This window comes from Xanthomonas hortorum pv. cynarae (genome assembly GCF_002939985.1).
Taxonomy (GTDB): domain Bacteria; phylum Pseudomonadota; class Gammaproteobacteria; order Xanthomonadales; family Xanthomonadaceae; genus Xanthomonas; species Xanthomonas hortorum_D.
In genome coordinates this window covers 1-56,849 of record NZ_MDFM01000014.1, presented here as the reverse complement: position 1 = coordinate 56,849, position 56,849 = coordinate 1, and the positions used below count along the sequence as shown (strand labels likewise).

At 64.7% G+C, this 56,849-nt stretch carries 49 protein-coding genes (1 of these 49 running past the window's edge); 8 read left to right on the top strand and 41 right to left on the bottom strand.

Going from position 1 to position 56,849, the window contains the following annotated elements; genetic code table 11:
• From XcyCFBP4188_RS11455 to gloA2, 16 genes are all read right to left on the bottom strand, one after another.
• On the bottom strand, nt 1-164 hold the beginning of the coding sequence (locus XcyCFBP4188_RS11455) for a DUF2878 domain-containing protein (RefSeq protein WP_006451779.1). The gene continues 382 nt to the left of window position 1, outside the view; the window shows 164 of its 546 coding nt (coding positions 1-164); its start codon is at nt 162-164; the stop codon falls past the left edge of the window.
• Nucleotides 161-1,456: an SAM-dependent methyltransferase gene (locus XcyCFBP4188_RS11450; RefSeq protein WP_006451778.1), complete on the bottom strand. Its 1,296-nt coding sequence runs from the start codon at nt 1,454-1,456 to the stop codon at nt 161-163. Before XcyCFBP4188_RS11450 ends, XcyCFBP4188_RS11455 begins: the two co-directional genes overlap by 4 nt.
• Nucleotides 1,453-2,331 (bottom strand): DUF1365 domain-containing protein, encoded by an 879-nt coding sequence (locus tag XcyCFBP4188_RS11445; protein WP_006451777.1) that lies wholly within the window; start codon nt 2,329-2,331, stop codon nt 1,453-1,455. The genes XcyCFBP4188_RS11450 and XcyCFBP4188_RS11445 overlap by 4 nt, the downstream gene beginning before the upstream one ends.
• Nucleotides 2,331-3,581: an NAD(P)/FAD-dependent oxidoreductase gene (locus XcyCFBP4188_RS11440; protein ID WP_006451776.1), complete on the bottom strand. Its 1,251-nt coding sequence runs from the start codon at nt 3,579-3,581 to the stop codon at nt 2,331-2,333. Before XcyCFBP4188_RS11440 ends, XcyCFBP4188_RS11445 begins: the two co-directional genes overlap by 1 nt.
• Nucleotides 3,578-4,576: an acyl-CoA desaturase gene (locus tag XcyCFBP4188_RS11435; RefSeq protein ID WP_043909898.1), complete on the bottom strand. Its 999-nt coding sequence runs from the start codon at nt 4,574-4,576 to the stop codon at nt 3,578-3,580. Before XcyCFBP4188_RS11435 ends, XcyCFBP4188_RS11440 begins: the two co-directional genes overlap by 4 nt.
• A 223-nt stretch (nt 4,577-4,799) precedes the next feature.
• Nucleotides 4,800-5,639 (bottom strand): anti-sigma factor, encoded by an 840-nt coding sequence (locus XcyCFBP4188_RS11430; protein WP_006451774.1) that lies wholly within the window; start codon nt 5,637-5,639, stop codon nt 4,800-4,802.
• Nucleotides 5,636-6,199 (bottom strand): sigma-70 family RNA polymerase sigma factor, encoded by a 564-nt coding sequence (locus tag XcyCFBP4188_RS11425; RefSeq protein WP_023903315.1) that lies wholly within the window; start codon nt 6,197-6,199, stop codon nt 5,636-5,638. Before XcyCFBP4188_RS11425 ends, XcyCFBP4188_RS11430 begins: the two co-directional genes overlap by 4 nt.
• Nucleotides 6,200-6,257: 58 nt before the next feature.
• Nucleotides 6,258-6,626, bottom strand: coding sequence for a hypothetical protein (locus tag XcyCFBP4188_RS11420; RefSeq protein WP_046931880.1), 369 nt, complete (start codon nt 6,624-6,626; stop codon nt 6,258-6,260).
• 85 nt (nt 6,627-6,711) lie between these two features.
• Complete coding sequence (locus XcyCFBP4188_RS11415; protein WP_104592134.1) at nt 6,712-7,515, bottom strand: hypothetical protein; 804 nt, start codon at nt 7,513-7,515, stop codon at nt 6,712-6,714.
• Between the two features lie 117 nt (nt 7,516-7,632).
• A complete protein-coding gene (gene rnfB, locus XcyCFBP4188_RS11410) occupies nt 7,633-8,064 on the bottom strand; it encodes an Rnf electron transport complex subunit RnfB (RefSeq protein ID WP_006450211.1) in 432 nt (143 codons plus the stop codon).
• A gap of 1 nt (nt 8,065) precedes the next feature.
• Nucleotides 8,066-8,656 carry an HAD family hydrolase gene (locus tag XcyCFBP4188_RS11405; RefSeq protein ID WP_104592133.1) on the bottom strand — a complete coding sequence of 197 codons (591 nt, stop codon included), beginning with the start codon at nt 8,654-8,656 and terminating at the stop codon, nt 8,066-8,068.
• A 183-nt stretch (nt 8,657-8,839) separates the two neighbouring features.
• A complete protein-coding gene (gene metG, locus XcyCFBP4188_RS11400; RefSeq protein WP_104592132.1) occupies nt 8,840-10,930 on the bottom strand; it encodes a methionine--tRNA ligase in 2,091 nt (696 codons plus the stop codon).
• A gap of 249 nt (nt 10,931-11,179) precedes the next feature.
• On the bottom strand, nt 11,180-11,629 hold the full coding sequence (locus XcyCFBP4188_RS11395) for a DUF2147 domain-containing protein (protein ID WP_006450214.1): 450 nt from the start codon (nt 11,627-11,629) through the stop codon (nt 11,180-11,182).
• A 105-nt stretch (nt 11,630-11,734) separates the two neighbouring features.
• A complete protein-coding gene (locus tag XcyCFBP4188_RS11390; protein WP_006450215.1) occupies nt 11,735-15,325 on the bottom strand; it encodes a M1 family aminopeptidase in 3,591 nt (1,196 codons plus the stop codon).
• A 12-nt stretch (nt 15,326-15,337) separates the two neighbouring features.
• Nucleotides 15,338-16,231, bottom strand: coding sequence for an ABC transporter ATP-binding protein (locus tag XcyCFBP4188_RS11385; protein WP_006450216.1), 894 nt, complete (start codon nt 16,229-16,231; stop codon nt 15,338-15,340).
• A gap of 207 nt (nt 16,232-16,438) precedes the next feature.
• Nucleotides 16,439-16,828: an SMU1112c/YaeR family gloxylase I-like metalloprotein gene (gloA2, locus tag XcyCFBP4188_RS11380; protein ID WP_006450217.1), complete on the bottom strand. Its 390-nt coding sequence runs from the start codon at nt 16,826-16,828 to the stop codon at nt 16,439-16,441.
• Nucleotides 16,829-17,240: 412 nt separating this feature from the next.
• On the opposite strand from gloA2, the gene mmuP reads away from it, so the two are divergent.
• Both mmuP and mmuM read left to right on the top strand, forming a co-directional pair.
• Entirely contained in the window at nt 17,241-18,638 is a 1,398-nt protein-coding gene (gene mmuP / locus XcyCFBP4188_RS11375; protein ID WP_043908470.1) for an S-methylmethionine permease, read from the top strand.
• Complete coding sequence (gene mmuM / locus XcyCFBP4188_RS11370; RefSeq protein WP_006450219.1) at nt 18,635-19,597, top strand: homocysteine S-methyltransferase; 963 nt, start codon at nt 18,635-18,637, stop codon at nt 19,595-19,597. Before mmuP ends, mmuM begins: the two co-directional genes overlap by 4 nt.
• A gap of 6 nt (nt 19,598-19,603) precedes the next feature.
• Here the strand turns inward: mmuM and XcyCFBP4188_RS11365 are convergent, their stop codons facing one another.
• Nucleotides 19,604-21,544 (bottom strand): DUF885 domain-containing protein, encoded by a 1,941-nt coding sequence (locus XcyCFBP4188_RS11365; RefSeq protein ID WP_104592131.1) that lies wholly within the window; start codon nt 21,542-21,544, stop codon nt 19,604-19,606.
• A gap of 151 nt (nt 21,545-21,695) precedes the next feature.
• Here XcyCFBP4188_RS11365 and XcyCFBP4188_RS11360 point away from each other — a divergent pair, with 151 nt between their 5' ends.
• Nucleotides 21,696-22,592, top strand: coding sequence for an AraC family transcriptional regulator (locus tag XcyCFBP4188_RS11360; RefSeq protein WP_074058767.1), 897 nt, complete (start codon nt 21,696-21,698; stop codon nt 22,590-22,592).
• Here the strand turns inward: XcyCFBP4188_RS11360 and XcyCFBP4188_RS11355 are convergent.
• The 3 genes from XcyCFBP4188_RS11355 to XcyCFBP4188_RS11345 all read right to left on the bottom strand — a co-directional run bounded on the left by XcyCFBP4188_RS11355 (nt 22,558) and on the right by XcyCFBP4188_RS11345 (nt 24,832).
• Nucleotides 22,558-23,148: a LysE family translocator gene (locus tag XcyCFBP4188_RS11355; RefSeq protein ID WP_167393536.1), complete on the bottom strand. Its 591-nt coding sequence runs from the start codon at nt 23,146-23,148 to the stop codon at nt 22,558-22,560. The two genes, XcyCFBP4188_RS11360 and XcyCFBP4188_RS11355, sit on opposite strands and share 35 nt — an antisense overlap.
• Before the next feature lie 228 nt (nt 23,149-23,376).
• Complete coding sequence (locus XcyCFBP4188_RS11350; RefSeq protein ID WP_006450223.1) at nt 23,377-24,153, bottom strand: queuosine precursor transporter; 777 nt, start codon at nt 24,151-24,153, stop codon at nt 23,377-23,379.
• Nucleotides 24,154-24,157: 4 nt separating this feature from the next.
• Nucleotides 24,158-24,832: a DUF502 domain-containing protein gene (locus XcyCFBP4188_RS11345; protein ID WP_104592129.1), complete on the bottom strand. Its 675-nt coding sequence runs from the start codon at nt 24,830-24,832 to the stop codon at nt 24,158-24,160.
• A gap of 155 nt (nt 24,833-24,987) precedes the next feature.
• On the opposite strand from XcyCFBP4188_RS11345, the gene XcyCFBP4188_RS11340 reads away from it, so the two are divergent.
• Complete coding sequence (locus tag XcyCFBP4188_RS11340) at nt 24,988-26,355, top strand: hypothetical protein (protein WP_104592128.1); 1,368 nt, start codon at nt 24,988-24,990, stop codon at nt 26,353-26,355.
• Nucleotides 26,356-27,223: 868 nt separating this feature from the next.
• Here XcyCFBP4188_RS11340 and XcyCFBP4188_RS11330 read toward each other — a convergent pair.
• Complete coding sequence (locus XcyCFBP4188_RS11330) at nt 27,224-28,807, bottom strand: alginate export family protein (RefSeq protein ID WP_167393535.1); 1,584 nt, start codon at nt 28,805-28,807, stop codon at nt 27,224-27,226.
• Nucleotides 28,808-29,198: 391 nt separating this feature from the next.
• Between XcyCFBP4188_RS11330 and XcyCFBP4188_RS11325 the strand changes: the two genes are divergently transcribed.
• Together XcyCFBP4188_RS11325 and XcyCFBP4188_RS11320 are read left to right on the top strand one after the other, a co-directional pair.
• Nucleotides 29,199-29,561 carry a PadR family transcriptional regulator gene (locus XcyCFBP4188_RS11325; RefSeq protein ID WP_043909262.1) on the top strand — a complete coding sequence of 121 codons (363 nt, stop codon included), beginning with the start codon at nt 29,199-29,201 and terminating at the stop codon, nt 29,559-29,561.
• Nucleotides 29,558-30,469 carry a sensor domain-containing protein gene (locus tag XcyCFBP4188_RS11320; protein WP_006451071.1) on the top strand — a complete coding sequence of 304 codons (912 nt, stop codon included), beginning with the start codon at nt 29,558-29,560 and terminating at the stop codon, nt 30,467-30,469. Before XcyCFBP4188_RS11325 ends, XcyCFBP4188_RS11320 begins: the two co-directional genes overlap by 4 nt.
• 624 nt (nt 30,470-31,093) lie before the next feature.
• Here the strand turns inward: XcyCFBP4188_RS11320 and XcyCFBP4188_RS11315 are convergent.
• On the bottom strand, nt 31,094-32,437 hold the full coding sequence (locus XcyCFBP4188_RS11315) for a polyhydroxyalkanoate depolymerase (protein WP_162498260.1): 1,344 nt from the start codon (nt 32,435-32,437) through the stop codon (nt 31,094-31,096).
• Between the two features lie 242 nt (nt 32,438-32,679).
• A complete protein-coding gene (locus XcyCFBP4188_RS11310; protein ID WP_006452816.1) occupies nt 32,680-33,282 on the bottom strand; it encodes a methyltransferase in 603 nt (200 codons plus the stop codon).
• Nucleotides 33,283-33,355: 73 nt separating this feature from the next.
• Here XcyCFBP4188_RS11310 and XcyCFBP4188_RS11305 point away from each other — a divergent pair, with 73 nt between their 5' ends.
• A complete protein-coding gene (locus XcyCFBP4188_RS11305; RefSeq protein WP_006452817.1) occupies nt 33,356-33,802 on the top strand; it encodes a CopD family protein in 447 nt (148 codons plus the stop codon).
• A 69-nt stretch (nt 33,803-33,871) separates the two neighbouring features.
• Here XcyCFBP4188_RS11305 and XcyCFBP4188_RS11300 read toward each other — a convergent pair whose 3' ends face one another.
• The 8 genes from XcyCFBP4188_RS11300 to lpxD all read right to left on the bottom strand — a co-directional run bounded on the left by XcyCFBP4188_RS11300 (nt 33,872) and on the right by lpxD (nt 44,042).
• Complete coding sequence (locus XcyCFBP4188_RS11300) at nt 33,872-34,627, bottom strand: tetratricopeptide repeat protein (RefSeq protein ID WP_104592126.1); 756 nt, start codon at nt 34,625-34,627, stop codon at nt 33,872-33,874.
• Between the two features lie 73 nt (nt 34,628-34,700).
• Entirely contained in the window at nt 34,701-35,660 is a 960-nt protein-coding gene (locus XcyCFBP4188_RS11295; RefSeq protein WP_006452819.1) for an acetyl-CoA carboxylase carboxyltransferase subunit alpha, read from the bottom strand.
• Nucleotides 35,661-35,838: 178 nt separating this feature from the next.
• Nucleotides 35,839-39,429, bottom strand: coding sequence for a DNA polymerase III subunit alpha (gene dnaE / locus XcyCFBP4188_RS11290; protein WP_006452820.1), 3,591 nt, complete (start codon nt 39,427-39,429; stop codon nt 35,839-35,841).
• 286 nt (nt 39,430-39,715) lie between these two features.
• Entirely contained in the window at nt 39,716-40,444 is a 729-nt protein-coding gene (rnhB, locus tag XcyCFBP4188_RS11285; RefSeq protein WP_006452821.1) for a ribonuclease HII, read from the bottom strand.
• Nucleotides 40,441-41,760, bottom strand: a complete 1,320-nt coding sequence (lpxB, locus tag XcyCFBP4188_RS11280) for a lipid-A-disaccharide synthase (protein WP_006452822.1) — start codon at nt 41,758-41,760, stop codon at nt 40,441-40,443. Before lpxB ends, rnhB begins: the two co-directional genes overlap by 4 nt.
• Entirely contained in the window at nt 41,757-42,548 is a 792-nt protein-coding gene (gene lpxA / locus XcyCFBP4188_RS11275) for an acyl-ACP--UDP-N-acetylglucosamine O-acyltransferase (protein ID WP_006452823.1), read from the bottom strand. Before lpxA ends, lpxB begins: the two co-directional genes overlap by 4 nt.
• A 25-nt stretch (nt 42,549-42,573) precedes the next feature.
• Entirely contained in the window at nt 42,574-43,032 is a 459-nt protein-coding gene (fabZ, locus tag XcyCFBP4188_RS11270) for a 3-hydroxyacyl-ACP dehydratase FabZ (RefSeq protein ID WP_006452824.1), read from the bottom strand.
• Nucleotides 43,029-44,042, bottom strand: a complete 1,014-nt coding sequence (gene lpxD / locus XcyCFBP4188_RS11265) for a UDP-3-O-(3-hydroxymyristoyl)glucosamine N-acyltransferase (protein WP_006452825.1) — start codon at nt 44,040-44,042, stop codon at nt 43,029-43,031. Before lpxD ends, fabZ begins: the two co-directional genes overlap by 4 nt.
• A gap of 127 nt (nt 44,043-44,169) precedes the next feature.
• Here lpxD and XcyCFBP4188_RS11260 point away from each other — a divergent pair, with 127 nt between their 5' ends.
• Entirely contained in the window at nt 44,170-44,361 is a 192-nt protein-coding gene (locus XcyCFBP4188_RS11260; RefSeq protein WP_006452826.1) for a hypothetical protein, read from the top strand.
• A gap of 79 nt (nt 44,362-44,440) precedes the next feature.
• Here the strand turns inward: XcyCFBP4188_RS11260 and bamA are convergent, their stop codons facing one another.
• From bamA to rpsB, 10 genes are all read right to left on the bottom strand, one after another.
• Entirely contained in the window at nt 44,441-46,807 is a 2,367-nt protein-coding gene (gene bamA, locus XcyCFBP4188_RS11255) for an outer membrane protein assembly factor BamA (RefSeq protein ID WP_006452827.1), read from the bottom strand.
• 83 nt (nt 46,808-46,890) lie between these two features.
• Nucleotides 46,891-48,237, bottom strand: a complete 1,347-nt coding sequence (rseP, locus tag XcyCFBP4188_RS11250) for an RIP metalloprotease RseP (protein ID WP_104592125.1) — start codon at nt 48,235-48,237, stop codon at nt 46,891-46,893.
• Between the two features lie 26 nt (nt 48,238-48,263).
• Nucleotides 48,264-49,454, bottom strand: a complete 1,191-nt coding sequence (locus XcyCFBP4188_RS11245) for a 1-deoxy-D-xylulose-5-phosphate reductoisomerase (RefSeq protein ID WP_104592124.1) — start codon at nt 49,452-49,454, stop codon at nt 48,264-48,266.
• Between the two features lie 2 nt (nt 49,455-49,456).
• Entirely contained in the window at nt 49,457-50,284 is an 828-nt protein-coding gene (locus tag XcyCFBP4188_RS11240; protein WP_006452830.1) for a phosphatidate cytidylyltransferase, read from the bottom strand.
• Complete coding sequence (uppS, locus tag XcyCFBP4188_RS11235; protein ID WP_167393534.1) at nt 50,281-51,042, bottom strand: polyprenyl diphosphate synthase; 762 nt, start codon at nt 51,040-51,042, stop codon at nt 50,281-50,283. Before uppS ends, XcyCFBP4188_RS11240 begins: the two co-directional genes overlap by 4 nt.
• A 17-nt stretch (nt 51,043-51,059) precedes the next feature.
• Entirely contained in the window at nt 51,060-51,617 is a 558-nt protein-coding gene (gene frr, locus XcyCFBP4188_RS11230) for a ribosome recycling factor (RefSeq protein WP_006452832.1), read from the bottom strand.
• Nucleotides 51,618-51,814: 197 nt separating this feature from the next.
• Complete coding sequence (pyrH, locus tag XcyCFBP4188_RS11225; protein ID WP_006452833.1) at nt 51,815-52,537, bottom strand: UMP kinase; 723 nt, start codon at nt 52,535-52,537, stop codon at nt 51,815-51,817.
• A gap of 107 nt (nt 52,538-52,644) precedes the next feature.
• Nucleotides 52,645-54,168: a sensor domain-containing diguanylate cyclase gene (locus XcyCFBP4188_RS11220; protein WP_006452834.1), complete on the bottom strand. Its 1,524-nt coding sequence runs from the start codon at nt 54,166-54,168 to the stop codon at nt 52,645-52,647.
• A gap of 279 nt (nt 54,169-54,447) precedes the next feature.
• The gene (gene tsf, locus XcyCFBP4188_RS11215; RefSeq protein ID WP_436580857.1) at nt 54,448-55,353 is read right to left on the bottom strand and encodes a translation elongation factor Ts; all 906 of its coding nucleotides are present in this window, start codon (nt 55,351-55,353) and stop codon (nt 54,448-54,450) included.
• Nucleotides 55,354-55,496: 143 nt separating this feature from the next.
• Nucleotides 55,497-56,336 carry a 30S ribosomal protein S2 gene (gene rpsB / locus XcyCFBP4188_RS11210; protein WP_006452836.1) on the bottom strand — a complete coding sequence of 280 codons (840 nt, stop codon included), beginning with the start codon at nt 56,334-56,336 and terminating at the stop codon, nt 55,497-55,499.
• Nucleotides 56,337-56,849 lie beyond the last annotated feature (513 nt).

Below are 56,849 nucleotides of genomic sequence, written 5' to 3'. Positions count from 1 at the left end.
ATCAATAATTGCAGATCGCCCGGCGCGCGCCGCGACGGCCATAGCTGATACAGCGCAAACAGCGCCAACACCAGCAGTGTCGGCCAGATGCGCGCCTGCGCGGCGGCGCTGACCGCCACCACCCATAGCACCTGCAAACCGAGATAGTTGCCGAGCTGCTTCATGCGTCGGCAGGCAGGCCAGGCACGAACTGCGGCGGACGCGCGCCCGGCTTGCTCAGCCACAGATGCACATCGCCGATCGAGCGCTCCAGAAAACCGGCTTCGCAATAGGCCAGATAGAACTCCCACATGCGGATGAAGCGCTCGTCGTAGCCCAGCGCGCGCACCTGCGGCAGCTGCGCCATGAAGCGCTGCCGCCACGCACGCAGCGTCAACGCATAGCTCGGCCCGATGTCTTCGAGATTGAACAGGCGCAGATCGCTGGCGCGCGCGATGGCACCGGTCATCGCCGCCACCGAGGGAATGAAGCTGCCGGGGAAGATATGCCGCTTGATGAAGTCCACCGAGTGCAATGCCTGCGCATAGCGATGGTCTTCGATGGTGATGGCCTGGATCAGCGCCTCGCCATCGTCGGCGAGCAGGCTGCCGACCTTGGCGAAATAGGTGTCCAGATACTGATGGCCGATCGCCTCGATCATCTCGATCGACACCACCCGGTCGTAGCGGCCGTCCAGATCGCGATAGTCGCGCAGCAACACCGTCACACGATCGTTCAAACCGGCTGCAGCGATGCGTTGGGTTGCCAGATCGAACTGCTCGCGCGAGATGGTGGTGGTGGTGACGCGGCAGCCATGCTCGCGTGCAGCATGCAGCGCGAATCCACCCCAGCCGGTGCCGATTTCCACCACATGGTGCTGCGGGCCGAGCCGCAGTTTCTGGCAGATGCGTTCGAGCTTGCGGGTGGCGGCGCGTTCCAGTGCCGCTTCGCCTTGCGCCTCTTCGCCATCGACGAAGATCGCCGACGAATACATCAGGTTTTCATCGAGAAACAAGCTGAATAACGGGTTGCCCAGGTCGTAATGCGCGGCGATATTGCGCCGGCTGCCGCTGCGGGTATTGCGCGCAAAGGTGTGCAGGCTGCGCATCGCCCAGCCACCTAAACGTGCGGTGCCGGTCTCCATCGCATCCAGGCGGTCGCGATTGCGCAACAGCAGGCGCATCAGGCCGACCAGATCGTCGCACTGCCATTGCCCATCCATGTACGACTCGCCGGCACCGACGCTGCCATTGAGCGCGGCCTGCCGATAGAAGCCCGGATCGGTGACGCGCAATTGCAGTTGCAAGGCATCCGCGCCGCTGGCATTGCCGAGGGTGGTGATGCCATCGGCCTCGTGCAGCTGCAATTGCCCATCGCGCAGGTCGCCGAGCGTAGCCAGCAGGCGCTTGCGCAACAGGCGATCCGTCCAGGAAGCCGCGCGCGGGGCAGTGGTGTCGGGCAGGGACGTGGCGTTCATCGGCGTTCTCGCACAGGCGGATGGGGGGTGTCGTGCACAGGGTTGCCGCGCAGCCACAGGCGCAAGGCCTGCCAGTGGATGGCGACCACCACCTGCACGGTCATCAACGGGTAGGCCAGCAGCGTGCGCGCCAGGGTGCGCGCAGTCAGCGGCTGGCGCTGCAGCACCAGGGTGGCGTCGAAACGGCGGGCGCCGCTGTTGGTGCTTGCGGTGTCCACATCAGGCGCATCCAGCACATCCATATGCACGCGCAATTGCGCGTCCGGCACGCTGAAACGCCAGTCGTACTGGTGCTGCATGCCCATGAATGGCGAGACGTGGAAGCGCTTGTCGAAGCGCCAGGCATGCACGTCGCGATGCGTGCGCGCCTGCGCGACCGGCAGCACGTAGGTGTGGCGCTGCTGCCAGGGCGTGTTGGTGATTTCCGCAACGATCCAGCGCAGGCCGTCGTGACGATCGAAACAGTAGTAGAAGCTGACCGGATTGAACACATGGCCGAAGTAGCGCAGATGCGTGAGCAGGCGGATTGCGCCGTCCGGGCGCTCGCCGGTGTGGGTCTGCACGCAATCGCGCACCGCTTCATCCAGTGGAATAGTTGGGTCGCCGAGGTAATCGCTGCGACGGAACTGCGCCAGGTTGGCGCGCCCCACCGACCACAGCCAACGCTGCGCAAACACCCGATCCAGTTCGGACAGATCCAGATACATCAAAAACAGCTTGTAGCGAAAATCCAGCGGTTTTGGCGCAAACCGGCGATGCCGCACCCAACCGGTATAGATCGCGCTGCGCAACGGTGCGGCCACGCTGCCGGCGCCGCTGCCCTCGGTCGGGGGCAACGGCACCGCATCGGTGCTGGCTTCGCGCAGCAGCTGCATCACCACGGCACTCCTAGCCCATGCGCTACATCCACACCGCTGCGCAGGCCGTCCTCGTGGAAGCCGAAGCCCCACGCCGCACCGGCAAACCAGGTGTGCTGGACGCCTTGGATATCGGCCTTGCGCGTCTGCGCCGCGAGTGCGGCCGCGTTCTGCACCGGGTGGCGATAGCGCATGCGCCGCAGCACCTTGTCCGGGTCGATGTCGTGGTCGCGATTGAGGCTGACGATGAATGGCTGCGGTGCATCGATCGACTGCAGCGCGTTCATCCAGTAACTCACCGTGCACGGCGCCTGCGGGTCGGCCGGCACATGCGCGTTCCATGCCGCCCAGGCGCGGCGATCGCGCGGCAACACGCGCGCATCGGTATGCAGCACGGTGTCGTTGTTCTGGTAGCTGATGCCGCCCAGGATCTGTTGCTCGGCCGGTGTGGAGTCGCTGAGCAATGCCAAGGCATCGTCGGCGTGACAAGCCAGCACCACGTCGTTGAAATGTTCTTCGCCGCGCAGCGAGCTGAGCACCACGCCATTGCCGACGCGCCGGATCGCATGCACCGGGGTGGACAGCCGCTCCAGCACCTGCCAGCGCCGCCGCAGCGCGCGCACATAGCTGTTGGATCCGCCACGCACCACCTGCCACTGCGGCCGCCCGCTGAGTTGCAGCATGTGGTGGTTGGCCATGAAGCCGATCAGCTGGCCCATCGGAAATTCCAGGATGCGCTGCGAGGGCGATGACCACAGCGCCGAGGCCATCGGCACCAGATGCTGGTCGCGAAACGCCGCCGAGTAGCCATGCCGCTGCAGATACTCGCCCAGCGTGCTGAACTGCTCGTCGCTGTGCAGCACCGCCGGTGCCTGGCGATAGAAGCGGCGCAGGTCGGACAACATGCCCCAGAAGCGCGGGCTGAGCAGATTGCGGCGCTGGCAGAACAGCCCGCCCAGGCTGCCGGCGTTGTATTCGAGCCCGCTGCGCGCATCGTGCACGGAGAAGCCCATCGTGGTCGGCTGCGCGGCCACGTCGAGCTCGGCGAACATGCGCGTGAGCAACGGATAGTGCTGCGGGTTGAACACGATGAAGCCGCTGTCCACCGCGTAGCGCTGGCCTTGCAGCTGGATGTCGTGCGTGTGCGTATGCCCGCCGAGATAATCGGCGGCCTCGAACAGAGTGACTTCATAGCGCCGCGACAACAGCCACGCCGCGCCCAGGCCGGCGATGCCACTGCCGACCACGGCAATCCTGCCCTCGCTCATCGGCGCACCCGCTCGGCGCGCTGCGTGAGCATCTTCGGCATCGGCTTGAGGTCCCACACCAGGCCCACCCACGACATCGCCGTGAGGCCGTACCAGGTCATGTCGTACTCCCACCAGCGCAGGCCTTGGCGCGCCGAGCCGGGGAAGAAGTGGTGATTGTTGTGCCAGCCTTCGCCAAAGGTGAGCAGCGCCAGCAGCCAGTTATTGCGGCTGTCGTCGCGGGTATCGAAGCGCCGGCTGCCGAAGCGATGCGCCAGCGAGTTGATGGTGAAGGTGGCATGGAACAAGGCTACGGTGGAGATCACAAAGCCCCATACCAGCAACTGCGCGCCATTGGTCTCCAGCGCGGGCGCGGCGGTGGCCAGCCAGTCGCCGAGCAGGTACAGGCCCAGCGCCAGCACCACCGGCATCACGATGTCGAAGCGGTCCAGGAAGCGCAGCTCGGCAAAGCGGCGCAGATCCGGGATGACCTCCCAATCGGTGCGGAAATTGCGCGGGGTCAGGAACCAGCCGGTATGACTCCACCAGAAGCCGTGTTGCGCCGGCGAATGCGGGTCGCGGCCGGTGTCGGTATGCCGATGATGATTGCGATGATGCGCGGCCCACCACAGCGGCCCGCGTTGCACACAGGTAGCGCCGATCGCGGCGAACACGAACTGCAACACGCGCGAGGTCTTGAAAGCGCGGTGCGAAAAATAGCGATGATAGAAACCGGTCAGCGCGAACATGCGCAGCGCATACAGCGCCACCGCCATGCCCACCGCAAACCAGGACGCGCCCACCCAGATCACCGACAGGCAGGCCAGGTGCAGGGCGATGAAGGGGATGGCGCGCAACCAGTCGATGCGGTCTGCGCGCGCTTCGTCCAGCGGTTCGTCGGTCTGCGAATCCACCCAGCGGCGCAGGCTGCCGATACGCATTGCCAACCAGCCACGGGGATGTGGGCTGGTGGGCTGAGGCGTTGCAGCGTTGGGGTCGACTCCGGTACTCGGCACGCGTGGTTCTCCGTCGTTGGTCGTGACCCTTTACGAACGCTGCCGGCAAACAGATGCACCAGCGCGCATGATCGTCGCATGCGTGTGTAAGGTTCGTCTGATCACACTGATAATTCGCGCAATCGCGCACACAATTAACCACACGCCGTATCGCTGGCGCGCATGAGGTCGTTCGTGAAACGAGCTTGCCTGCGAGAGCCTCGCAGGCAAGCTCACCGCCGGGTCAGGGCGCCATTGCCAGCGTGCTGATGCCGCCCTTGGCCACCACGGTACCGGTGGGGATGCCACCCGGCGCACCGCCCAGTGGTTCCAGGGTGACGGCCAACAGAGCCTCGTTGCTGAGCATGGGCATCAGCTGATCGGGGATCTGCGCGCGGCGTGCGCGTTGATCGTCGAATGTGCCCATCGAATACGGCTTGCCGTCTGCGGTGATCAACCACAGTTCGGGCACCTTGTCGGCGGTGGCGGTGCGATCCAGCGGCGTCACCGTGATGGTGTGCTTGTCAGCATCCATCAAGGCCACGTAGCCCGGCCGGCCGTCTTCGGTCGCCAGCGTGGCGGTCATCGCGATGCCGGTGGCAGGCGGGGTGGCCGGGGTTGCTGGAGTCGTGACCGGCGGTGCCTGTACCACCGGGCCAGTGGCTGGCGGCTGCACTGGTGCGGGCGGCGTGTTCACGTTCAACAAGGCCAGCACGCACACCGCAGCAGTGGCCAGGCCACCGGCACTGGCCCAACGCCAGAAGCGCACGCTGTTCCACAGTGGCGTGGCCGGTGTGGTGGTGGTGGTGGTCGGTGCTGCGGGCACTGCGCGCAATGGCGTATCGAAGCCCAGCGTCTGGCGAATGCGCGGCCAGAGCTGATCGGACGGGGTCACCGCCGCGATTTCGTCCAGCAGCGGCATCAGATGTTGCTGCCATTGCAGGACGGCCTGATCGAACTGGCTGTCGGTGGCGATGCGTTGTTCGGCTGCCAGGCGCTCGTCGGCGCTCAGCAGGCCCAGCACGTACTCGCCGGCAAGCACGTCGCGCGGTGGTTCCTGGTCGATGGGGAATGGCGTGCTCATCGTTCCAGACATGCCTTGAGTTTGGCCAGGCCACGGCGGATCCAGCTCTTGACCGTGCCGATCGGCGTGTCGGTGCGCGCCGCCAGTTCTTCGTAGGTGATGCCATCGAAGAACGCGGTGCGGATCAATTCGCTGCGCGGCGGTTCAAGTTCGGCCAGACAGTGGTCGATGCGGTGGCGCGTGCTGGCGCGCTCGGTGCGCTCCAGCGGTGAGGCATCGCTGGCACGCAGGTCGCCGGCATCGTCCAGGGTCACGTTGCGGCGCTGCGGTGCGTTGGCGCGCAGATGGTCGATCGCCTTGTTGCGCGCGATCATCGCCAGCCAGGTGAGCCCGCGTGCACGCGCCGGATCGAACTGCCCGGCCTTGTGCCAGATCAGCGTGAACACGTCCTGCAGCACTTCTTCGGCTTCGGCGCGTTGCGGAATCATGCGCAAGCACACCCCGAACAGCTTGGCCGAGGTCTGCCGATACAGCGCTTCGAAAGCATGCCGATCGCCGCCCGCAGTTGCGGTGAGCAGGCGTCCGGTTTCATCGTCGTCGTGGCCAGGAATGGCACTCATGCGGTCGGGCGTTGAGTAAGGTGGCGCCGATCCTACCGGACTGGCTACAGCGTGTCTTTCACTTGTGCCGGAACCACAGCAGCACAGCGGCGAGCAGCAACAGGATTTCAACGCCTGCCAGCGCAACCGTCGGTGCAGAGACCGGCCACAGCCGCGAGAGCGCGACAGTGCGGAACAGCACGATCGGGACGTAGAAGGCGAGTGCCACCAACAGCCCGGTGCGCGGTTGATCGATCCAGGCGAAGTAACCGAACAAAAACGCCATGCCCAACTGCAGGCCGCCGTAGATGACCAGGTATTCCGACTGCCCGGCCGGCGAAAGCTGGGTGTAACCGACCGCATGTGCGGTCTTGGCCGGTGAGAGCGTGCACCAGATCGCCAGGACGACATAGAGCACTGCGTTGATCCAGAGATAGGCCTTGGCCATGAGGATGTTCCTGCGTGTGGAATGGGTGCCCGGGCCGTTTTACGCAACGGCGCGTGGTCGAACGTGAAGATGGCGCGTGTCTGGTTCACGGGGCGCTGCAGCGCTTGGCCAGCGGCTGCTCGCGTGCCTGGCGCAACTCGTCCGCACTGGCGGCACGCGCAGCGGTGTCCGGGAAAACGATGCGCACGTGCGGATAGCGGCCGCGTTCGTCGCGCAGATTGCCGACGCCGCGGAATTCGAGCAGGCGCTTGTCGGCGATCGAGTAACGCACCTCCAGCGACGGCACTGCGGCGCCGTACCAGGCATCCAGGCTGAGCCGATAGCGACGCTGGCCGGCGCTGTCGCCGATCCGTTCGACCTTGAAGGCCAGCTGGCGCTGCAAACTCGGCAGCACGAAGTCGACGCGCTGCGTTGCGCTGGCGAGTGCGTCCCATTGGGTGCGCAGATAGGCATCGAAACCGGCATCGATCACGCGCGCGCCTTCGCTGGCGGGCAGCGCAGTGCGGCGTTCGGCCTTGCCGGGTTCCTGCTGAAACATCTCGCGCACGCCATCGCGTTGGCGCACGCCTTCGCGGTAGCCGTCGCGTCCATCGAGCAGGCTGAAGTTGGGCGAGGGGCCGCCGCCATCGACCAGTTTGCGCGCGAACGGGCGCCCGTCCGTGCAGCGATACAGCACCACCCGGCCGCCGTCGTCGAGCAGCCAGTGCGACTCGCGGTAACGCAGCGCGCCGCTGTCGCCATCGAAGGCATCGCCGTCCACACGGGTGACGGCTGCTGCGCTGAGCGGCGAACAGCCCAGCACCAGCAACAACAACGGCGGGATCGGCCGGCAGCGTGCGGCTAGTGTGGCAAGGGCGGCAAGGGCGGCAAGGGCGGCGAATGGGCGCATCGGCGGATTCCTCGATGGGAGTACACACCAATACGAGCGCGTCCGCAGCACGGATGCGCCGAATGCGTCAGGACGTTCCTGACGGAAGGTAGGAGTTGGAGGCCTTTTGCGAGCCGTCTAGCCGATTGTGTGCAGCTCGATGCAATCCACCGGGCAGGCTGGCAGGCAGAGCTCGCAGCCGGTGCACAGCGGCGCGATCACCGTGTGCATGTGTTTGGCGCCGCCGACGATGGCATCCACCGGGCAGGCCTGAATGCATTTGGTGCAGCCGATGCAGTCGGCCTCCACGATCCACGCCACTTGCGGCAGCGTGTGGGTGCCACGGGTGCGGTCGTACGGGCGTGCAGGAACCTGTAGTGCGTGCGCCAGCGCGCGGGCACCGGCGTCGCCACCGGGCGGGCAATGATCGACGTCGGCGTGCCCATCGGCCATCGCTTGCGCGTAAGGGCGACAGCCGTCGTAACCGCACTGGCCGCATTGGGTCTGCGGCAGCAGGCGGTCGAGGCGTTCGACCAGATCGTGCGTGGGTGCGGGCGTTGCAATGGACATGTCAGTGCAACAGATTGCCGCGATACCAGCGCTGCTGCGCCAGTGCCAGCAGCGGCGTGTCTTCGCGGCTATCGCCATAGGCATGCACGCACTCGTACTGCGACAGGTCGTAGCGCAGGCGGATCTGCGTGGCCTTGAGCGGGCCGCAATCGCCATTGGCATAGCGCCCGCTCAACACGCCGGCATCGTGTTCCAGCCGATTGCAGATCAACGACAGGTCATGCTGCGCACACCACGGCTGCAGATACAGATCCAGCGACGCCGACACCAACACCACTTCATGCCCTTGTGCCTGGTGCCAGTCGATACGCTGCATCACGTTCGTGCGCAACATGCCAGGCAGATTGTTGCGTGCATACGCTGCCCCGTGCATGGTCATTTCTTCCAGCGAACGAGCGCTGAAGACCAGTCGCGTGACGCGTGCGCGCAAGGCCTGCGCGGAGATCAACCCAACCCGATAGCCCAACACCCACGGACCCAGCTGCCACTTCGCCGCCGCCAGCTGCGCCGGCGTTGCCACCTTGCGCAGGAAGCGCGCATAGGTGTCGCAGGTAGTGATGGTGTGATCGAAGTCGAACAGGGCGAGTTGCATGGGGCTGGGATTGGGGATTGGGGATTGGGGATTAGAGATTGGTTAAAGACGCGGTGTTTTTCTTTCTCCCACCGGGAGAAGGTGCCCCGCAGGGGCGGATGAGGGTACGGGCCAGGCACTCGTGTCAGGTCTTCCTCAACAATCAGCTCCGGCTTTTACGAATCCCCAATCCCCAATCCCGCCTCACCGAACCGGCATCCCCGGCTGCGCGCCCGCATCGGCATCCAGCAACGCCAACGCGCCGCCATCGAAGCCGGCCGACAAAATCATGCCTTCGCTGATGCCAAAGCGCATCTTGCGCGGGGCCAGGTTGGCGATGAACACCACACTGCGGCCGACCAGCGTTTCCGGTTCGCCGTAGCTGGCGCGGATGCCCGAGAAGATCTGGCGCTTGCCCAGCTCGCCGGCGTCCAGTTCAAAGCGCAGCAGCTTGTCGGAGCCTTCCACGAATTCGCACACCAGCACCTTGCCGATGCGCAGGTCGAGCTTGGCGAAATCGTCGATGCCGATGAGGCTGGGATTGGGGATTGGGGATTCGGGATTCGCAGGCGCTGCCGGCTTTGCCTCGGCCTTGGACGGCGCGGGTTTGGCGGTGGTTGCGGCGGGTGCTGCTGCGGGTGCGGCGAGTGTGTCTTTTGAAGCGTCGGTCATGGCGTCGATCAGTTTGGGGTCGATACGGGTGAACAGGGCGGTGTAGGGCTGGATCGTGTGTGCGGTCAGCGGGCGCGCGACGTCTTCCCAGCTGGTCATCGGTGCCGACAGGAAAGCCTCGGCCTCGGCGCAGGTGCGCGGCAGGATCGGCTTGAGTGCGGCGACCAGAATACGGAACAGGTTCAAACCCTGCGTGCATACCGATTGCAGCTGCGCATCGGCACCTTCCTGCTTGGCGATCACCCATGGCTTGGTGTCGTCGATGTACTTGTTGGCCTCGTCGGCCAGCGCCATGGTCTGGCGGATCGCGCTGGCCGCGTCGTTGCGCTCATAGGCCTCGCGGATCGGCGCCAACGCGGCGACGAAGCGCTCGTATTGCGCAAGGTCGGGCAGGGTGTCGGCCAGCTTGCCGTCGAAGCGCTTGCCGATGAAGCCGGCGCAGCGGCTGGCAAGGTTGACGAACTTGCCGACCAGATCGGAGTTCACGCGCGTGACGAAATCGCCCAGATTCAGATCCAGATCATCCACGCCGCCAGAGGACTTGGCCGCGAAGTAATAGCGCAGCGCTTCCGGTTCCAGGCCCACGTCCAGGAAGGTCCGCGCCATCACGAAGGTGCCGCGCGACTTGGACATCTTGGCGCCGTCCACCATCAGATAGCCGTTGACGTGCAGCCGGGTCGGCGCGCGATGGCCGGTGCCGTGCAGCACCGCCGGCCAGAACAGGCCGTGGAAATTGACGATGTCCTTGCCGATGAAGTGATGCAGCTCGGTCTGCGTGCCGGCGACCAGATGCGCTTGGAAATCCTCGCCCATCTGTGCGCACAGCGTCTTGAAGCTGCACAGGTAGCCGATCGGCGCGTCCAGCCACACGTAGAAATACTTGCCCGGCTGGCCGGGAATCTGGAAGCCGAAATACGGCGCATCGCGCGAGATGTCCCACGCGCGCAAGCCGCCTTCGGTGTCCAGCCATTCCTTGAGCTTGGCCTTGACGCCCGGCAGTGCGACATCGCCAGCCAGCCACTCGCGTAAGAAACCGTCGAAATGGCCCACTTCGAAGAAGAAATGCTCCGAATCGCGCAGTTCCGGTGTAGCGCCGGAGATCACCGACCTGGGCTCCTTCAGCTCGGTCGGGGCATAAGTGGCGCCGCAGACCTCGCAGTTGTCGCCGTATTGATCGGCGCTGCCGCAGTTGGGGCAGATGCCCTTGATATAGCGATCCGGCAGGAACATGCCCTTGGCCGGGTCGTAAAACTGTGCCACCGAGCGACGGCTGATGTGACCGGCCGCTTCCAACTTGCTGTAGAAGGCCTCGGTCAGCTCGCGATTGACCGGCGAATTGGTCGAATCGTAATGATCGAAGGTCACCCCGAACGCGGCGAAATCGCGCTCATGGCTGGCCTGGATGTTGGCGATGAAGGCTTCCGGGGTCACCCCGGCCTTTTCGGCGGCGAGCATGATCGGCGTGCCATGGGTGTCGTCGGCGCAGACGAACCAGGTCTTGTCGCCGCGCAAGCGGCGCGCGCGCACCCAGATGTCGGCCTGGATATAGCCGACCAGATGGCCAAGATGCAGCGGCCCGTTGGCGTAGGGCAGGGCGGTGGTGACGAGTGCGGTGCGGGTCATGGCAGGCGTAATGCGGGGGACGGGCGATTATCGCATTAGTCGTGAGCCGGGATTGGGGCTGGGAGATTGGGGATTCGTCAAAGCAGGATCAGGTCGCCTGCCTGTCCAGACGCGCGGCGTCAGCCATCGCTGCGGCACCAGCAGCCGATGATCCCGCCCAATAGAACAAGCCCCCTAAAAAATCGCCGACGCACAAAAAAGGCGCCCCGAAGGACGCCCGCTCTTGCGAATCCCCAATCCCCAATCCAGCTATTCACGAATCCAGGTCTGAGTGCGGCCCAGCGCCTCGATACCCACATAGCCGCGCATCTGCAGCTTCTTGCCGCCGTCGGTCAGGGTGACCTTGGCCTTGTAGGTCTTGCCCTTGGCCGGGTCGAGCACCGAGCCGCCGCTCCACACCGCGGTGCCGTCGGGCTTGAGGCCCCACAGGATGGTCATGCCCTTGATCGGCTTGCCTTTCTGGGCGCCATCGCATTTGTCGCAGAGCGGGTTCGGGCCCTTGTCCGATTGCAGGATGTCCACCACCTTGCCGCTCAGCGTGCCGTTGCCGGTTTGTTCGATCTGCACCACCGACTTGGGCTTGCCGGTCTCGTCGTCGATGGTCTTCCAGCGGCCTACCGGCGAGTCGGCGGCCTGGGCCAGCAGCGAGGCCGCAGCCAGCGGCAGTGCCAGCATCAGGGTCTTGAAGGTCTTGCGCATGTGTCCCCTCCCAGGGATTGCTGTGGCCGCCGTCGGCGGCCTGATCGCAATGTATACCGTGGAGTATGGTCGCGGAAAGACGCGCTGCGGCATGCGTTCATTCGGCTATTGCAGCGTCACCTGCTTGCGGTTGTCCGCCGGCACGCGGTCGATCAGTTTGTTGTCGGGGTCGAAGCCGGCTTCCGCAGGCAGGCCGTCGACCGTGACCGTGAAACTCGGCGCGACGCTGGTGATGTGCTGACGCTGTAGATACAGCACCGGTGCTTGCGCGTCCTTGCCAGCGGCCTTCCCATAGATCGCCACCTCGATCCAGTCGTCCAACGGCACCGCGTGCTCCTTGCCCTTGCCGTCGGCCTGCAACTTGGCCGCATGCGTCTGCACGGTGACCTCATAGCGTCCATCCGGGCGCTTGCGTGCCTGTGCGCTCACCACGCGGTTGTCGTAGAAGGTGATCTTCTCGAACAGGTCGGTGATCAGCCCTTGCTGGTCCGGGCGTGCCTCGGCCCGAATGGTCTGCAGCAGCTCGGCCGAGGTGGTGTAAGGCGGTTGTTCGAACGCCTTGGCGGCCAGGAAGCGCTGCAACGCGCGGTTGAGCGCCTGCTCACCGATCTCTTCGCGCAGCCGGTAAAACGCCAGCGAGCCCTTGCGGTAGTGGATGTATTGCTGGTCTTCCACGCGATACAGCGGCAATTCCTCGATGGTTTCGCCGCCACGGCCTTCCAGATAGCGGTCCAGTTCGTACTTGAGAAAGCGCCGCATGTGGGCGCGTCCGTACTCGCGTTCCATCACCATCAACGCCGAATACTGCGCCAGCGATTCCGACAGCATGGTGGCGCCTTGCACGTTCGCGCCGATCACCTGATGCGCCCACCATTGATGCGCCACTTCGTGGGCGGTGACATAGAACACGTAGTCGATATCGTTCTTGTCGCGCAGATCGGCAATGAAGCCGATCGACTCGGAGTAGGGAATGGTGTTGGCGAACGACTGTGCAAATCGCGCGTAGCCGGGGAACTCGATGATGCGCACCTGATGGTGCTGATACGGGCTGAAATTGGCTTCGTAATAGGCCAGCGATTTCTGCACGCTCTCGATCATGCGTTGCACGTTGTATGGGTGCTTGGGGTCGTAATAGATTTCGATCGGGATGTTCTTGTAACGCGCCTTGCGCACTTCCCAGCGTGCCGACAGGTAGGCGTAGAAGTTGAGCATCGGGCGGTCCATCACGTAGCGGAAGCAGCGCCTGCCATCGCGTTGGAATTCTTTCTGCAGATAGCCCGGTGCCAGGGCGATCTGATCCGGTGCGGTGCAGACGGTGCTGGCAAAACCGAGCCAGTCGGCCTCGTTGCTGACGTAGCTGTTGGCACGCGCGGCCTGATCTTCCAGCTTGGGCATGCGCGTGGGTTCGCCCAGGCCGCGCTTGCGGCGGTCGTTGCGGTCGGTGATCTCGGTCTGCGTGTTGTAGCCGAACCAGGGCAGCAGGGTATTGTTGAAAAAGCTGCCGTTGGCGACCAGTTCGGTTTGCGCCTGTTCGGCGGTGAGGCCGTGCGGATGCTGGTCCACGCGGAAGCGGAACACGCGCTCTTCGCCAGGTTGCAGCGGCTTTTGCAGGCGATAGATGCGGTAGCCGGCCGGGACGTCGTGCGTGGTCAGGGTCTGCCCGCCTAGATCCACCTTTACCAGGCTGCGGTCGCCAGTGCGGCCTTGCATGCCGATGTGCACCTCGCTGATCGGCGCGGTGTGGGTGTTGCGCACTGTCCAGGTGGCATCGATGACGACCGACTGGGTTTCTGGATGCAGATCGACATGGTTGTCGATCGCGACGATGCGCGGCTGCGGCAGATCCTTGTACTTGCGGTAATCGCGCTCGTAGCGCGCCTGCAGGTCCAGCCGCTGTTCCGGCGACAGGAAGCTGTTGTAGACGTTGGTGTTCCAGTACAGCCAGCCGCCGATCGCCGCGAAGCCGAGCAGGCTGGCCGCCAATGCCGCGCCGGTCGGGCTGCGCAAACGCCGCAACGCCAGCCGCACACGCTGTCGCAACCCGTGGCCCACGCCGCGCGGCCAGAATGCCGAGGACAGCAACAGCAAGGCCAGCAGGAACACGCCCCAGTAGCCCTGAAACCACAACTGGCCGGGCAAAAAGTGCCCGTAGCCGTTCATGTCCGAATACGGTGCGTTGGGCCAGCCGCCGAAGGTGTAGAGGTTCTGGGTGTAGTCGAGCATCGACAGCACCGATTGCCCGATCAACACCAGCATCAGCAGCGCATAGCCGACGAACTTGTTGTTGCTCAGTACCTGCAGCGCCAAGGCCATGCCGCCCATCAGCACGTACAGCACCGAGCCCAGTGCCAGGGTCTTGAGATACAGCAGCGGTTCGATGCTTGTGTAGCCACGGCCAAGCTGCAGCGCGATCGAGGTCAGCGCACCGGCGAGCTGGAAGCTGGCGATCACCGCCAGCAAAGCGACGAATTTGCCGAGTAGCGGCACCCAATCCGGGACCGGCATCGCGTCGGTGATGCCGTCGATGCGGTTGCTGCGCTCTTTCCACACCAGCTCGCCGGCATAGAACAGCACCACGATGATCAGCAGAAAGCTGTAGCTGTTCTGCAGCGCCTCCAGCATCAACGAGGTCACCGGCAGCACGGCGGTGCCGTAATTGCGCGAATTGAACAAGGCGGTCGGGATGAAGTTGGCCAGGCCCAGCAGCAACAGCACCACGAACGGCGCACTGCGCAGCACGCCCAACGTGTCGAAGCGGATCTGCCGCAGCAGCTGCTTCCAGGCGGTGGCCACGCCGAAGCTCGGTGTGACCGTCAGGCGCGTGGTGGTGACGCGTGTGCTGGTGGGCGCCGTATCGGCAGGTGCAATCGCGCCAGCGCCACGGCGCCGACGCGTGCCGCTGCGCTCGGTGCGGAACAGCGCGAAGGTGGCGGCGAACAACATGCCGCTCATGCCTAACCACACCGCGCGATTGGCGAGCAGATAACCTGTCAGTGGCGGCAACTGGTGATTGCGCTGGTCCACCGACCAGTAGCGCAGCGTCTGCGACAACGCGCGGATGCCGAGCGGGTCGGACAGCGTGGCGATCCACACGTTGTCCAGATCGGCCATCAGCGCACGGCTCACGCCATACAGCACGAAGAACACGATCACGCCGATATAGACCCACAGGATGCTGCGCGTGGTCACCGCCAGCACCGACAGCAGCGCGGTGGTTAACAGCAGATTGGGCAGCACCAGCACCAGCAACGACCACAGATAGGGCAGCACTGCGACCGGGCCGAGCCGTGCCTGATCGATCCACGGCATGAATTGCGCCGCGAACATGCCCAGCGCGATCACCACGTACATCACCATGCCGGCGATCAGCGCCGCGCCGATGCGGCCAAGCAGATAGTCGCGCCGCCGCACCGGTGTGGAAAACACCAGCTCGGCAGTGCCCAGGTCGAAGTCGCGCAGCAAGGCATTGCTGACGAACAGGGTGATCACCAGCAGACCGAGCAGGCTGAAAAGCCCCAGCAGCGTAGCGATCACGGTCGGCGCATTGCGCAGCACGTTGCCGATGCCGCCACCGATCTGCACCGCATCGCTGGACAGTGCGGCAAATGCCAGCAAGGCATACAGCGCAGCCAGCAGCCACAGGAAGGGCGAGCGCAGTTGTTCGCGCAGCTCGAAGCGCAGGAACGCCAGGATCATCGCAGCGCTCCGTCAGGCAGCCAGCGCTTGCTTGCGCAGGCGCTGGAAATAGACATCCTCAAGATCGGGAGCGACCTGTTCGAAACCCGGCTCCGGGCAGTCGGCACTGAACACGTGGATCACCGGATGCCCGGCAATCAGGCGCGTGGACAGCACGGTGAAACGTGCCTCGTAATCGGGCAGCGCCTGCTTGGCGACCTGTTTGCGCCAGACCTGCTGCTGCAGCATGTCGATCGCATCGGCGGGCCGCCCGGTCAGCAACACCTGGCCCTTGTTCATGATGGCCATCGTCGGGCACAGGTCGGTGACGTCTTCGACGATGTGGGTGGACAGGATCACCACCACGTTCTCGCCGATTTCGGCCAGCAGATTGAGAAAGCGATTGCGCTCTTCCGGATCCAGCCCGGCCGTCGGCTCATCGACGATGACCAATTGCGGGTTGCCCAGCAGCGCCTGCGCAATGCCGAAGCGTTGCCGCATGCCGCCGGAATAGGTGCCGAGCTTGCGCTTGCGTGCGTCCCACAGATTCACTTGCTGCAACAGCCGCTCGACCACCTCCTTGCGCTGGCCGCGATGGCTCAGCCCCTTGAGCACGGCGAAGTGATCGAGCATGTCCAGCGCGCTGACCTTCGGGTACACACCGAAATCCTGCGGCAGATAGCCCAGCCGGCGGCGTAAGGCGTCCTTGTCGGTGAGCACATCGATGCTGCTGCCGTCGGCGCCGGTCAAGCTGACGCTACCCGAATCGGGCTCCTGCAGCGTGGCCAGCGTGCGCATCAACGACGACTTGCCGGCGCCGTTTGGGCCCAGCAAGCCGAACATGCCGCGAGGAATGTCGAGGGTGACGCCTTGCAGCGCATGCACGCCATTGGCGTAGGTCTTGGACAATGCACGGATCTGCAGCATGTACGGTTCCTGTGTCCTGGTGTGGTTCGATCTTCATGGCGTTACCGCATTGCCGCATCCGCCGAAAGTCACAGCGACCATCGACTACCAGCGGCTAACAAAACATACCGAGCGCCCGCCTGGCGGCCGCGCAGTAGCTTTGTTGATCGCTCTGACTCTTCGACGTGCCTCCGTGGCAGATGTGACCGAACCTGCCGGGTCTGCTGTTCAACCGACTTCGTAGAGCTCCAGCGGCAAGTCGTCCGGATCGGCGAAGAAGGTGAAGCGGCGGCCGGTGTATTCGTCGATGCGGATGTCTTCGGTGGCCACGCCGTGCGCGTTGAGATGCGCGACGGCCGCGTCCAGCGCCTCGACCCGGAAGGCAAGATGACGCAGCCCGCGCGCTTCCGGGCGGCTGGGGCGCAGCGGTGCGTCGGGAAACGAAAACAGCTCGATCTGGCCGCCGTCGGGCAGCGCCAGATCCAGCTTCCATGAATCGCGCGGCTGCCGGTAATGCTCAGCGAGCACGCGCAAACCCAGGACGTCGCAATAGAACTGCTTGGAGCGCGCATAGTCGCCGGCGATGATTGCCACGTGGTGAATGCCGGCGAGCATCATGCGGCGCCTCGCACGCGATGGGGGAGCTGGCGCTGCCCCGCGTCGCTAGCGGCCAGCATGGATGCGCGACACGCGGCAACAGCGAGAGCGATGGCATCTGCGATACCTGCAGGCAGCGATGATGCACTCCAGCGCTGCGTCTGCGCGTAGGTGCGTGTGTGCAAGTCGTGTGGCATGTCAGCGGTCCGGATGAACAGTGGCGAGGATACCCCCGGGGTGCCCGGAGCGTGTTGTGCAGACCAGACCAGACCAGACCAGACCAGGTCGGGCGCGACGCGCGCTTGCGCGCATCGAGGCAAAACGCGCCGCACGGCATCGCGGATTGTTGGTGCCACGTCACGGCTGGCCAACGCGTGGCTGTGCTCGCCTGCGCGCGCATGGCAGGATGCTGGGCCACCAACCCGTCCTGCCGATGCCCGAACCCACCTCCAACGCCGCACCGCAATTCCAGCGCAGCATGCAGGTGCGCCATCTGGTGATGCTGTCGCTGGGCGGTGTGATCGGCACCGGGTTGTTCTTCAACACCGGTTACATCATCGCCAGCACCGGTGCGTTGGGCACGGTGATCGCGTATCTGATCGGCGCGCTGGTGGTGTATCTGGTGATGCAGTGCCTGGGCGAGCTGGCGGTGGCGATGCCGCAGACCGGCGCCTTTCACGTGTATGCCGCGCGCTATCTCGGGCCGGCCACCGGCTACGTGGTGGCGTGGTTGTACTGGCTGACCTGGACGGTGGCGTTGGGATCGAGCCTGACCGCTGCTGCGTTCTGCATGCAGTACTGGTTCCCGCACACGCCGGCATGGCCGTGGTGTCTGTTGTTCTGCGCACTGATCTTCGGCTTGAACACGGTGTCGGCGCGCTGGTTTGCCGAAGGCGAATTCTGGTTTTCGTTGATCAAGGTGATCACCATCCTGGTGTTCATCGTGCTCGGTGGTGCTGCGGTGGTCGGCGTGTTGCCGTTGGCAGATGGTTCGCCGGCCCCCGGGTTGCGCCACCTGCGCGCCGATGGCTGGTTTGCACAGGGCACCTTGCCGATTTTGATGACGATGGTGGCGGTGAATTTCGCTTTCTCCGGCACCGAATTGATCGGTGTTGCCGCCGGCGAAACCGCGCAGCCGGCACGTGCGATTCCGCTGGCGATCCGCACCACGCTGGTTCGGTTGGTGGTGTTGTTCGTTGGCACCGTGCTGGTGCTGGCTGCACTGTTACCGGCCGAGCAGGCAGCAGTGGAGACCAGCCCATTCGTGCGCGCCTTCGAATTGCTGGGCATTCCGTATGCGGCCGACATCTTGAATGCAGTGATCCTCACCGCGATCCTGTCGGCGGCCAATTCCGGCCTGTACGCAGCCGCGCGCATGCTGTGGTCGCTGGCCAACGAAGGCACGCTGCCGGCGCGGCTGGCGCGCCTGACCCGGCGCGGCATCCCGTTGCCGGCATTGGCGTTGAGCATGCTCGGTGGCCTGTTGGCGCTCCTCACCGGCGTGTACGCGGCCGACACCGTGTTCGTTGCGATCTCGGCAGTATCGGGTTTTGCGGTGGTAGTGGTGTGGCTTAGCATCTGCGCCTCGCATTACTTTTTTCGGCGCCAGTTGCTGCGCGACGGCATCGCGCCGGAGAGCCTGGCGTATCGCGCGCCGTGGTATCCGTGGACGCCGATCCTGGGGTTTTCGCTCTGTCTGCTGGCCTGTATCGGGCTGGCATTCGATCCGCAGCAACGCATCGCGCTGTGGTGCGGCATCCCGTTTGTGGCGCTGTGCTACGGCGCCTACGCACTCACGCAATGGCTTGCGACCCGGAGACAGCACGCATGACGATTCTTCCCCGCCGGCCGCGTGCCGACGCGCCTTTCAGCCAGGCTCTGCAGCATGACGGCTATGTGCTGCTCGATGGCGCGCTCGCTACCGAACTGGAACAACGCGGCTGCGATCTCAACGATGCGCTGTGGTCGGCGCGCGTGCTGATGGAGCAGCCGGAGCTGATCTATCAGGTGCATCGCGACTACTTCGCCGCGGGCGCCCAGTGCGCCATCACCGCCAGTTACCAGGCCACACCACTGGGCTTTGCCGCGCGCGGGCTGGACCTGGCGCAGTCGCAAGCACTGATCGCACGCAGCGTGGCATTGGCCGCGCAGGCGCGCACCGATCATCTGCAGTCGCAACCACAGGCGGCGCCGTTGTGGGTGGCCGGCTCGGTCGGGCCCTACGGCGCGTATCTGGCAGATGGTTCGGAATACCGTGGCGACTACGCTCTGCCGCTGGCACAGCTGATGGACTTTCATCGTCCGCGCATCGCCGCGTTGGCCGACGCCGGGGTGGATCTACTGGCGTGCGAAACGCTGCCATCGGCCAACGAGATCGTCGCGCTGCGCCTGCTGCTGGAAGAATTTCCACAGCTGCATGCATGGTTTTCCTTCACCTTGCGCGATGCCGCGCATCTGAGCGACGGCACGCCGTTGGCGCAGGTCATCCCGGCGCTGGATGCCTGCAAGCAGGTGATCGCAGTGGGCATCAACTGCATCGCGCTGGAACACGTCACCGCCGCATTGCAGACCCTCTCTGCACTGACAGCGCTGCCGCTGGTGGTGTATCCCAATTCTGGCGAGCACTACGATGCGGGCGACAAGCGCTGGCACGCAGGCAGCACGACGGCATGCAGCTTGGCCGACCAGCACGCGCAGTGGCTGGCGGCCGGCGCGCGGTTGATCGGCGGTTGCTGCCGCACTACGCCGCGCGACATCGCCGCGTTGGCGGCTGCGCGCGCGGCGTGCTGAGCTGCCTCAGCCTTTTTGCGTGGCGATCCAGCGCTGGATCTTGTCCTGCAGGATCTCCAGCGGCACCGAGCCGTCCTTGAGCACTTCGGTGTGGAAGGCGCGCACGTCGAAGCGTGGGCCCAACTCGCGTTGCGCCTGCTCGCGCAGCTGCGCGATCTTCATCTCGCCGACCTTGTAGGCCAGTGCCTGGCCGGGGATGGCCATGTAGCGGTCGACCTCGGCTTCGGCATCGGTGCGGCTCATGCCCGAGTTGTCGAGCATGTAGTCGATCGCCTGGGTGCGGCTCCAGCCCTTGCTGTGCAGGCCGGTGTCAGCCACCAAACGAATCGAGCGCCACAGCGCGTTCTGCAGATAGCCGTAGGTGTTGTACGGATCCTGATACAGCCCCAGCTCGCGCCCCAGCGACTCCGCATACAGGCCCCAGCCTTCGATATACGCCGTCTCGCCGCCCAGGCGGCGGAACTTGGGCAGATCGGTCAGCTGCTGCTGCAGCCCGAGCTGGAAATGGTGGCCGGGAATGGCCTCGTGCAGATACAGGCTCTCGGCCTCCCAGGTCTTGCGCGAGGGCAGGTCGGAGGTGTTGACGTAGAAGATGCCCGGCGTGCTGCCGTCGCCGTTGGGGCGCATGTACGAGCCACTGGCGGCCGCTTGCGCGCGCTGCGCTTCCACCACACGCACTTCCAGCGCCGGCATGCCCTGGATGTTGAACAGGCGCGGCACCGCAGTTTGTACACGGCCCTGCAACCCACGGTAATAACCCAGCAATTCGGTGTCGCTGCGGAAGGCGAAGCGCCTGTCGGTCTGCATGAACTTGTAGAACTTGGGCAGGTTGCCGCGGAACTTGACCTGCTTGGCCAGCGCGGCGATCTCGCCCTGCAGGCGCGCCACCTCGTCCAGCCCGATCTGATGGATCTGGTCCGGGGTCAGCTCGGAGGTGGTGCTCTGACGCACGTCGTAGGCATACCAGGCCGCGCCATTGGGCAGCGCCGTCAGTCCGTCGGTATCGCGGCAGGCCGGCAGGTATTCGGTGGCGATGAAGCCGCGCAGCTCCCGGTAGGCCGGCATGATGCGCACTTCGATCAAGCGCTTGTATTCGGCGGTGATGCGCTGCTTGTCGGCCTCGGGCATGTCTGCCGGCAGGTTGCGCACCGGGCCCCAGAACAGGCTGTCTTCGGCATTGCGCGCGATGATCGCGTCCAGCTGCGGCAGCACTTTTTGCATCAGCACCTTCGGCTGCACCACGCCGGCCTGCATGCCGGCCCGCATATTGCTGATCGCTTGGTCGAACAACTCGGGGATGCCGACCGCACGCCGCGACCAGTTGTCGTAGTCCTTGACCGTCTTGAACGGCTGCGCGCCGGTGCCCGAGCCCAGCACCACCGCGATGCTGGCGATGTTGTAGAACTGGTTGATCGGCAGCATCCAGCTGGGGAACTGCTCGGCCGCCAGCGCGCTGCGCGCGTCGCGCACGAAGATCTGGTAGCTGAGCAGGTCCTGCCCGCTCAAACCGTCCGGCCCCAACGCTTCGGCCTTGCCCAGCCACAGCACGGTGAAATCGTGCGACTGCTGGCGGAACGCCGGCGACAGGAAGTTGGGCAACTGGTCGTTGTAGCGGGTTTCGCCCTGGAAGGTGGCCTGCAGCGGGTTGAGCTTGAGCGAGGCATCCCAGTACTGGTCGTAAAGCAGGTTGAGCTGCTGCGCCTTGGTCAGCACCACGGGCGCGGCGACGACGCGCGGCTTGGCCTTGGCGGCTTTGCCCCCTTTGGCAGCCTTGGTGGTCCTGGCCGCCGGCTTGGCGGTCTTCTTGCCTTTGCTCGCCTTCGCGCGCGTTTGCGAGGTCTGTGCCTTGCCGGTTTTCTTCTTGGCCGCATCGGCGGGCACTGCCAGCGACAGGCTCATGATGGCGGCCATGGCCAGGGACAGCAGGCGGGAAAAGCTGAGGGGCATTACCGGCTCCGGGAACAAGCGAGCGGGGAGCTTGCCCGATCCGCACCGTTCAAGCCACCCACCCGCGACACCTGGCCCGCCTGAAATTCATGAAGCCCGCGCTGAAGATGGGCGGCGCACACGCATGTTGCAGTGCGATAGTCTTGCGCGCATGCAACAGGATGAATCGACACGCGGGACGCAGTTGCCCCTGCAAGGCGGGCAGGGGTTCTGGCGCGATGCGGCATTGCCCTTCGTCGAACTGCGCCAGGTGATCAACAGCCGCACGCTCTGTTATGCGGCGCATACGCACGAGCAATGGTCGGTGGGTGCGGTGGATCGCGGGCTTGCGCGTTACCGCAATGGACGGGTGCGGGCGCAGGTAGGCGCGCAGTCGCTGACCTTGATCAACCCCGGCGATGTGCATGCCTGCAATCCGGATCCGCAGCAGGACTGGTCGTTCCGCATGCTGTATCTGGACGTGGCGTGGCTGCGCGAACAACAACGCGCACTCGGTTTGGCCGGCAATGCGGATGTGCACATGCTGGCAGCGCCGTTGTGCCAGACGCCGGCTGCCTACGCCGCTTTCGACCGCATGCATGCGCTGCTGATCGACGACAACGCCGATGCGCTTGCACGCGAGAGCGCGTTGATCGCGTTCGTGGCGCGCCTGCATCTGCACGTGGAGCCGATGAGCCGTGCGGTTGCGGTCGATACCGGGCCGATGCGGCAGGTGGCCGAGTATCTGCAGACCCATCACGCGCGTGCGGTGTCGCTGCGCGAACTGTGCACGCTGGCCGGGATGCCCGCGCCGCGCCTGATTCGGGGTTTTCGTCAGGCCCATGGTCTGACCCCGCACGCGTATCTGCTGGATTGCCGGTTTCAGCGTGCGCGTGAGGCTTTGCGTCGCGGTGGCGGCATTGCCGAGGTCGCCTATGCACACGGGTATGCCGACCAGGCGCATCTGCAGCGCAGCTTCAAACGCGCCTGGGCAGTGACACCCGGGCACTATCGCAGTGCCGGACCCCATGCCCTCAGCAGAAGTCCATCAGCAGATAGACGGCGCTGAGCACCAGCAGCGCGGCCAATACCCGGTTCAACCGGCGTAGCTGTTTCGGCGCCTGCACATGCCGCCGCAGCACTGCACCGGCCAGCAACCAGCACGCCAGCGAGGGATAGCAGATCAGCGCATACACCGCCGCAAAGCCGGCCAGTTGCGTGGTGCCTGCCGTTGCATACAGCGCCACGCCGGAGGTCGCCGCCAGCCAGGCTTTGGGGTTGAGCCATTGCATCGCCGCGCCGTTCCAGAACGAGGCGGCCGGGCGCGGCCTGGCAGCGTCGATGACGCCATCGTCGCGCAGCAGGCGCCACGCCATGTAGAGCAGAAACGCCACCCCGGCCAGATGCAATGCGCGTCCGAGCAGCGGCCAGCGCACCAATACCTGCTGCAGCCCCATGCCGACCAACAACAGCAGCGCCACGAAGCCCACGGTGGCCCCGATCACATGGGTATGCCCGGCACGCGCGCCGGCGCTTGCGCCGGTGCTCAGCGCGACCAGGTTGACCGGGCCGGGCGAAATCGAGCACACCAGCGCGAAGCTCGCCATTGCTACAAGATGATCCATTGCGCGACGTCCATAGCGGGGCGCAACAGCATGGCCAGCGAGGGCGATGACGGATTGAACAAAATTTCGACGGGCGACTTTGGTCCGCTAGAAGTGGCTGACAAAACGGAGCTGGCAGTCGTGATGTGCGCGGGAGCGTGTTCTCGGAAACACGGCGGTCGAGTGCGACACGCCGTTGCGGGCGCTGCGCGTACCTGGCGGTGAGCGCGTTCGTCTTGCCGGCCGCGTTCAGTCGGCAGCGGCTTCCTCACGCAACTGCTCGGCGCGTGCAGCGCCCAGATACGCGCCGATGGCGCGCCGGGCCAGATACAGCAGCGGGATCAGCGCGACCGCAAAACCCATCTTGTAGACGTAGTTGAGCGTGCTCACCGCCAGGAACTGGTCGGTGGACCAATGCTGCGGGCCAAGCACGAAGGCAATGTAGATCACCACAAAGCTGTCCACCAACTGCGACACCGCCGTGGAGCCGGTGGCGCGCAGCCACACGTGCTTTTCGCCGGTGGCGCGGCGGATGCGGTGGAACACCGAGACATCGATCAATTGGCCGAACAGAAACGCCACCAGCGACCCACCGATCGTCCACAGCCCTTGCCCGAACACCGCCGCGAACGCCGCCTGATAATCGGGCACGCCCTGGCTTTGCGCCGCAGTGACCCACCACCCGGCCGGCGCCAGCGCGATCGCGGCGAACGCAAACACGAAGCCGTAGCCGATCAGCGCCACCGCCACCCATGAGATGAAGCGCACCCCGCGGCTGCCGAAGAACTCGTTGATGGTGTCGGTCATGATGAACACCACCGGCCACAGCAAGGTGCCGGCGGTGAAGCTGAGCGAGCCGGTCTGGCCGAACAGATTCCAGTTCAACGGCGCGATGCCGAGCGTGTCTTCCAGCGCAAAGATCTTGACGCCGATGAACTCGGCCAGCGCCGCGTTGACGCAGAAGAACGCGGCCAGCGCAATGAACAGGCGGACCGCACGATCGTCGAGGGTACGCACCTGTGTCATGGCGTTAGCGATCCGCGGTACGGGTGAAGGGCACCGACTCCGGCGCCACCGCGCCGCCGGAAATGATGAAGCTCATCGCCTGATCCACGGTCCAGTCGGTTGGTGTGAGCAACTCCACCGGCACGATCTCCAGATAGCCGGAGGTCGGGTTGGGCGTGGTCGGCACGTACACCGCCGCCAGCTCGCGGCCGGTGCCTTGTTCCTTGATCACGCGCGTGACCAGGCCCACCGACTTCATGTCGCGATGCGGGAAGTCGATCAGCACCACGCGTTGGGTGCTGCCGGGCTGGGTCTGCAGGATGTCGAGCAACTTGCGCGCGCTGTCGTAGACCACGCTCGCCAGCGGGATGCGCCGCATGATCGCTTCGAACCAGCGCAACAGGCGTTGGCCGATCACGCGCCGGCTCAGGATGCCGACGAACAGGATCACGCCCACGGTGGCGATCAGCGCGATGGTGTTCTGCACCCACAGCGCCTTGATCCAGCCCAGATAGTCGGGGAACGAGGCGGCGATGCGTTCGGACAACGGCACCACCCACGGGCTGCTGATGCCAGAGAGCAGCGAGAACACGAACTTCACCACCACCCAGGTCAACCAGACCGGCAGCAGGGTGAGCAAACCGGTCAGAAAGACCCGTTGCAGGGAAGGGCGGGGATGCGGAGTGGGGAATTCGGACATCCGCGCATTGTAGGCACTCGGCCGGGTCCGGTGCAGGCCAATGGCGCGCCTTGTTCGCCGGGGAGACGGCAAGTGCGCATCGGCGCCATGCCACTCGCGAGGCTGTGTCGGCCGCTCTAAGATGGCGCAGCTCATCCACGGAAGGTTGCAGACGCATGCTTGCCAAATTCCTCAAGTCGGCCTTGCTGGGGCTCTGCATTCTGGTTGCCCTACTGGTTGCCCTGTACGCGATCTCCGCACGCTGGCCGATTCCTGAGGCACAACGGCAGGCGTTGGCGCAACTGCGTCAACCGCCGCTGCCGCTGCGTGGGCCCAACATGTTTGTCGCGCTATGGTCGTTGCCGTACGCGGTGCCGGATGCACAGCGTGAGGCGCTGCTTGCGCAGGACGTGCAGCGGTTCGAACGCCTGCCTGCCGGCATGCCGTTGCAAAGCGCCGCCACACGCTATCCACGCCGGCCGGATTGGCCTGCGTCGGCCCCGGAACTGTGTACGCGCTATGACGGGTGCCTGGACCGCGTGCGTCAACGGCCGCAAGCCTATGCCGACGCGCTGGCCGCGCATAGTCCGCAGTTGATCAAGTCGCGCGATCTTGCGGGCTATGCGGATTACCGCAGCCCGTTCCCGCCCAGCGCCACCGCCCCGCTACCCACACCGCCGCACTTCAAGCTGTCGATGACCAGCAACGCGCTGGACTTCGTCCAAGGACGCACCGAGCAGGCGCTGGCGGGCGTCTGCGCCGATGCACGGATTGCGCGGGTACTGCTGCGCAGCGGCGACAACCTCATCATGCCGATGGTTGGCGCGGCGATGCTGCGTGCCAACGCGCATCTGTTTGCTGACATGCTGGCCGAGCTGCCTACAAAGCATCCATTGCCCGCGCAATGCCTCACTGCATTCGCGCCGCTTGCGGTCGATGAGGTCTCGCTGTGCAACGCATTGCACGGCGAATCGCGAATGCTGCTGTCGATGCTCGAGACAGAGGTTCGCAAGGACCCGGCAACCGACCTGTCCTGGGACGATCTGTTGTCGCTGCGTCTGCTTGACCACGAGCGCACCCGTGCGCTGATGGCGCCGACCTATACCTGGGCGTGTAGCGCGCCGGTGCGGACCCTGCTGGCGCAGGATCAAGCGGTGCCGCAGGCAATGATTCCAGTGCCGGACACGGTATCGATGGGCTGTATTGCCAATGCGGTGGGGTGTCTGTTGGCGGGTATGGCACGCCCTGACTATGCGCATTATCAGCACAAGCTCCAGGACACCGCGGCCGCATTGCGCGCGCTGTCGGCAGTGCTGTGGTTACGCGATCATTCCAATGATGTGCAGGCACTGGAGCAGCGCCTTGCCGGCTTGCCGCCAGCGCTGCGCGGACAAGCGCGACCACTCCAGCCCGGCGCCGATGGCTTGAGCATGCAACTGCGTCAATACGCCAGGCGCGAGGAGAATGTGGTGGAAGATCAGTGGCCGCTGGCCGGCAGCAAGCGGCCGCCTGAGCCGGCGGCGATATCGATCAAACGGAGTTAGTGGCGTTTAGATGCAGTCAAAAACCGAGTCGGTCGAGTGCGCGGTGCCCTCACCGCTCGCGGGACACGCCGTGAATCCGTCCCTGGAGGCTCGGTGGCGGCATCCATGCCGCCACACGGTCCCGCAAGCGGTGAGGACACCGCACCAGAAAGTTTGTAGGTTGCTTTGTTGAAAGCCTGCCCATTAGTTTTGACTGCATTGAGAAGATGATCGGACACGCCGTTATCTAGGCAACGCACGTCATGCATTGCTTGCACCATGCACACCGACACTCTCGACCGGTCCTTGCCCGCCTACCGCCGCGGGACCTTACGCGGCATGGATGCCGCGTAAGAGCCTACACGGACGTACTTGCGGCGTGTCCCGCGACGGTAGGCGGGCGAGGGCCCTGCCGTCAAGCCGGAGATCGTCGGCTCTACAAGCGATCTATCCGCACTGTCCAACTACTCAAAGCCAATCAATCTTTCGANGTCAAAAGCCTGGGTAGTCGAGCGCGCGGTGCCCTCACCGCTCGCGGGACACGCCGCAAGTACGTCCATGTAGGCTCGGTGGCGGCATCCATGCCGCCACACGGTCCCGCAAGCGGCGAGGACACCGCACCAGAAAGTTTGCTGGCTGTTTTATTTAAAGCTACGCACACCGACCATCTTGACTGGTCCTTGCCCGCCCACCGTCGCGGGACCTTACGCGGCATGGATGCCGCGTAAGAGCTTACAGGGACGTACTTGCAGCGTGTCCCGCGATGGTGGGCGGGCAAGGGCCCTGCAGCAAACCCGCAGATCAGCCGCTATAAAAACCGACACATTCATCGCGTCCGATTGCAGGGCGCAGATCAGTTCAGAACAACGATCGGGACCGTACCGCTTGCTCAGAACCGGAAGTTCAACCACCCCATCACGAAGGTCGAATCGCCGTAACCGGCCTTGGTCAGCGCGGGGCCGGCGATCAGGTGTTCGGCGCGGAAGGTCACCGACCAGTTCGGGTCGATGTTCCAGGTCGCGTTGATGCGCGGCATCGTGCCGATGCGGCGCTCGCCGGTGCTCTGCGTGCGTGCATAGGCGCGCGCCTGGTTGTTGTAGATCGCATCGCTGGTGGTCTGGCGCCACAAGGTTTCCCACTCCAGGTTCACGGTGAGCCTGGGCGTGGGCGAGAAGATCAACGTCGGCGCGGCGGTGACCAAATTGACCGGGCCGAAGAACGTCGCCCAGCTGAAATAGATCGTGTTGCCGTAGAGAAAATTGTTGTTGCGCAAGGTGCCGGTGCCGGAGGTACCGCCGCCACCGGAGGCGATTTCGCTATGAAACCCCACACGTGGCTTCCAGCCGCTGTCGCTCAACGTCCAGGCATTGGAGGTGCTGGCCATGTAGGCACGCAGATCGCGTCCGCCAAAACTGCCGCGCTGCACGGTCACGAACGAATCGGTGCGCAGCTTGCCCACATTGCCCCATAGGCGCAGGCCGTAGTAATTGCGGTTTTCTTCGGCGGTCTGCCGGCCCCACAACTGATTGTCGTTACGGAACTGATAGAAGAACGGCTCCAGATACATCGGCTTGGCGGTCGGCAGGCGATACCCGCCAACCACGCCGCGGAAATGTCGCGAGCGGTCGATGCGATCGTCGCCCAACCCTTCGGTGCCATCCAGATTGAAGTTGAAATCGAACACGTCCACACGGGTCTTTTCGCCGATCGCCCAGGCGCGCACACCGTTGAAGGTCACGAAGATATCGGTGTTGTCGCGCAACGCCATCAATGTGGTCGGGCCGTCGACAAACACCTGACGACCGACGCGCAGACCGGTGTCGGCGCCGCCGATGTTGCCCTTCACGTCGAAGAACACCTGCTGCAGGATCGCGTTGTTTTCCTGGGTACCGGTCTTGGCGCCTTCGTTGCGCCCATCCAGACTGCCGTGCGCCAGTTCCGTATACAGACGGAAGTGCTCGCCCACATGGAAGTCGGCACCGAAGAATGCACGGAACAGATACTGCTGCTGCGAATGGCTGCCCGGAATCAGCCCGGGATTGGTGATGGTGTTGCTGCGTACGCGCAGCTCGTTGCTGAGCGACACGTAGACATCGCCGGATTCGCTGAGCGGGATGTACTTGAGCGGATCGAACGGGCTCTTGCGCTTGGACGGATCTTTCAGATACGACCAGTCTTCGACCCAGCGCACCTGCCACATATTGCCGCCCTGTTTGGCACCCCAACCCTGCGCTTCGAGCGGGTAACCCTTGGATGCAGCGGGCGCTGCAGATGCAGCAGGGACAGCAGGTGCAGCAGCAGGCGCTTGCGATTTGCTGGTGTCCGGCTGAGTCTGCTCGGCATTGACCGGCGCTGTCTGCGCCTGTGCAACGCTCACGCCAGGCAGCGACAACCCGATCGCAAGGCAGAGGCGCCGGGTGGTACCAAAGGAAGTGTCAGCCATGGCCGGTCGTGCCAAACGCGCAAGTCGCATCGTGTCGCCCTATCTAAAAGTGAGTCGCCTGAGCACGCTGTATCGGCTCAGTGACCAAGGACTGTAGTGGAGCCATGCCGTAAAGGCAGTAACCCAATGGTTCTAAGTACATGAGCCGGAATTTGTCATTGGGGATTGGGGATTCGCAACAGCGGGTGCGTCGATTGGTGTGCCAATTCTTCTTCAGTTCGCTTGAGTCGATACACGGAAATTCTCGGCCGGCATGCCTTTGCGAATACCGAATACCGAATACCGAATACCGAATACCGAATACCGAATCCGGAATCCGGAATCCGGAATCCCGAATGATACATCCCGGCTCCATGACTAACAGCACATCCGCTATACCTAACTTCTCACTAGTATCGTCTTCGACCTAGCGGAGATGGCGATGAGCGAGCCGGATGCCCACCTACGAAAATTTCAGAAAGAGCTGAGCGCCGGCACCGTGTCGCTGGCGTTGCTGGCAGTGCTGGCGCAGGCCGACGAGCCGCTGTATGGCTACCTGATCGCCAAGCGCCTGGAGCGATTGGATGGCGTGCTGAGCGGCAAGCAGAGTGCGCTGTATCCGGTTCTGCGCAATCTGGAAGCGGCAGGGCTGCTGCAGAGCCACGTCGAGCCCTCTGCGTCCGGTCCGCCGCGTCGCTACTACCGCATCACCCAAACCGGGCGCGATTGCCTGCGCGACTGGACCGCCGCCTGGCGCGCCACCCGCGATTCCGTTGATTCAGTGCTTGAGGGGACTCACCCATGACGACCATTGCGCAGACACGCCCGTTGCCGACCACCATTCCCGATTACCTGACCCAGTTGCGCCAGGCCTTGGCCGGCGCGGACCCGGCGATGATCCAGGACGCACTCTACGACGCCGAGGAATACCTGCGCGCCGAACTTGCCGAGCAGGCTGGCAAGAGCGAGGCCGAGGTGATCGCCGGCGTGGCCAGCAGCTACGGCGCGCCGGATGAAGTGGCCGAGATCTATCGCGAGACCGAAGTGACGGTGACGCGCGCACTGCGTCCGCCGCTGCCGCCCAAACGCAGTTCCTGGGTGGGCAGGTTCTTCGGCGTCGCGGCCGACCCGCGCACGTACGGCGCATTGTTCTACATGCTGCTGTCGCTGGTCACCGGCGTGTTCTATTTCACCTGGGTGGTGACCGGCGCGAGTCTGTCGGCGGGCCTGTTGATCCTGATCATCGGTGTGCCGCTGCTGGTGCTGTTTTTCGGGTCGGTGCGTGTGCTGTCGCTGGTGGAAGGCCGCGTGGTGGAGACGCTGCTCGGCGTGCGCATGCCGCGTCGTCCTGCGCATCCCGGGCCGCAGGGCAGTTGGCTGCAACGCATCGGTGCGATGTTCACCGATGCGCGCACCTGGAGCACGATGCTGTACTTCCTGCTGATGCTGCCGTTGGGCATCCTGTACTTCAGCGTGTTCACCACCTTGTTGTCGTTGTCGCTGGGCTTGGCCGCTTCTCCGCTGGCGCTGCTGTTCGACAACACGGCGGTGCTGACCTGGGATGGCGTGGATGTCACCAGCCCCTGGCTGACGCTGCCGTTGTTTGTCGTGGGCGTGCTGCTGCTGTTCGTCACGCTGCATCTGGCGCGCGCCTTCGGCAAGCTGCATGGGATGTTCGCCAAGCACTTGCTGGTCAAAAGTGGCGAAAGTTGAGTGCATTGCGTGATTGGGAGTTGTGCGACACGCGGCTGCGATCGCTGCAGTACCAAGTCGGCAGCGCATGCAGTTTCAACGAAACAACCAGCAACCTTCCAGGTGCAGTGAGGGCTCCGCGTGCTTGATTGACTGGCTTTTGACCTAATGACGCTACGACTTGAAATCCCGATTGTCGTGGAAGTGACTGGACAGTGCGGATAGATCAGTTGCGGAGCGGTTGATCTTCCACTTGGTTGCAGGGCCCTTGCCCGCCCACCGTCGCAGGACACGCCGCAAGTACGTCCCTGTAGGCTCTTACGCGGCATCCATGCCGCGTAAGGTCCCGCGACGGTAAGCGGGCAAGGACCAATCAAGATGGTCGGTATGCAGGCTTTCAACAAAGCAACCTACAAACTTTCTGGTGCGGTGTCCTCGCCGATTGCGGGACCGTGTGGCGGCATGGATGCCGCTACCGAGCCTACAGGGAGGTACTTGCGGCGTGTCCCGCGAGCGGCGAGGGCACCGCACGCTCGACCGCTCGACCGCTCGACCACGCACTACTCTGTCTTCGCTTGAACCAAGAATCTGCCCATAAAAAAGCGCCTTGATCGAGAGCGATCAAGGCGCTTTTTTTTCAGCTGATCAAGCGCGTTTGCCGCGCTTGCGGATCGGGGTGACGGTGGCCGGATCGCGGCTGCCGACCGGGTCTGCGTCGTAGCGGCCGATGAATTCGCGCACCTGCGGATACACCACTTCGCGCCAGCGACGGCCGCTGAAGATGCCGTAATGACCGGCACCTTCCACCACCAGATGGCGACGATGCGCAGCATCGATCCCGGTGCACAGATCGTGCACCGCTTCGGTCTGACCGAGGCCGGCGATATCGTCCAGTTCGCCCTCGATGCTGAGCAGCGCGGTGTTGCGGATCGCCGATGGCTTCACCAACTGACCGTCCACTTTCCACTTGCCCTGCGGCAGCAGGAAGTCCTGGAACACCACGCGAATCGTATCCAGATAATACTCGGCCGGCATGTCGAGCACGGCGTTGTATTCGTCGTAGAACTGCCGGTGCGCCTGCGCATCCTGCAGGTCGCCCTTGACCAGATCGGTGTAGAAATCCCAATGCGACATCACGTGCCGGTTGGGATTCATCGACAGGAAACCGGCGTGCTGCAGGAAGCCCGGATACACCTGCCGGCCATGCCCCGGATACGGGAACGGCACGGTGTGGATCAGGTTGTTCTGGAACCACTCGATGCCGTTCTCGGTGGCCAGGTTGTTGACCTGGGTCGGGCTGCGGCGTGCATCGATCGGCCCGCCCATCATCACCAGCGAGCGCGGCGTGGGCTCATCGTTGGTGGCCATCAGCGATACCGCCGCGAGCACCGGCACGGTGGGCTGGCACACGCTCACCACATGCAGGCGGTCGGCGCCGATGTGGCGGATGAATTCCTGGATGTAGCTGATGTAGTCCTCGAGCCGGAACGCGCCGGCTTCCAGCGGCACCATGCGCGCGTCGACCCAGTCGGTCACGTAGACCTTGTGGTTGCGCAGCAGGGTACGCACGGTATCGCGCAGCAGGGTGGCGTGGTGACCGGATAATGGCGCCACTACCAGCACGGCCGGCTGCTGCTTCATCGTGCCGATCAGCTCGACATGGTCGCTGAAACGCTTGAAGCGCAGCAGGCGGCAGAACGGCTTGCTCAGGACTTCGCGTTCGATGATCGGCAGCGAGTGGCCATCGACCTCGACATCGTCGAGCGCCCAGGCGGGCTTTTCGTATTCCTTGCCGAGGCGATGGAACAGCTCATTGCTGGCCGCCATGCGTTCGGCACCCGGGAGCGAGGCCCACAGACTGTCGGGGTCGGAGAACATCTTGGCGTTCGCCTGGGCCTGATGCACCCAGGGGGCGAGCAGATTGCGGGTTAGCTCGTGCAGTTGATAAAGCATTCCACCCATCCGTGCGGCTTTGCTGCCACGCAGCATACCCCCATTGGCGCATTTGCACCTTAATGGGGCTGCGGACGGTAGAGGTTGTCATAGGAGATATGGCAGGCGTAAGCAGCTTTATCTGCCGCCATTTGTGATCTTCCGAACGGCTTAGCGCTGCGGAAGATCGCGTTAGTGTAGGACTATCGAGTCCCTCTCCTGCGGGAGAGGGGTTGGGGTGAGGGTACGGGCGAAGCTACACGTAGTGCGTTACCGGGATGGAGCAGCCAACGTCTCAGTCAACCGCGCTCCAACGTCGATGCATCCCCACTCAACTGCGGCGACAACCAGCAATGCGACCCCAGCGCCGCAAAGCCCACGCTGGCGAAGCGGCGGCGATACCAGCGCGCCGGCCGCGCCTGAAAACCTTCGTGGTCGCCTTCGAAGGCGTCTTCTTCGGCGAAGGTCTCCAGAAACGCCACGCCCGCGCACATCTCGGCCAATCCGGGCAGGCCCTGGTTGAACTCACGCGTGGGCACGTAATGCAGCACGTCCGAGCAGATCAGCAGATCCACCGGCGCGCACGGGCGCAGCCAGGCGAAATCGCCGAAGCGGGCAGGGTGGATCTGCCGGCTGCGCCCGTAGCGCTGCACTGCATAGGCGCTGCTGTCGAAACCCAGATAACTGAGCTTTGGCCGCAGCGCCAGCAACGGTGCGCGCCACGCAGCCTCGCCACAGCCGATATCCAGCACGCTGCGGATCGGGCGCTCCAGGTAGTACTCGGCCTGGCTCACCGCGAGTGCGACCTTGCGTCGCAGGCGCGCCGGGTCGGCTAGCCCTGCATCGCGATACCAGCGGCTGAAATAGTGGGCGTCGTACTGTTTGTCGTCGGGCTGATGCATGGACGGATGTGCTTTCGCGCGAGCGGATAGGTGAAAATGCGGGCCATCCTACGCCAGCCAGCGAAGCCAGCCCATGACCCTGTATCTGTGGATCAAGACCTTCCACCTGTTGTTCGTCATCGCCTGGATGGCCGCGGTGTTCTATCTGCCGCGCATCCTGGTCAATATCGCCGAAGCCGGCGCCGAACCCACAGTGCGTGCGCGCCTGGTGCTGATGGGGCGTCGCCTGTACAAGTTCGGCCACAGCATGCTGGGTCTGGCGCTGGTGCTGGGTGCGGTGTTGTGGCAAGGCTATCGGGTGATTCCTGACTTCCCGACGATGGTGGCTGGCGGCTGGATGCACGCGAAACTCTTTGCAGTGGCGCTGATTCTGGCGCACTACATCGTGTCCGGGCGCTGGTTGAAGGGCGTGGACCAGGGGCGCGCCGTGCCCAGCGGCCGCGCACTGCGGTTGTTCAACGAAGTGCCGGTGTTCTTGTTGGTCGGCGTGATCTGGCTGGTGCTCGCCAAGCCGTTTTGAGCGCTGTTGACGAACAGGCGGCATGTGCCGAGGCGCTGGCCGACGCAGGGTGACTGGGTCAGGTAGCAATTACGCGTCGACGCCCAGCTCGCTCAGACCTTTGCGTGCGATGTCGATCCAGGCGCGTTGTTCGCGCTGGTAATGCTTGGGCGAGGCGGCCGCGTGGCGTAGCACCTGCTCGAAGATGGCCTTGGCCTCCTGCTGGCGCGCAGCGCGCAGCAGCAATTGCGCATAGCGCACGCGCGCTTCTTCGCCCGGATAGCCCTGCGCAAGCGTCTCGTACTCGTGCAGCGCCTCTTCGATGCTGCCGCTGTCTTCGACCGCGCGTGCATACAGCAGATGCCCGTCGTGCGAACGGTAGTTGGGATTGGCGGCGATCAATGCGTCCAGGGTCTTGCGAGTTTCCGCAGCCTGGCCCAGGCCGTACTGCGCCTTGGCCAGGCCCAGCATCAGGTCCGGATCGTCCTGGTAGATGCCGCGCAGCGCGCCCTGATACAGCTCGGCGGCACGCGCGTAGTCGCCTTGTTCCAGCAGTGTCTGCGCGAGCCGGCGGCGGTTTTCCGGGGTGTCGGCCACATCCAGCTGGCGTGAGGCGTCGCGTTGTTCGCGTTGCGGATCGATGCGCTGACGCACCTTGCGCAAGTTGCGGCGTGCCGTGGGGTCGTTGCGCAGGTCCGGGATCACCGCCACGCAAACGTAGACCAGGACCGCCAGCAACGGAAACGCCAGCAGGATGAAGATCCAGTACAGCGGGCGGCCACTGCGCACCACATGCACGCAGCAGGCGGCTTGCAACACCAGCGATAACAGTAGTAGCGGGCTCATTGTGCGGACGTCCTTTTCATGCGTGCCTGGCGGTGCGATGGCGCGTTCTGCGCCATCGTGAGTCAATCGCCGATCAGTTGCCTTCGTAAGCGCCGTAGCTGCGCAGGCGCTCGTAACGACGCTGCAGCAGGGCGTCGACCGGGATCTTTTCCAGCGCGTCCAGCTCGTTGAGCAGCACCGCTTTCAGACGCTTGCCCATCTGCTCGGGATTGCGATGCGCGCCACCGGTGGGTTCGCGGATCACCTTGTCGACCAGGCCCAGGCCTTTCAGGCGCTTGGCGGTGAGGCCGAGTTGCTCGGCGGCGTCCTTGGCCTTGGCGGCGTCCTTCCACAGGATCGAGGCGCAGCCTTCCGGCGAAATCACCGAATAGGTGCCGTATTCCAGCATCAGGGTGCGGTCGCCCACACCGATCGCCAGCGCGCCGCCGGAGCCGCCTTCGCCGATCACCGTGCAGATCACCGGCACTTTCAGTTCTGCCATTTCCAGCAGGTTGCGTGCGATCGCTTCGGACTGGCCGCGCTCTTCGGCGCCGATGCCGGGATAGGCACCCGGGGTGTCGATGAAGGTCAGCAGCGGCAGGCGGAAGCGGTCGGCCAGCTTCATCAGGCGCAGCGCCTTGCGGTAGCCCTCGGGGCGCGGCATGCCGAAGTTGCGCGCAACCTTGGTCTTGGTGTCGCGGCCTTTCTGATGACCGATGATGACCACCGGGCGGCCATTGATGCGGCCCAGGCCACCGACGATCGCCTTGTCATCGGAGTAGGCGCGGTCGCCGGCCAGTTCCTGGAATTCGTCGCAGATGGTGTTGATGTAGTCCAGCGTGTACGGGCGCTGCGGGTGGCGCGCCAGCTGCGAGACCTGCCAGGCGGAGAGGTCGCGGAAGATCTGCGCGGTGCGTATGCGCAGCTTGTCGCGCAGCGCACGCACTTCGGTGTCCACGTTGACTGCAGGGCCGGTGCTGGCCTTGCGCAGTTCCTGGATCTTGGCTTCCAGATCGGCGATGGGTTGCTCGAAGTCGAGGTAGTTAGGATTCATGCAGTGGTGTCGTCAACGTAAGGCGGGAAGTGTAGCTGAAGCGGTGCGCCCGACCCGTACGGAACCGTTCGGATGCGGGGATTCGGGATTGGGGATTCGCAACAGCGGTCCAGAGCAACCCGAACGTAGCAGCGCCGCTCTTGCCAATCCCGAATCCCGAATCCCCAATCCCGGCCCCTCACGCCCACGGTGGGCTGTACTTGATCTTCAAGGTGCGCACTGCCGGGTCGGCGCGCAGGCTGTCCATCAGGTGCTGGTCGATGCGCACCGAGTGGCTGCCGTTGAGGTCGAGCATGCCGGCGACGCCGCCGCTTTGGGCGCGCAACAGCAGGTCCAGGCGCAGCGGCGTCTTGCCGGGGCGGTGCTTGGCCAGCAAGGCGTCGATGCGCTTCCAGGCCTGTTTTTCGCGCAGGTCCAGGCGCAGCGACAGCCGTTGCGCGTGGTCGGCGCAGATCTGCTCGTAATCCCAGCATTGGCGGATGCGCAGGCTGTAGCCGCCGTTGAATTCGTCCTCGCGCAGGCCGCCCTTGACGATCAGGATGCGGTCGCGGGTGAGCAGATGCCCGAACTCGGCCATCGCATCGGAGAACGCGCTGCACTCGACCCGGCCACGGCCGTCTTCCAGTTGCACGAACACCTGGCTGTCGCCCTTGCGGCGCACGCCGACCACCAGGCCAGCGAGAATGGCACTGACTTCCGGGCGCCAGGCACGTTTTTCGCCATCGCCGCCGCCCCCACCGCCGCCACGCTGTTGCGAGGCGAGAATCTTTTCCAGCGCTCCCAGATCGCAGCCGACCAGTTCGCGCACTTCGTCGCGGTGCGGGTCGAACGGGTGGCCGCTGAGATAGAAGCCCAGCGTTTCGCGTTCGCCGGTGAGCAGTTGGCCCAGCGGCCATTCCTTGCTTTCTGGCAGGTCCAGACGCAGCGCCGGTGCACTCGGGTCCGGCCCGCCGAACAGCGAGTTCTGCCCCGAGGCGCGTTCGCGCGCCATCTGCTCGGTGGCTTTCATCACCTCCGGCAGCTGCAGCATCAGCGAGGCGCGGTTCTTGCCCAGGCCGTCCATCGCGCCGGCATTGACCATCGCTTCCAGCGTGCGCCGGTTGAGCTTTGCGGTGCCCACACGCGTGCAGAAATCCAGCAGCGTGGTGTAAGGACCGCCGCGCTGGCGTTCTTCGATGATCGCCTCGCACGCGCCCTGGCCGACGCCCTTGATCGCGCCCAGGCCGTATTGAATCGTGTCCGGGGTGGCGGCCTCGAACATGTAGGCCGATTCGTTGACGCGCGGCGGCTTGACGGTCAAGCCGAGGTTGCGCACCTCATCGAGGAAGCCGACCACCTTGTCGGTGTTGTCCATGTCCGAAGACAGCGTGGCGGCCATGAACTCGGCCGGGTAATGCCGTTTCAGCCAGGCAGTCTGGTAGCTGACCAGCGCGTAGGCGGCGGCGTGCGACTTGTTGAAGCCGTAGCCGGCGAACTTCTCCATCAGGTCGAAGATTTCGTCGGCCTTGTGCGCGCTCACGCCGCCCTTGGCTGCGCCCTCGCGGAAGATCTCGCGGTGCTTTGCCATTTCGGCCGGCACTTTCTTGCCCATCGCGCGGCGCAGCAGGTCGGCGCCGCCCAGCGAATAATCGCCGACGATCTGCGCCATCTGCATCACCTGCTCCTGGTACACCATGATCCCGTAGGTGTCCTTGAGGATGGCCTCGGTGCGCGGATCCGGGTAGATGATCTCCTGCTGGCCGTGCTTACGCGCGTTGAAGTCCGGGATCAGGTCCATCGGGCCGGGGCGGTACAGCGACACCAGCGCGATCAGGTCTTCGAAACGGTCCGGGCGCGCGTCCTTGAGCAGGCGGCGCATGCCCGAGGATTCGAACTGGAACACCGCGCCGGTATTGCCCGAGGCGAACACGCCCTTGTAAGTGGGCACGTCGTCGAGGGGGAGGGTGGTGATGTCGACCGGGTCGATGCCGGCGCGCGCATGGCGCACGTTGATCGCCTTGACCGCCCAATCGATGATGGTCAGCGTGCGCAGGCCGAGGAAGTCGAACTTGACCAGGCCGACCGCTTCGACGTCGTCCTTGTCGAACTGGGTGACCTGATTCTTGCCGCGCCCGCCCTCGTCGTGTTCGGCGAACAGCGGGCAGAACTCGGAGAGCGGCTCGGGCGCGATCACCACGCCGCCGGCGTGCTTGCCGGCGTTGCGGGTGAGGTCCTCGAGCTGGCGCGCCAAGTCCATCAGGTCGCGCACGTCGTCTTCGACCTGATAGCGCTGGATCAGGTCCGGCGAGGCCATCTCCGAGTCCTTGCCTTCGCCCATCGCATCCTTGAGCGTGATGCCCAGGATGTTGGGGATCAGCTTGGCCACGCTGTCGACCAGACCATAGGTGAAGCCGAGCACGCGCCCGGCGTCGCGCACCACCGCCTTGGCCGCCATGGTGCCGTAGGTGATGATCTGGCTGACCCGTTCGCGCCCGTACTTGCGCGCCACGTAGTCGATCACCTCGTCGCGGCGATCCATGCAGAAGTCGATGTCGAAGTCGGGCATCGACACGCGTTCGGGATTGAGGAAGCGCTCGAACAGCAGGTTGTACGGCAGCGGGTCCAGATCGGTGATCTGCAGCGCCCAGGCCACCAGCGAGCCGGCGCCGGAACCGCGGCCCGGGCCGATCGGAATGCCCTGGTTTTTGCCCCACTGGATGAAGTCGGCCACGATCAGGAAGTAGCCGGGGAAGCCCATCTTGATGATGGTGTCCAGCTCGAATTCGAGCCGGTCCACGTAATCCTGGCGGGTCTTGCCGGAGGCGATCGGGCTTTTTTCCAGGCGCGCGGCCAGACCGTCGCGCGCCTGGCTGCGGATCCAGCTGTCCAGCGTTTCGTCTTCGGGCACCGGATAGGCGGGCAGGAAGTAGGTGCCCAGGCGCATCTCGATATTGCAGCGTTGCGCCAGCGCATGGGTGTTGTCGATCGCGTCGGGCACGTCGGCGAACAGCGCGGCCATCTCGTCGGCAGACTTCAGGTACTGCTGGTCGCTGTACTCGCGCGGGCGCTTGGGATCGTCGAGCACGCGGCCCGAGGAAATGCACACACGCGCTTCGTGCGCATTGAAGTCGCTGGCGTACAGAAAGCGCACATCGTTGCTGGCCACCACCGGCAGGCCACGCACGCCGGCTGCATGCAGGGCGAATTGGTTGAAGCGTTCTTCGCCCTCGCGCCCGGTGCGGGTGAGCTCCAGATGCAGGCCATCGCCGAATACGCGTTGCCAGTCGGCCAGTTGCTGCTCGGCCAGATCGGCGCGGCCTTCGCCGAACAGGCGCCCGGCCAGGCTGTCGCGGCCGGCCAGGGCGAACAGGTTGACGTGGCCGCTCTGCAGCCACTCGGGATGAATCGCCACGCCGCCTTCAGGGCGGTGGCCTTCCATCCAGGCGCGGGTCAGCAGGCGCGACAGGCTCAGATAGCCTTCGCGGTCGCGGCACAGCAGGGTCATGCGCCACGGCGTCATGTCCGGTGTGGCGATCATCACGTCGGCGCCGGCGATCGGCTTGATGCCCACGCCTTCGGCGGCCTTGTAGAACTTGACCAGCGCGAACAGGTTGTTGAGGTCGGTGACCGCCAGCGCGGGCATGTCGAGTTCGACCGCGCGGCTCAGCAGGTTGGCCTGCTTGGCCTTTTTCGGGTCAGCCTGATCCGGTTTCTCGGGCACACGGATGGTGGAATCCGCCAGCGAGAACTCGGTGTGGACGTGCAGATGGACGAAGCGGGAAGTGGACATGCGAGACCGGAATAATGCGCGGTCAGGGTAGCGACCGTGGCCGGGCCGAACAAGGCTTGACAGCACCGGTACGGGGCTGCGGCCAGACGCCACGGGCGCTGGCCGGTGCAGCCGATTCAGGGTTTGGCTAGCTGCGTGGAGGGCAGCGATGGCGATTGCGCGGATCGGGGGGCGTGCGGGGCTGCGCGAGTGCAACGTCCGCTGCGCGAAGCCACGGCCGAAGCGGGCCGCATGCGCGCGGATGGATGGCACCGATACCGGGCCAGGTCCCCTGGACTGCGGTCAGTCAGTCGGCAAGCAGCAGGCCATCGGCCGGGGCCACGCAGGGCACGTCCCGGTTCGACGGGGCGGCGGCCTCGATTCCCAGCGCACGCCGCACCGGCGCGAAACTGCGGCGATGCTGCGGGCAGGGCCCGTGCGTCTGCAACGCGGCCAGATGTACCGGCGTGGCGTAGCCCTTGTGCTGGTCGAAGCGGTATTCGGGATGCTGTGCGTGCAACTCATGCATCAAACGGTCGCGGGTGACCTTGGCCACGATCGAGGCGGCCATGATGGCGCGATCGAGCGCATCGCCACCGATCAAGGCCTCGGCCGGGCAGGGCAGCCCTTTGGGCACGCGGTTGCCGTCGATACGTGCGAACCCGGCCACATGCGCCACCCCTTCCACCGCGCGGCGCATGCCCAGCATGGTGGCCTGGTAGATGTTGATGCGGTCGATCTCTTCGCTGTCGATCAGCACCACCGACCACGCCAGCGCCCGCTCGACGATGCGCGCGTACGCCTGCTCACGCCGCTCGGCAGTCAGTTGCTTGGAATCGTCCAGCCCGTTGATGCGCGGCTTGCTCGGGTCGAACACCACCGCAGCCACCGCCACCGGGCCAGCGAGCGGGCCGCGGCCGGCTTCGTCCACGCCGGCGATCAAGCGCGAATCGGGAATCGGGATTGGGGAATCGTGGAAGAGCGCGTCCTGCGCCGTCGGAACGACAATGGCACCGTGAGAGCTTGACCGCTTCATGGCCCGGCTCCTGCCGATTCCCGATTCCCGATTCCCGATTCCGGCTGCGCCAGCAGCCCGGCCACCGCATCGGCCGCGCGCGCCGATGCATCGCGGCGCAGCTCTGCGTGCAGGGCCAAATAACGCGGCTGCAGCGCGGCGACTTTCTCCGGGTGCTTGAACCAGTCCAGCAGGGCCACGCACAGGCGTTCCGGGGTGCACTCGTCCTGCATCAGCTCGGGCGCCAGATCGTCGTTGGCCAGGATGTTGGGCAGCGCATAGCGGTTGACCTTGAGCAGGCCCAGTGTCTTGACGATGCGGTAGGTGAGCGGGGCGACCTTGTAGCCGACCACCATCGGGCGCTTGACCAGCATCGCCTCCAGTGTGGCGGTGCCGGACGCCAGCAACACCACGTCGGCAGCCAGCATCGCGGTGCGCGCCTGGCCGTCGAGCAGGTGCGAGCGCAGCACCGGCAGCGATGAGTGCGACAGCTGTTCGGCCAGCAATTGCTTGCAGCCAGGGTTGGCTGCCGGTACCAGCACGTGCAGGTTGGGCAGATGTTCGGACACCAGCCAGGCGGCCTGGAAAAACGTATCGCCGAGCTTGCTGATTTCGCCATGCCGGCTACCTGGCAACACCGCCAGCACGGTACTGGAGGCAGACAGGCCCAACTTGGCGCGCGCGGCCGCGCGATCGGCCTGGTAGGCGATGTCGTCGGCCATCGGGTGGCCGACAAACCGCGCATCGATGCCGTGCCGGGCGTAGATCGGTGGCTCCATCGGAAACAGGCACAGCACCAGGTCGGCGCTGGCACCGATCTTCTCGGCACGCTTCTCGCGCCATGCCCACACCGACGGGCTGACGTAATGCACGGTGCGGATGCCGCGTTGTTTGAGCCAACGTTCGACCGGCAGATTGAAATCCGGCGCGTCGATGCCGATGAACACATCCGGCTTCCAGGCCAGCACCCGCTCGCGGAAGGCACGGCGCAGCTTCAACAGCCGCGGCAGATGCTGCAGCACTTCGGTCAGCCCCATCACCGCCAGCTCGCTGGCATCGAACCAGGTCTGGCAGCCGGCGCCACGCATCGCATCGCCACCGATGCCGACGAATTCGGCAGTCGGATAGCGGCGCCGCAATTCATCGATCAACCCGGCACCCAGGATGTCGCCGGAGGCTTCGCCGGCGATCAGCGCGATGCGTGGAGCGCGCGCGCGCGCGCTGGGAATCGGGAGTGGGGAATGGGGAATCGGCAGTGCCGTCGGGTGGCCGACGACAGACGCGTCGTCGTGCGCGCCTGCATCGATTCCCGACTCCCGATTCCCGATTCCCGTCATCGCAACAACGGCCTTTCCGCCGCTTCGATGAACTCCAGCAGCCCGCGCACGTCCTCGCTGCTCTTGGCCTGTTCGGCCAGCTGCAGTTTGGCCTCGCTCAGCGGCAGGCCGGCGACGTACAGCGTGCGGTAGGCGCGCTTGATCGCGGTGATGCGCTCGGCATCGAAGCCGCGGCGCTTGAGCCCTTCGCTGTTGATGCCGCGCGGGCGGCCCAGCGATTCGCTGCCGACCATGGTGAACGGCGGCACGTCGCCGTTGGTCAGCGCGCCCATTCCCAGGAAGGCGTGCGCGCCGATCCGGCAGAACTGATGCGCGCCGGCAAAGCCGCTGATGATCACGTAGTCGCCCACGGTCACGTGGCCGGCCAGCGTGGTGTTGTTGGAAAACACGCAGTGATTGCCCACATGGCAGTCGTGCGCCACGTGCGTGTAGGCCAGCATCCAGTTGTCGTCGCCGACCACGGTGATGCCGCCACCGCCGCCGGTACCGCGATTGATGGTGACGAATTCGCGGATCACATTGCCGTGCCCGATCACCAGTTCGGTGCGCTCGCCGGCGTACTTCTTGTCCTGCGGTTCGCCGCCGATCGCAGCGTGGCCGATGAAGCGGTTATTGCGGCCGATCCGGGTCGGGCCATGGATCGAGCAATGCGGCCCGACCTCGGTGCCCGCGCCGATCTCCACATCGGCGCTGATCAGCGAAAACGCGCCGACGCGGACGTCGTCGGCCAGCGTTGCCGAGGGATCGATGACCGCCGTGGGATGAATCAAAGGTGTCGAATCACGCATCGTGTCTTACTCCGAAAGCGGGTTATTACCTGGCGCCGGCGCACATCACCTCGGCACTGGCCACCACTTCGCCATCGACCTTGGCCTCGCCGTAGAAGCATCCCACGTTACGGATCAGGCGCTTCATCTTCACCTCCATGATCAACACATCGCCCGGGATCACCTGCTTGTTGAAGCGGGCGTTGTCGACCTTGACCATGTAGAACAACTGCGACAACGCATCGCGGCCCAAACCGAGTTGGGTCATCACGCCACCGACCTGCGCCAGCGCCTCGATGATCAGCACGCCAGGCATCACCGGGCGGTTCGGGAAGTGGCCCTGAAAGAACGGCTCGTTGATGGTGACGTTCTTCTGCGCAACGATCCACTTGGTTTCCAGATCGAGTTCGAGGACCCGGTCGACCAGCAGAAACGGGTAACGATGCGGGAGCAGCGTCTGGATCTGACTGACGTCGATCGGCAGCTCATACGTGGGGTAACTCATTCTTTCTCCTTGCCCACAGCCAGAATGCGCCTTGCCAGCACATCGAGTTGTTTGAAGCGCGCGGCATTCTTGCGCCACGTGCGATTGTCGGTGAGAGGGGTGCCGGACGAATACTCGCCCGGCTCATGGATGGAATTGCGCACCACCGATTTGCCGGTGATCACGACCTTGTCGCAGATCTCCAGGTGGCCGACCACGCCGACATGCCCGCCGAGCAGACAGTAACGGCCGATCTTGGCGCTGCCGGCAATGCCGGTGCAGCCAGCGATCGCGCTATGCGCACCGATATGGCAGTTGTGCGCAATCTGCACCAGGTTATCCACGCGCACGTCTTCTTCCAGCACGGTGTCTTCCAGCGCGCCGCGGTCGATGCAGGTGTTGGCGCCAATCTCGCAATCGTCGCCGATCACCACACCGCCCAGTTGCGGCACCTTGATCCAGTGGCCGGCATCCATCGCCAGGCCGAAACCGTCGGCACCGATCACCGCGCCGGGGTGAATGCGCACCCGCTTGCCCAACCGCACGCGGGTCACCAGGGTGACGCGGGCGATCAGTTCGCTGCCATCGTCCACCACGCAGTCTTCGCCGATGATGCTGCCGGTGCCGATCACGCAGCCATCGCCCACGCGGCTGCGCGCGCCGATGCTGACGAACGGGCCGACATGCGCGCTTGGGGAGACCTGAGCGGTGGGGTCGATCACCGCCAAGGGATGGATGCCCGGTTCGCGCACTGGCGCCACATCGAACAAGGCAGCGATCTTGGCGAACGCGGTATAGGGATCCTTGGCGACCAACGCAGTGCCGCGCGCGGACTGCGCGTCGTCGGCGCGCAGGACAACGATGGCTGCCTGAGTGTCAGCCAGCTGCGGCCGATAGCGTGGGTTGGACAGGAAGCTCAGCTGCCCCGCGCCGGCATGCGCCAGGGTGGCGACACCGGTGACTTCGGTGGTGCCGTCGCCAACGACGGTCAACCCAAATTGTTCGGCAATCGCACTGGCGGTCAAGCGCATCAGGGTGAACCTCGCGTAAACATTAAGTGGCTGGTTTTACGGAAAAAAAACGTTGCCAAACGTTTGCCAAACAGTCGGGCGTATCTCTGGCTGGGCCGCAACTATGCGGCGAACCCAGGAAAAGCATATGAAAACTGTCCTCTCCATTTTCGGAAGCGTGATCCTGCTGGGCGCGGTTGCCAGTGCCTCGGCCGACGACTTCACAGAACAGCGCGCCAACGCTCAGGGATTCTGGGACCAGCAGGTCCAGTGCGTGGACTCGTCCGATTGGGGCGCCACCGCCACCTGCCTGGGCAACGTCTGGAACACCTACTTCTAAGTCCGGGTTTCAGACAGGAATCAGTCAAACAAACAATGGCGGCCCGAAGTTCGGGCCGCCATTGTTTTGCCTGCAGCTCTTAGAACTGGCCGCCGAAGGTGAACTGCAGACGTTCGATCTCGTCGTTGTCTTCCTTCTTCAGCGGGAACGCGTAGCTGATCGAGATGGGGCCGACCGGTGCGCGCCACAACAGCGCCACGCCGGTGGACGCGCGCAGTTCATTGGCCTTGAAGTTGTCCACGCCGCTATACACGTTACCGAAGTCGAAGAATGCCGACACGCGCGCCGACGGGCTGTCGAACAGCTTGGGGAAATACATTTCCACCGAGCCCACGGTCTTGAACGAGCCACCGAGCGGCTGGCCGCGATTGAATCCGTTGATGGTTTCCGAACGCGGGCCCAGGGTGTTGTCTTCGAAGCCGCGCACCGAGTTGGTGCCGCCGGCGTAGAAGTTCTCGTAGAACGGCAGGCCGGTGGCGGTGATGGTGCGTGACACGCCATTGCCATCGGTCACCACACGCGTGCTGTCGTTGCCGTAGCTGTCGCCATAGCCCAACTCGAAGCGCGTGTTCAACACGATCGCCGGAATGATCGGCCAGTAGTTGGAGATCTGATAATTGAGCTTGTAGTACTCGACCGTGGAGCCGGGCAGGGTGGTTTCCAGACCCACGCGCTGGTACATGCCGCGGGTTGGCATGAAGAAGTCGTTGCGGGTATCGCGCGCCCAACCCAGCTCGGTACGCCAGGCGTGGAAGGTACGGGTGCCGATCGCATCGATGTAATCGATGATCGCCCGCGGCGTGGTGCCCGGGAAGGTGGTGATCTGATTGCTGTCGATGCCGACCATTGCCGAGACGGTATCGTTCTCGGTGATCGGTACGCCGAACACCACCTGCGCCGAGCCATTCTTGCTGTTGAACTGCGCGGTGTTGAAGTCCGAGTAGTCGAGTGCGCGCCAGGACAGGTTGTAGCCCAGCGACACGCCGTCGTCAGTAAAGAACGGGTTGGTGTAGGAGAACGCGTAACGCTGCTGGAAGGTGCTGCGCGAGGCTTCCACCGCCACGCGGTTACCGCCGCCCAGGAAGTTGTTCTGCGACAACTGCACCGAGGTGGTCACACCGAAGCTCTGCGAGTAACCCAGGCCGAACACGAAGCTGCCGGAGGTGGTTTCCTTGACGTTGTAGACCACGTCGACCTGGTCGTTGCTGCCCGGCACGGCCGGCGTTTCCACGTCCACGCTCTCGAAGTAGCCCAGGCGCTGCAGACGGATCTTGGAACGGTCGATCGCCGCCTGCGAGTACCAGGTGTTTTCGAACTGGCGCATTTCGCGGCGCAAGACTTCATCCGAGGTGCGGCTGTTGCCCTTGTAGAGAATGCGGCGCACGGTGACGCGCGGGCCCGGTACCACCTGCAGGTTCACCGCAACGGTGCGGTCCTCGCGGTTCGGCGTCGGAATCGGGTTGACCTTGGCGAACGCGTAACCGACGTTGCTCAGCGTGTTGGTGATCGCATCGGAGGTGTATTCCAGCAACGCACGCGAGAAGATGTCGCCGGCCTTGGGAATCACCAGGCGCTCGATGTCGGCCTGCGGCAACACGGTGTCGCCGGTGACCTTGATCTCGGAAATCTTGTACTGCTCGCCCTCGGTGACGCCGGCGCTGACGAACATGTCGCGCTTGTCGGGGCTGATCGCCACCTGGGTGGAGTCGATGCTGAAGTCCACGTAGCCGCGGTCCAGGTACCAGGAGTTGAGCTTCTCCAGGTCGCCGGACATCTTTTCCTTGGAGTACTGGTCGTCGCGGCGATACCACGAGGCCCAGTTGTGCTCCTTGGATTCCCAGTTTTCCAGGATGTCCTCGTTGGCGAACTTCTCGGTGCCGATCAGATTGACGTGGCGGATCTTGGCCGCCTTGCCTTCCTTGATCGCGATGGCCACGTCCACGCGGTTGCGATCCAGCGGGCTCACCGTCGGGGTGATCTCGACGTTGTACTTGCCGCGGTTGTTGTACTGGCGGGTCAGTTCCTGGGTCACGCGGTCCAGGCTCAGCCGGTCGAAGGTGCCGCCTTCGGTCAGGCCGATGTCGCCCAGGCCCTTGAGCAGCTCTTCGGACTTGATGTCCTTGTTGCCGGTCACGGTGAGCTTGTTGATCGCCGGGCGCTCCTTGACCGTGATCACCAGGATGTTGCCCTGGCGATCCAGCTGCACGTCTTCGAAGAAGCCGGTGCGGTACAGCGCGCGGATCGAGTCGGCAACCTTGCCATCGTCCACGGTGTCGCCGCGATTCACCGGCAGATAGGTGAACACGGTGCCGGAGGCAATGCGCTGCAGGCCGTCGACGCGGATGTCGCTGGCAACGAACGGCTCGGCCGCCAGGGCGAGGGCTGGCAGGCTGAGGCCGGCGGCAAGAGCGAGGGCAAGCAGGCGGCGAGTGGGAAGACGCGTCATGTCACATCCGGTTGGAGTCGATTTCGGGTGTTGCTGGATGCCGACGTATGACGACGACAACAGGCGGAAAGGGTGGAGCAGTTTCATCGTGGAAGCAGGCCGAGGATGTCGTTGTAGAACGCCAGTCCCATCAGCCCTGCCAGGAGCGCCAGGCCGACATATTGCCCGGCCATCATGGCCCGTTCGCTGATCGGGCTGCCCTTGATCAACTCGATAAGGTAATACAGCAGATGCCCACCGTCCAAGATCGGGATGGGCATCAGGTTGATGATCGCCAGGCTGAGCGACAGCAATCCCAGGAAATACAGGAACCAGTCGAGCCCGCGTTCGGCCGAGGCATTGGCGGCGCGCGCAATTGTGACCGGGCCGGAGATGTTTTTCACCGAGGCCTGGCCGGTCAGCATGCGCTTCATCATGCCCAGCGAATCGGCGGTCATCTTGCCGGTTTCGCGGATGGCGGCGGGCACCGCAGCGAACAGGCCGTATTGCTGGCGGCTGTCGTAGGCCGGTGCTGGTGCGGCTGCAAAGCCCACGCCCAGCATCCACTGTCCTTGCGGCGACTTGCGCGGAGCAATTTCCAGCGCCAGCCGGTCTTCGCCGCGTGCGACCTCGATCATGCCGTTCCCGCCCTGCGCGCCCAGCGTCTGCAGCTGGGCAGGAATCTCGTCGGCCGAGCGGATCGGCTGGCCATCGATGGCGACAATGCGGTCGCCCGGCTTGAGCAGGCCTTCGGCGGCAGAGCCGGCGACCACCTGACCCACCACCGGCGGTTGCAGCATGAACTGCCAGCCGATGCCGGCCAGCGCGGCCACGCGGCGCTCGTCGAAACCGGCCGGCAGCTGCGACAGGCGCAGGGTGTGCTCGCTGTTGCCAGCGCCCTCGGCGGCGGTCAGCACGCGGATATCGCGCCTGTCCATCGCTGCGGTGGTGAGCTGCATGCTGGCATCGCTCCAGCTGCTCACGTTGCGGTCGTCGATCCGCACGATGCGCTCGCCAGGCGTCAGCCCGGCTTCGGCAGCCAGGCCATCAGCGCGGCCGACGGTGGCCGAATAATCCTGCTTGCCGACCACGAACATCGCCCACAGCATTGCCATGCACAGCAACAGGTTGGCGATCGGACCGGCGGCGACAATGGCGATGCGTTGCCACACCGTTTTGCGATTGAAGGCCTGATCCTGCTCGGCCGGATGTACTTCGCCTTCGCGCTCGTCGAGCATCTTGACGTAGCCGCCCAGCGGAATCGCGGCGATCGCGAACTCGGTACCGTGGCGGTCGCGGCGCATCCACAGCGGTTTGCCGAAGCCCACCGAAAAGCGCAGCACCTTGACGCCGCAGCGGCGCGCGACCCAGAAGTGGCCGAATTCGTGAAACGTCACCAACACGCCCAGGCTGACGATCATCCACCAGACCGAACCGATGAAATCACCCATAGATGCAACTCGGCTGCGTGGATCGATCAGGCATGAAAGGAATGATGGGCGAGGGCGCGTTCAGTGATCTGCCGTGCTTGGGCATCGGCAGAAAGAAGGGTGTCGAGGGTGTCGGCATTGTGCCGTGGGAGCGTTGTCAGTGTGTGTTCGACCAACGCTGGGATCGCTAGGAAACCCACTTTGCCCTGAAGAAAGGCTGAAACAGCCACTTCGTTGGCCGCGTTCAGGATCGCTGGCGCGGTTCCACCGGCCTCCAGTGCCTCCCAGGCCAGCCGCAGACACGGAAATGCGGCGGTGTCCGGCGCTTCGAAATCCAGTCGCCCCTGGCTCAGCAGATCCAGCCCGGCAACGCCCGATTCGACCCGCTCCGGCCACGCCAGGCCGACCGCCAGGGTGGTGCGCATGTCCGGCAGGCCAAGCTGGGCCAGGGTGGAGCCGTCGACGAATTCGACCAGCGAATGCACCAGGCTTTGCGGGTGCACCAGCACATCGATCTGCGCGCCGGGCAGGCCGAACAGGTGATGCGCCTCGATGACTTCCAGGCCTTTGTTCATCAGGGTCGCCGAATCCACCGAAATCTTCGGGCCCATCGACCATTTGGGATGTGCGACCGCTTGCGCCGGGGTGACCGCGCCCAGCGCGGCGCGCTCCCAGCCACGGAACGGGCCGCCGGAGGCGGTCAGGATCACCCGGCGCACGCCACGGCTGGCGTCGCAGGAGCGCAGGCACTGGAAGATGGCGCTGTGCTCGCTGTCGATCGGGATGATCTCCGCGCCCGCCGCCGCCGCGGTGCGGGTCAGCAGCTCGCCGGCAAGCACCAGCGATTCCTTGTTGGCCAGCAGCAGGCGCTTGCCGGCGCGGGCGGCGGCCAGGGTCGAAGGCAGGCCGGCGGCGCCCACGATGGCGGCCACCACGGTGTCGCAGGCATCGCTGCCGGCCAGTGCATCCAGCGCCTCGCTACCGGCATGCGCCTGCGTGGCCAGGCCTGCCGCACGCAAGCCATCGCGCAGCGCCGGGTACAGGGAGTAGTCGGCAATCACCGCATGCGCGGGCCGATGCGCGGCGCATAGCGCCAGCAGTTCGTCGACCTTGCTGCCGGCCGACAGCACGCTGGCACGCAGCCGCTCGGGGTGACGGGCGATCACATCCAATGCCGACGCACCGATCGAGCCGGTGGCGCCGAACACGGCGACCTGACGGAGAGAGGAGCCAGCCATGCCTAGAATCCGAGAATTTCCTTGCCGAGTGCGAACACCGGCAGGGCGGCGAGCACGCCATCGATGCGATCCAGCACGCCGCCGTGGCCCGGAATCACCGCGCCCGAATCCTTGGCGCCGGCGTGGCGCTTGAGCAGGCTCTCGAACAGGTCGCCCAGCACCGAGGCCAGCACCGCAATGGCGGAGACCAGCATCAGCTGCGGCACATGCGCCAGGGTCAGACCGGCCAGCCAGCCGAATGCGCAGGCGACCACGATGCCGGCAACCATGCCGCCGAGCAGGCCTTCGATGGTCTTGTTCGGGCTGACCCGCGGCGCCAGCTTGTGCTTGCCGAACGCGCGACCGGCGAAATACGCGCCCGAATCGGCCGCCCAGACCATGGTCAGCGCGGTCAGCAACCACAGATTGCCCTTGTCCGGATTGGCATGCAGCAGCACCAGCGCGGCCCAGGCCGGCAGCACCGCCAGCGTGCCGGCGGCCAGCTTGAGCGCACGCGCCTGGCCGTTGCCGTGGTCGGCGCCAAAGGTGAAAAAGCGCAGCCAGAGCAAGGCCAGCAGCCACCAGGCCACGCCCACCAACGCGGCAATCTGGAACAGCACCATGGAGCCGGCCGACGCCCACACCATCAGCACCATCAGCAGCAGATTGAGCATCAGCAGCACGGTGCGCGGCAGGCTGTCGTCGATGCCGGACAGCTTGAGCCACTCCCACAGGCCGGTCAGGAACAGGATCGCCGCCAGCGCTGCCAGCCATTGAGTCGGCAGCAGCACGATCGCGCAGATGGCGAGCGGCGCCATGATCAACGCGGCAATCACGCGGGTCCTGGTCATGCGGAGGAGGCCTCTGTCGCCTTGTCGGCAATCTGGGCGCTGGTCAGGCCGAAGCGACGTTCGCGCCCGGCATAGTCGTCCAGCGCCTGCTGCAGCACCGCGGCATCGAACTCCGGCCACAGGGTTTCGGTGAACCACAGTTCGGTGTAGGCCAGCTGCCACAACAGAAAATTGCTGATGCGGGTGTCGCCACCGGTGCGGATGAACAGATCCGGCGCCGGCAGGTCGGCCAATGCGATCCGGCTGGCCAGCAGGGCTTCGTCGATCTGCTGCGGCTGCAGGCGGCCGGCAGCCACTTCTTCGGCCAGTGCACGTGCGGCCAGCGCGATGTCCTGGCGGCCGCCGTAGCTGGCAGCGATGCTCAGCACCAGGCGCGAGTTGGCGGCGGTGATGCGTTCGGCGCCGGCCATGCGCTCGCGCAACGGCGCGGCAAAGCGGCTGCGATCGCCGATGAAGCGCACTTGCACGCCACGCCGCTGCAGTTCGTCGACCTCGCGATCGATCGCATGCAGGAACAGCTTCATCAGCGCGTCGACTTCTTCCTGCGGGCGGCCCCAGTTCTCACTGGAGAACGCGAACAGGGTGAGCGCCGAGACGCCTTTTTCCAGGCAGAAATCGATGGTGCGATTGACCGCACGCGCGCCTGCGCGATGGCCGATCATGCGCGGACGCCGCCGACGCTGCGCCCAACGCCCATTGCCATCCATGATGATGGCGATGTGGCGCGGCACAGCGGCAGCGGATGGTTCTGGATGCATGGCAGGGGATGCCACGATCAGACCGTCATCAGTTCCTGTTCCTTGCCCTTGACGACCTCATCCACGTCCTTGATGGCCTTGTCGGTGAGCTTCTGGATGTCGTCTTCGGCGCTGCGCGCCTCGTCTTCGGTGACTGCCTTGTCCTTGAGCAGATCCTTGACCTGCTGGTTGGCATCGCGACGGATGTTGCGGATGGCCACCTTGCTGTCTTCGCCTTCGCCATGCACGGACTTGCTGAGCTCCTTGCGGCGCTCCTCGGTCAGCGGCGGCAGGTTCAGACGGATCACGGTGCCGACCACGGTCGGGGTCAGGCCCAGATCCGAGGCGTAGATCGCTTTTTCGACGTCCTTGATCATGCCCTTGTCGAACAGGCTGATCACCAGCGAGCGGCCTTCGGAGACGCTGATGCTGGCAACCTGATTCAAGGGGGTGTCGGTGCCGTATGCCTTGACCTTGATGTTGTCCAGCAGCGCCGGAGAGGCGCGGCCTGTACGCACGGTGGTCAGGGAATGGCGCAGAGCATCGATGCTCTTGGTCATGCGCGTGAGCGCGTCTTGTTTGATCTGGTTGAGCATCGCCGGAATCCGTGTGGAGCTGAATCCGGGGATTATAGCCGGGACTGCGTTTGGAGACTTGCCGGCTGGCAGCCTCCTGCGCAGCCGGTTCACCTCTGGCGCCGCTTCACGCCCGGCGCCGTTATCGATCAGGTATCAGCGCAGTTCCGGGAACGGCGCTTTTGCGATTCCCCAATCCCGATTCCCGATTCCCGACCTCAGCTGCGGCCCTGAACCAGCGTGCCGATCTGCTCGCCGTGCAGGATGCGCAGCAGCACGCCGGGCTCGCTCATGCCGAAGATGCGCAGCGGCAGGTCGCTGTCGCGTGCCAGGGCGAAGGCGGCAGTGTCCATCACTTCCAGGCCCTGCATGATGACCTGGTCGTAGGTCAGGGTGTCGTAACGCACCGCATCGGTGTGCTTCTTCGGGTCCTTGTCGTAGACGCCGTCGACCTTGGTTGCCTTGAGCAGCAGGTCGGCGCCGATCTCGATCGCGCGCAGCGCCGCACCCGAGTCGGTGGTGAAGAACGGGTTGCCGGTGCCGGCGGCGAAGATGGCGATGCGGCCCTTTTCCAGATGACGGATCGCGCGCCGGCGGATGAAGTCTTCGCACACGTCGTTGATCTTGATCGCGCTCATCACGCGCACTTTGGCGCCGAGCTTTTCCAGCGCGTCCTGCATCGCCAGTGCGTTGATCACGGTGGCCAGCATGCCCATGTGGTCGCCGGTGACGCGGTCCATGCCGCTGGCGGCCAGACCTGCGCCGCGGAAGATGTTGCCGCCGCCGATCACCAGTGCGACCTGCGCGCCGGCCTGCTGCGCTTCGATCACTTCATGGGCGAGGCGATTGATGACTTTGGGGTCGATGCCGTAATCCCCGTCTCCCATCAGCGCCTCCCCGGAAAGTTTGAGAAGAATGCGGCGATAGGGAAGTGCAGACATGGGGGGAACCTCGGTGTGGGGGATCGGCAAACGCCGGCAAGTCTAGCGGAAGCCTGTCACCGGGCGTGGTAAAAATTCGCTTGTCGGGGCGTGACGTGATGCGTTGCTCAGTGCGCGCGTGGCGGCTGCGGGGCTGGCACATCGGTCGCATCGTAGGCGGTGACACGGTTGCGGCCGCGATGCTTGGAGCGATACAACGTGCTGTCGGCAGCCTGCAATAAATGCTCGATGCTCTCGAACTGGCGGCCGCCGCCGCCATGCGTGGCCAGCCCTGCGGAGAAGGTGATGTGCAGCGGTCCGCTCTGCAATTGCGCCATCGGCGTGCGTGCGGTTTCGACCAGGATGCGCTCGATCACCATCAATGCGGCGTCGGCTGTGGTGTTGGGGAGGATCACCAGAAATTCTTCGCCGCCATAGCGTGCGACCAGGTCGCTGGTGCGCACCATCCGCTGCAGTGTCTGCGCAAAATTGCGCAGCACCTCGTCGCCGATCAGATGCCCATGCGAATCGTTGACGCGCTTGAAGTCGTCCAGGTCGATGAAGGCGATCGACAGCGGCCAGCTCTGGCGTGATGCCAGCTCGAATTCGTGCTCGAGCGCAGTGCCGAGCTGGTGCCGATTGAACACACCGGTGAGTGCGTCGCGGCTGGCCTGTTCGGCCAGATGACGCATGCGGTTTTCCGATTCGTCGGCATGCCGGCGCGCTTCGGCCACATCCTGCAACTCGCGCAGGCTGCGCAGCATCGCCAACTCGCGGGCCTGCTCGAAGATCATCTGGATGTGCTCGGGCTGCGGCACGCGGATGTCGAACAGGGCTTCCAGTTCGGGCAGCGATTCGGCGATGCGCTCGATCACTTTTTCGAAGCGTTCTGCATCCAGTTCCAGCACCTGCTGGGCCTGCTGTTGCGCGTGTTCGGTGGCGGTGACCGCGCTGGCCGACAGCCAGATATCGGCCAGTCGCCCGGACAGCGCGACACAGGCCATGAACGGTTCCAGGCTGGCCGGCTCTTCTTCGCTCTGTGCGATCGCGTTCTGCAGATACGGCGGCAACTGCCATTGATGCGCAAGCCAGGCGCCGACCTCGGCATGGGTGGCGCCCAGATGCTCGCGTTCGGCATCCAGCAGCGCGGTGTTGTCCTGTGCTGTTTCCAGCAGCGGTGCATACAGCTCGGGTGCGCCCTGCAGCAAGGCGAGCTTGCCGATGTCCTGCAGCAGCCCGGCCAGCATCAATTCTTCGGGTTTGCGGATGCCGTAGGCCTGGCCGAGGATGCGGCTGGCCAGTGCGCACAAGCCGGCGCGGCGCCAGATGCGCTCATGCAGCGGATGCGCGGTGAAGGTGCTGCGCACGCCGTGCACCATCGAAAACCCAAGTGCCAGGCTCAAGGTGGCGTTGAGGCCGAGCATGGTCAGCGCCTGGCCGAGGTTGTCGATGCGGCGGCGGCTGGCGTACAGCGGCGAATTGGCAACGCGCAGCATGCGTGCGCTCAATGCCATGTCCATGCCGATGACATTGGCCGTCGCGGTCATGTCCACATCGGGGTCTTGCGCAAGTTCAATGATGCGCAGCGCGACGCCGGGCGGCGATGGCAGATTGCGGCAGTAGTGCAGGGCGGCTTGGAGGTCTGGTTGCATGATTCATCGCCGACAGTGAGCGCAAGCATACAGCTGCGTTCGTTGAGTGGGGCACGCCAAGCCTTGCCATCGCTGCGCTGCGATGTGCGCGCTCTGGACGCTGAGAGCCTTGTCGGCATTCAGATTTAGCGGCGACCGTCACAACATCTGTAGAGTCGAGGTCGGTTGTCGGTGTGGTGTATGCGTGCGCTTCAGCTTTGAGCGTCAGTGTGGATGCGCATCAGGTTTCAGGCAAAAAAAAACCGCGGCATGCCGCGGCTTTTTTGCGTGTGGCGAAGATCAGGCCAGGCCGGCCTGCTTCATCACTTCGGCGGCGTAGTCTTCCACCACCTTCTCGATGCCTTCGCCAACGGCCAGGCGCTGGAAGCCGACCACGTCCGCGCCGGCCGCCTTGACGGCCTGCTCCACGGTCTGATCGGTGTTCAGCACATACGGCTGGCCGTACAGCGTGACTTCGTTGATGATCTTGCTGATCTTGCCGCTGATGATCTTTTCCAGGATCTCGGCCGGCTTGGACTTGTCCTTCTCGGACATCTTGGCCAGTTCGATTTCCTTTTCCTTGGCAACGAACTCGGCCGGAACGTCGGAGGCCTTGACGTGCGGCGGGTTCATCGCGGCGATGTGCATGGCGATGCCGCGTGCCAGCTCGATGTCGCCACCCTTCAGCTCGACCAGCACGCCGATGCGGCCGCCGTGCACGTAGGCTGCGACGTTGTTTGCGCTGTCGATGCGCACCAGGCGACGCACCTGCAGGTTCTCGCCGACCTTGGCGATGACCGCAGCGCGGCGTTCTTCGATGGTCTCGCCGCTGTCGAGCTTGACGCTCTTCAGCGCTTCGGCATCGGCCGCATCCGAGTTCAGCGCGGCGGTGGCCACGGTCTCGGTGAAGGCCAGGAAGTTCTCATCCTTGGCGACAAAGTCGGTTTCGGAATTGATTTCGACCAGCACGGCCTTGCCGCCGGCCTGGGCGGTCGCGATGCGGCCTTCGGCGGCGACACGGTCGGCCTTCTTGTCGGCCTTGGCCAGACCCGACTTGCGCAGCCATTCGGCGGCGGCGTCGATGTCGCCAGCGTTTTCGACGAGTGCCTTCTTGCACTCCATCATGCCGGCGCCAGTGCGCTCGCGCAGTTCCTTGACCAGGGAAGCAGTGATTTCCATGGAATTACCTCGTTTGGACGAATGCATGCGGCGGAGATGTTCCGCCAATGAGGAGACGGCGCAATGTGCTGGCCGCCCCCGTAGATGTCTTCAGTGGCCCGGGCGACGGGACGCCATGGTCCCGTCGGGGCTGCGGCCGCACAGCATGGTGCGGCCGCATTGCAGGCCGATTACTCGGCAGCAGGAGCAGCCGGAGCAGCCGGAGCTGCAGCGTCGGCCGGAGCGTCAGCCTTCTTTTCGGTCTTCTTGGCCGGGGCGCGACGGCCCTTGCCTTCGTCGGCGGATTCGGCCGAGAACTCTTCTTCGCGCACGGAGGCGGAGTTCGGAGCAGCAGCCTTGCCTTCCAGCACGGCGTCGGCAGCGGCGCGTGCATACAGCTGCACGGCGCGGATGGCGTCGTCGTTACCCGGGATGGCGTAGTCGACCAGGGCCGGGTCGTAGTTGGTATCGACCACGGCGATCACCGGGATGCCGAGCTTCTTGGCTTCCTTGATGGCGATGTCTTCATGGCCGATGTCGATCACGAAGATCGCGTCGGGCAGGCGGTTCATTTCCTTGATGCCGCCCAGCGAGGCGTCCAGCTTCTCGCGCTCGCGACGCAGGCCCAGCACTTCGTGCTTGACCAGCTTCTCGAAGGTGCCATCGGTCTCGGCCGCTTCCAGTTCCTTCAGGCGCGCAACCGACTGCTTGACGGTGCGGAAGTTGGTCAGCGTGCCGCCCAGCCAGCGCTGGGTCATGAACGGCATGTTGCAACGCTCGGCTTCTTCCTTGATGGACTCGCGCGCGCTGCGCTTGGTGCCCAGGAACAGGATGGTGCCGCGCTTCTGCGCGATCGAGGAGAGAAAGTTCATCGCATCGTTGAAGAGCGGAACGGTCTTCTCGAGGTTGATGATGTGGATCTTGCCGCGCGCGCCGAAGATGTACGGCGCCATCTTGGGGTTCCAGTAGCGGGTCTGGTGACCGAAATGGACGCCGGCTTCCAGCATCTGACGCATGGTGACTTGGGGCATTGAAGTAATTCCTGGTAGCGGAATCGCCGTGCGCGGCTTGTTGTTGAAAAGTCCGCACATGGATGTGCGGGCTGTTGCGAGGGACTCGCATCAAAACGCACATGATTCCGGGGTTGGGCTTCCCTGTCGCCTCCGTGTCGAACCCCTCGCGGGGCACCCCGGCACGGATGGCGGCGGCAGGTGTGAATTCGTCGGTGACGTCCGACGTGGACGACGCAATGCGTAAAGACGCAAAACAGCCGGCGGAGTATAGCCGCCAGGGCGCGTCTGCGCAATTGGTCGGTTTGGGGACGTCCAGAGCTGCGCTGAAGCTCAAGGTCTTGGCGCCTTGAGAGGTGCATTGGAGGTGTGGATGCTTCGGGGGCAGAGCGGCTGGTCTGTTGATTGGCTGCAGGGCCCTTGCCCGCCCACCATCGCGGGACACGCTGCAAGTACGTCCCTGTAGCAACTGTGTTGTTGGAGGGGCTTTGGCCACTCCGTAAGCCGGGCACGGTGGTGCCGGCTGCTGGCAGC

Coding starts and splice junctions, on each gene's coding strand:
- XcyCFBP4188_RS11325 (WP_043909262.1), top strand. CDS start 29,199: ATGAGCGAGCCGGATGCCCACCTACGAAAATTTCAGAAAGAGCTGAGC.
- bamA (WP_006452827.1), bottom strand. CDS start 46,807: ATGACGCGTCTTCCCACTCGCCGCCTGCTTGCCCTCGCTCTTGCCGCC.
- XcyCFBP4188_RS11240 (WP_006452830.1), bottom strand. CDS start 50,284: ATGACCAGGACCCGCGTGATTGCCGCGTTGATCATGGCGCCGCTCGCC.
- XcyCFBP4188_RS11350 (WP_006450223.1), bottom strand. CDS start 24,153: ATGACACAGGTGCGTACCCTCGACGATCGTGCGGTCCGCCTGTTCATT.
- XcyCFBP4188_RS11385 (WP_006450216.1), bottom strand. CDS start 16,231: ATGCTGCAGATCCGTGCATTGTCCAAGACCTACGCCAATGGCGTGCAT.
- XcyCFBP4188_RS11425 (WP_023903315.1), bottom strand. CDS start 6,199: ATGAGTGCCATTCCTGGCCACGACGACGATGAAACCGGACGCCTGCTC.
- tsf (WP_436580857.1), bottom strand. CDS start 55,353: ATGCATTCGTCCAAACGAGGTAATTCCATGGAAATCACTGCTTCCCTG.
- XcyCFBP4188_RS11315 (WP_162498260.1), bottom strand. CDS start 32,437: ATGCTGCGTGGCAGCAAAGCCGCACGGATGGGTGGAATGCTTTATCAA.
- rnhB (WP_006452821.1), bottom strand. CDS start 40,444: ATGAAGCGGTCAAGCTCTCACGGTGCCATTGTCGTTCCGACGGCGCAG.
- XcyCFBP4188_RS11450 (WP_006451778.1), bottom strand. CDS start 1,456: ATGAACGCCACGTCCCTGCCCGACACCACTGCCCCGCGCGCGGCTTCC.
- XcyCFBP4188_RS11295 (WP_006452819.1), bottom strand. CDS start 35,660: ATGAATCCTAACTACCTCGACTTCGAGCAACCCATCGCCGATCTGGAA.
- fabZ (WP_006452824.1), bottom strand. CDS start 43,032: ATGAGTTACCCCACGTATGAGCTGCCGATCGACGTCAGTCAGATCCAG.
- XcyCFBP4188_RS11245 (WP_104592124.1), bottom strand. CDS start 49,454: ATGGCTGGCTCCTCTCTCCGTCAGGTCGCCGTGTTCGGCGCCACCGGC.
- dnaE (WP_006452820.1), bottom strand. CDS start 39,429: ATGTCCACTTCCCGCTTCGTCCATCTGCACGTCCACACCGAGTTCTCG.
- lpxD (WP_006452825.1), bottom strand. CDS start 44,042: ATGCGCTTGACCGCCAGTGCGATTGCCGAACAATTTGGGTTGACCGTC.
- lpxB (WP_006452822.1), bottom strand. CDS start 41,760: ATGACGGGAATCGGGAATCGGGAGTCGGGAATCGATGCAGGCGCGCAC.
- mmuP (WP_043908470.1), top strand. CDS start 17,241: ATGCCCGAACCCACCTCCAACGCCGCACCGCAATTCCAGCGCAGCATG.
- XcyCFBP4188_RS11395 (WP_006450214.1), bottom strand. CDS start 11,629: ATGCGCAAGACCTTCAAGACCCTGATGCTGGCACTGCCGCTGGCTGCG.
- mmuM (WP_006450219.1), top strand. CDS start 18,635: ATGACGATTCTTCCCCGCCGGCCGCGTGCCGACGCGCCTTTCAGCCAG.
- XcyCFBP4188_RS11305 (WP_006452817.1), top strand. CDS start 33,356: ATGACCCTGTATCTGTGGATCAAGACCTTCCACCTGTTGTTCGTCATC.
- rnfB (WP_006450211.1), bottom strand. CDS start 8,064: ATGTCCATTGCAACGCCCGCACCCACGCACGATCTGGTCGAACGCCTC.
- gloA2 (WP_006450217.1), bottom strand. CDS start 16,828: ATGATGCTCGCCGGCATTCACCACGTGGCAATCATCGCCGGCGACTAT.
- XcyCFBP4188_RS11220 (WP_006452834.1), bottom strand. CDS start 54,168: ATGCAACCAGACCTCCAAGCCGCCCTGCACTACTGCCGCAATCTGCCA.
- XcyCFBP4188_RS11260 (WP_006452826.1), top strand. CDS start 44,170: ATGAAAACTGTCCTCTCCATTTTCGGAAGCGTGATCCTGCTGGGCGCG.
- XcyCFBP4188_RS11330 (WP_167393535.1), bottom strand. CDS start 28,807: ATGCGACTTGCGCGTTTGGCACGACCGGCCATGGCTGACACTTCCTTT.
- XcyCFBP4188_RS11365 (WP_104592131.1), bottom strand. CDS start 21,544: ATGCCCCTCAGCTTTTCCCGCCTGCTGTCCCTGGCCATGGCCGCCATC.
- XcyCFBP4188_RS11340 (WP_104592128.1), top strand. CDS start 24,988: ATGCTTGCCAAATTCCTCAAGTCGGCCTTGCTGGGGCTCTGCATTCTG.
- uppS (WP_167393534.1), bottom strand. CDS start 51,042: ATGCATCCAGAACCATCCGCTGCCGCTGTGCCGCGCCACATCGCCATC.
- metG (WP_104592132.1), bottom strand. CDS start 10,930: ATGACCCGCACCGCACTCGTCACCACCGCCCTGCCCTACGCCAACGGG.
- XcyCFBP4188_RS11310 (WP_006452816.1), bottom strand. CDS start 33,282: ATGCATCAGCCCGACGACAAACAGTACGACGCCCACTATTTCAGCCGC.
- frr (WP_006452832.1), bottom strand. CDS start 51,617: ATGCTCAACCAGATCAAACAAGACGCGCTCACGCGCATGACCAAGAGC.
- XcyCFBP4188_RS11405 (WP_104592133.1), bottom strand. CDS start 8,656: ATGCAACTCGCCCTGTTCGACTTCGATCACACCATCACTACCTGCGAC.
- XcyCFBP4188_RS11320 (WP_006451071.1), top strand. CDS start 29,558: ATGACGACCATTGCGCAGACACGCCCGTTGCCGACCACCATTCCCGAT.
- XcyCFBP4188_RS11440 (WP_006451776.1), bottom strand. CDS start 3,581: ATGAGCGAGGGCAGGATTGCCGTGGTCGGCAGTGGCATCGCCGGCCTG.
- XcyCFBP4188_RS11415 (WP_104592134.1), bottom strand. CDS start 7,515: ATGCGCCCATTCGCCGCCCTTGCCGCCCTTGCCGCCCTTGCCACACTA.
- XcyCFBP4188_RS11390 (WP_006450215.1), bottom strand. CDS start 15,325: ATGATCCTGGCGTTCCTGCGCTTCGAGCTGCGCGAACAACTGCGCTCG.
- XcyCFBP4188_RS11355 (WP_167393536.1), bottom strand. CDS start 23,148: ATGGATCATCTTGTAGCAATGGCGAGCTTCGCGCTGGTGTGCTCGATT.
- XcyCFBP4188_RS11420 (WP_046931880.1), bottom strand. CDS start 6,626: ATGGCCAAGGCCTATCTCTGGATCAACGCAGTGCTCTATGTCGTCCTG.
- rpsB (WP_006452836.1), bottom strand. CDS start 56,336: ATGCCCCAAGTCACCATGCGTCAGATGCTGGAAGCCGGCGTCCATTTC.
- pyrH (WP_006452833.1), bottom strand. CDS start 52,537: ATGTCTGCACTTCCCTATCGCCGCATTCTTCTCAAACTTTCCGGGGAG.
- XcyCFBP4188_RS11445 (WP_006451777.1), bottom strand. CDS start 2,331: ATGCAGCTGCTGCGCGAAGCCAGCACCGATGCGGTGCCGTTGCCCCCG.
- XcyCFBP4188_RS11430 (WP_006451774.1), bottom strand. CDS start 5,639: ATGAGCACGCCATTCCCCATCGACCAGGAACCACCGCGCGACGTGCTT.
- rseP (WP_104592125.1), bottom strand. CDS start 48,237: ATGGGTGATTTCATCGGTTCGGTCTGGTGGATGATCGTCAGCCTGGGC.
- lpxA (WP_006452823.1), bottom strand. CDS start 42,548: ATGCGTGATTCGACACCTTTGATTCATCCCACGGCGGTCATCGATCCC.
- XcyCFBP4188_RS11360 (WP_074058767.1), top strand. CDS start 21,696: ATGCAACAGGATGAATCGACACGCGGGACGCAGTTGCCCCTGCAAGGC.
- XcyCFBP4188_RS11300 (WP_104592126.1), bottom strand. CDS start 34,627: ATGAGCCCGCTACTACTGTTATCGCTGGTGTTGCAAGCCGCCTGCTGC.
- XcyCFBP4188_RS11345 (WP_104592129.1), bottom strand. CDS start 24,832: ATGTCCGAATTCCCCACTCCGCATCCCCGCCCTTCCCTGCAACGGGTC.